This window comes from Vibrio sp. D3 (assembly GCF_043995865.1).
GTDB classification, from domain to species: domain Bacteria; phylum Pseudomonadota; class Gammaproteobacteria; order Enterobacterales; family Vibrionaceae; genus Vibrio; species Vibrio diabolicus.
Window position 1 is genome coordinate 1,095,504 of the sequence record NZ_CP171887.1, and the last position, 57,671, is coordinate 1,153,174.

Below are 57,671 nucleotides of genomic sequence, written 5' to 3' on the forward strand. Positions count from 1 at the left end.
AATGGGTCACTCCGGACTCTGATCTTCTGGAGCGAGAAAGTACGAAAGTTCAGCCACCTAAGCTGTACAATGTTGTACTAAATAATGATGACTATACACCTATGGATTTCGTCATAGAGGTACTTGAGCGATTCTTTTCACATGACATTGATAAAGCGACTCAGATCATGCTCAAGATTCACTATGAAGGAAAGGCAATCTGTGGCACATACAGTGCAGAAATTGCCGAAACAAAAGTAGCGCAAGTTACGATGTACGCAAGGGAAAATGAACATCCGCTACTTTGCACTATGGAGCAAGCGTAAACAAAGAAGACTTGCTCGAACAACCCAAGTTGTTTTTTCGGGAGGTACTTATGCTAAATAAAGAACTAGAGTCAAGCCTTAACGGTGCATTTGCTCGGGCGCGAGATAAACGCCACGAGTTTATGACTGTCGAACACCTCCTACTTGCATTATTGGAAAATGATGCAGCTAAGGAAGCCCTTTTAGCTTGTAAAGCGGATCTTGACGCTTTACGTAACGAACTCGATATATTCATCGATCAAACTACGCCTCTTATCCCAGACAGTGATGAGACGCGTGAAACCCAGCCGACTTTGAGTTTTCAACGTGTGCTACAACGCGCCGTCTTTCATGTACAGTCGTCTGGCCGCAACGAAGTAACAGGTGCAAACGTGCTTGTGGCGATCTTCAGTGAGCAAGAGTCGCATGCCGCCTACCTACTGAAGAAAAACGACATCTCCCGATTAGATATTGTTAACTTTATCTCCCATGGTATTACTAAAGCGTCAGGTGCAAGCGAAGACCCATCATCAGATTCGTTCAGTTCAGAGAGTGTCGAAGAGCCGAATTCTGAAGAACGTTTGGAAAGCTTTGCGACTAACCTTAATCAGGTCGCTAAAGATGGCAATATCGATCCACTGATTGGTCGCGATAAAGAGCTAGAGCGCACTATTCAAGTACTTTGCCGCCGCCGCAAGAATAACCCATTACTAGTGGGTGAAGCCGGGGTAGGTAAAACAGCCATCGCAGAAGGTCTTGCTTGGCGAATTGTAGAAGGGCAGGTCCCGGAAGTTATTCAAAACAGCGTGATTTACTCATTGGATATTGGTTCTCTATTGGCTGGTACTAAGTACCGTGGTGATTTTGAAAAACGCTTCAAGGCAATTTTGAAACAGCTTGAAAAAGAAGAAGATGCAATTTTGTTCATCGATGAGATACACACAATCATCGGTGCGGGTGCGGCTTCTGGTGGTCAAGTTGATGCCGCAAACCTTATCAAACCTCTACTAAGTAGCGGTAAGTTGCGTTGTATCGGCTCGACTACATACCAAGAATACAGCAACATTTTCGAGAAAGAGCGTGCGTTGTCCCGTCGTTTCCAAAAGATTGACGTTGTAGAGCCTTCTCTGGATGACACAACTAAAATCTTGATGGGCTTGAAGCCGAAGTACGAAGCACACCATGAAGTACGTTACACCAATAAAGCACTGCGTGCCGCGGTAGAACTTTCGGCGAAATACATCAATGAACGTCATTTACCAGATAAAGCCATTGATGTCATTGATGAAGCTGGCGCTCGCAGTCGTCTTGCTCCTGCAAGCCGCCGTAAGAAAACGGTTGGTGTTGCCGATATCGAAGCGATGGTTGCCAAGATGGCACGAATCCCAGAGAAGTCGGTTTCTTCTTCAGATAAAGACATCTTGAAGAACCTAGATAGCAAGATGAAGATGTTGGTATTTGGCCAAGATAATGCGATTGATGCATTATCCGAAGCGATCAAGCTGACACGTGCAGGTTTGGGCGTGGATAACAAACCAGTTGGTTCATTCTTGTTTGCTGGCCCTACTGGGGTGGGTAAAACAGAGGTGACGGTGCAGCTATCTAAGCTTCTAGGGATCGAGCTACTTCGTTTTGATATGTCGGAATATGGTGAGCGTCACTCCGTGAGTCGCTTAATTGGTGCACCTCCTGGTTATGTCGGTTACGACCAAGGTGGCTTGCTAACAGACGCTGTTATCAAGCACCCACATTCAGTCGTATTACTCGATGAGATTGAGAAAGCGCATCCAGATATCTTTAATTTGCTATTGCAAGTGATGGATAATGGTACGCTAACGGACAACAACGGTCGTAAAGCAGACTTCCGTAATGTCATCCTCGTTATGACAACCAACGCGGGTGTGGCTGAAACTGAGAAGAAATCAATTGGTTTGATTCAGCAAGACAACAGTCACGATGCGATGGCGGAAATTAAGAAGGTATTCACTCCTGAGTTCCGTAACCGTCTTGATAACATCATCTGGTTTAACAGCCTTGATGAAAGCGTTATCCATCAAGTTGTTGATAAGTTTATTGTTGAACTGCAGGTGCAACTTGATGCTCGTGGCGTATCAATGGAGGTATCGCAAGATGCACGCCATTGGTTAGCGAATAAAGGTTATGATAAGGCGATGGGTGCTCGCCCAATGGGACGCGTTATCCAAGAGCAACTTAAGAAACCTTTGGCTAATGAATTGTTGTTTGGCTCTCTAGTCGACGGCGGCACTGTGAAAGTAACACTAGTGAATGACACACTTAAATTTGAATATTTGAGTGAGAAAGAGGCAGCGATGCATTAATCGCTGCCCCGTAAGGGAAGTAAAAGCGCACGATTTTATCGTGCGCTTTTTGTTTGTCTGAACCTACTCGGAAATAAAAATCATGCAATAAAAAACGGAGCAAACTGCTCCGTTTTTTATTGCATCCGAAAATCAGAGATTAACGAGCGCGGAAGACGATGCGGCCTTTTGACAGGTCGTATGGAGTCATCTCTACAGTTACTTTGTCACCCGTTAGGATACGGATGTAGTTCTTACGCATCTTGCCAGAGATGTGAGCAGTCACAACGTGACCGTTTTCAAGTTCAACACGGAACATAGTGTTTGGTAGAGTGTCAAGGACCGTGCCTTGCATCTCGATTACGTCTTCTTTAGCCATTTAATCCTCTTTAGAAATTAGGCAATATTAGCGGGCTATATTCTGCCGCTAAATAGTAATTATGTAAAGTTGAGGCGTATTCTACCCTCGCCAACGCTGATTTACTAGCCTTTGGTGGCGTTGAAAGCGTGTTTTATAGTTCATTGCTGGACACTCATCAATCTGATAACCCAAATAAAGCCACTGTTGTTTGTTTTCTTGGCAGTATTTTATTTGATAGAGCACTGCCAAAGTGCCAAGAGATAACGGGTAGTCAGGGTCAAAAAAAGTATAAAATGCACTCGAACATTGAGTCATTACATCCGTTACCGCAATGGCGAGTAATTGATTTGACTCATCGTAAATATGCAAAAATGAAGTGGTCAACCAGCTGGTTTGGGCAAACCGATAAAATTCATCACGCTTTGGTGGATACATAGTGCCGTTTTTATGCCGTTTGCAGATGTACCAACTGTAAAGCGCAAACCATTCCTCATCCATTTCAGGTTTCATTTCCCAACGTAAAGGCTGTGCTTTACTGAGCAGCCTCTTCTGACTTTTTGATAGTCTAACGTCTGGAATCGAGACTCGAATTGGCTGGCAAGCGGTGCAATGCTCGCAGTGCGGTTTATATATGGTATCTCCACTACGACGAAAACCGTTAGCCATCAGTAGTTGATAGTTTTCTTCAGTATGCAGCCCTGCATCAAGTGCCACCGCCACACGCTCTTGCCGTTCAGGCAAGTAACTGCAAGGGTGATTATTCGTTAATCCAATTCGAATATGTTGTATATCCGTACTCATACTGAATCCTGCAAAACTTGGGGCTTATAGGTATCAAATAGTGTTTGTTTTTCTCTTAAAGATAGTAGTTTTTGCATAAACTCGTTACGCTCTAGTTCAAATGCGCCAAGTGATGCCAAGTGCGAGTTCATAACCTGACAATCGATTAATTGACCTTGCTTTGACGCCAAATGGTTGCATAAGTACCACAATGCAATTTTAGATGCGTTATCTTTTAGGCTAAACATCGACTCTCCGCAAAAAAGTTGACCAACGCAGATGCCATATAGTCCCCCAATGAGCTCGTTGTCATGCCATACTTCTACAGAGTGACAGTGACCAAGTTTAGCTAACTCAATATAAGACGCTTGCATTTCCTCGTTGAGCCAAGTTTCCTCTGCAGGACGTGTTGATGAACATAGTCTAATCACTTCTTCTGTCGCGAAATTGAGTGTTACTTTATAGTTATGTTTACGCTGAAATTTTTTGAGACTTTTAGACGGTTTAAACTCTAAGGGATCAAAAACAGCGCGAGGGGAAGGGCTCCACCATAGAATAGGTTCTCCAGGACCATACCAAGGGAAAATGCCTTGATAGTAACCATTGAGGATTCTCATGGGATCTAAGTCACCGCCAAAAGCAAGCAAACCATTGGGATCGCTGAGTGCTTTATACGGTGAGGGAAAGTTGAACGTATCATCGAGTTCAGTTAAATAAATAGCCATAAGAAGTCGTTACCAACATTAGAGTCAGAGGAGTTTATGATGACCTGGTCAAGAAATATTGTGAAAGTATGGCTTTGGATCATACTGTTTTTCCCACTTGCCGCCAACGCAGCATATGAAAGAAATGTTGCCAAGCCGGTAAATGAAGTGGTGTATGGGAAGATTGACTCTGTCCGTTATATTACTCAGCAAGAGGTCGTTCAATCGAAAAATAATGGTTGGAAAACGCTACTTGGTGCCACAATAGGCGGTTTAGTCGGCAATCAATTTGGTGGTGGTACTGGACGAGAAGTTGCGACGGCAGTGGGTGCACTTGCAGGTGCAGCGGTTGCACAAAATCAAAGTAATTACCAATACACGGTTGAATATAAGTTAGTTGAGCTACTCATCAAAGTGAAGGGCGACAAGCTGATTAATGTTATCCAAGATGTTGATAAAAATATGCTATTTAGTCGAGGGGATGAAGTTCGTATCTTATATTTTGATGATGGAGTCAGGGTTGATATCACTTATTAATCCTACGTTATTTTAACCTAAGGTAGCCTAACCAGGCATGCACAGTAGGGCTGGCTTATCGTCAAATAAAGTCGAAATAGCTTGCTGTTTCGTCGCGCCTCTTTCGCTCTTATTTACATCGCTGGCAATGCCTTTAATTCTGCATCTTTAGGCTACTTGAGTATATTCATAAATTAGCGCCGATTTGCTCTGGTTTTGTCGTGTTTTTTTGGGTAGTCTGAATTCACGAAGAATTGTTTAGCTCTCATAAAAAATCGTATGTTGAGGGCACAAAGGATTATCAACTTTTAATGGAAAGCCTAACGTTACAACCTATCAATAAAATTCAAGGGGAAGTGAATCTTCCTGGCTCTAAAAGCGTTTCTAATCGAGCTCTTTTACTTGCTGCTCTTGCTACAGGCAGAACTCGCCTTACTAACCTCCTCGACAGTGATGATATCCGTCATATGCTGAATGCGCTGACTAAACTAGGCGTTCAATTCCAACTTTCCGAAGATAAAACAGAATGTCTCGTTGAAGGCCTTGGGCGTCCGTTTTCTGTCTCAGAACCGGTAGAGTTATTTCTCGGTAATGCTGGCACTGCGATGCGACCATTAGCTGCGGCTCTTTGTCTTGGGGAAGGGGAGTATGTACTGACGGGCGAACCTCGTATGAAAGAGCGTCCAATTGGTCACCTTGTCACGGCACTGAAAGATGCTGGTGCGAACGTTGAGTACATGGAAAACGAGAACTTTCCGCCTCTCAAAATAGTCGGTACTGGCCTAAAAGCAGGTACAGTTTCTATCGATGGATCCATTTCAAGTCAGTTCTTGACCGCTTTCTTAATGTCTGCGCCATTGGCTGAAGGTGAAATGCGCATCAACATCGAAGGCGAGTTGGTTTCTAAGCCTTATATCGATATCACCCTGCATATCATGAAGCAGTTTGGGGTCGATGTGATCAACAACGACTATCAAGAGTTTGTGATTCCTGCCGGTCAGCAATACATCGCTCCAGGTGATTTCTTGGTTGAAGGTGACGCGTCTTCTGCTTCTTACTTCTTGGCGGCTGCAGCCATCAAAGGCGGAGAAGTTAAAGTCACGGGTATCGGTAAAAACAGCATTCAAGGTGATATTCAATTTGCTGATGCGCTTGAAAAAATGGGTGCAGAAATTGAATGGGGTGATGACTACGTAATTTCACGTGTTGGTCAATTGAAAGGCATCGATATGGATTACAACCATATCCCTGATGCTGCAATGACCATCGCGACAACAGCGCTATTTGCCGAAGGCACTACTGCTATTCGTAACGTTTATAACTGGCGTGTAAAAGAAACAGACCGTTTGTCAGCTATGGCGACGGAATTACGTAAAGTTGGTGCGGAAGTGGAAGAAGGGGAAGACTACATCATCGTCAAACCTGTCTCTCAGTTAAAGCATGCTGCAATTGATACTTACGATGATCATCGAATGGCGATGTGTTTTTCGCTGGTGGCACTTAGTGATACGCCTGTGACGATTAACGATCCAAAGTGTACGTCGAAAACGTTCCCTGACTACTTCGACAAACTTAAGGCTTTAAGCTGCTAAATATTCTGACCTGAAACAGTAAAGCCAGAGTGAATAACACTCTGGCTTTTTTTGTTTTCCGCTACTATTTAACCAGCGTAAATTCCTTGGAAAGGTGATGCGCTAAGTATTTGAACATATTGAATACTGCAGTCGTATTTGAAGTTGGTAAACCTTTGTCATCAAGGAAGTATTCACCTTTAAAAACTAAAACACCTTCTTTTTCTTCTACGCTTGTTGCTCGCATCCCTTCGATGTAATCATCGTGTTCTTGGATGATTTGGTTAGCGATCAAAAGAAGGTCGAACTCTTCGATAAACGTTCTATCAGACATACTTTTTCTACCATTCATTTCAGTTGAGAACGCTGAGTATACCTACAACTAAAATGGGTTTGCATGATTAATTCAGTCAATCGTTCACTTAGCCTAAACAGATCAATTTTTAGAGTGTAAGTATGATTAGTTGGAGGATATGGAAGAGCCACTGAACGAAACTATTTTGTGATGGGTAACAAAATTTATTGCATTGGATTAGCGGATGCTAAGTTTGCCTGTTTAGATATGCCGCTCAATACCTTTCAGAACCCTGTCTCTTTGAAGTATAAAGACGATGAATTGTCAACCAATCGGATCTGAATTTCAAAAAAGCAGTTGATCTTCTTTTCATCTCGCACAATAGTAAAAAAAGAAGCAATGAAATAGAACATTATGCGGGTGGCCTTTAAACAAGGTTTCTACCCGCATTATTATGAAGGACGTTAGAGTCAGTTATGGGTAAATCACTCGTTATAGTGGAGTCACCAGCCAAGGCAAAGACGATAAATAAGTACCTTGGTAAAGACTTTATTGTTAAGTCTAGTGTTGGTCATGTGCGTGATCTGCCTACGGCCGGTCAAAGCACTGGTGAGAAAAAAGCCGCAGCCATCTCAACAAAAGGGATGAGTCCGGAAGAGAAAGCGCGCGTTAAAAAAGAGAAAGACCGCAAAGCGTTGATCAAAAAAATGGGGATTAACCCATATCATGACTGGGAAGCGAATTACCAAATCCTTCCAGGCAAAGAAAAAGTTGTCAACGAACTACAAAAACTCGCCAAAGACGCAGATTGCGTTTATCTCGCAACCGATTTGGACCGCGAAGGGGAAGCAATCGCATGGCACCTTCGTGAGATCATAGGTGGCGATGAAGAGCGATACAAACGTGTAGTTTTTAACGAAATTACGAAAAACGCGATCCAACAAGCTTTCCAGACACCTGGAGAGCTGAACATGGATGGTGTTAATGCCCAACAAGCGCGTCGCTTCATGGACCGTGTCGTTGGTTTTATGGTTTCACCTTTACTTTGGAAGAAAGTGGCTCGTGGTTTATCTGCTGGTCGCGTGCAGTCTGTTGCGGTGAAACTATTAGTTGAGCGTGAGCGTGAGATTAACGCGTTTGTACCAGAAGAATTCTGGGATATTCATGCGAATACGAAAACGAAAGACAAAGCGGACTTTAAACTACTTGTTGCTCAGAAAGATGGTTCTGCGTTTAAGCCAGTTAATGAGGCAGAAACCAAAGCAGCGATGTCTGTGCTTGAGAATGCAAGTTACGAAGTATGTAAGCGTGAAGATCGCCCGACGAAGAGCAAGCCTTCAGCACCTTACATCACCTCTACGCTTCAACAGGCAGCGAGTACACGTCTTGGCTACGGCGTGAAAAAGACCATGATGCTAGCTCAGCGCCTCTATGAGGCCGGTTACATCACTTATATGCGTACGGACTCGACTAACCTAAGTGCCGAGGCTGTGGACGCTGTACGTGACTTTATTGGTTCTGAATTTGGTGATAAGTACTTACCAGCGAAACCGCTGACGTATGGCAGTAAAGAAGGGGCACAGGAAGCGCACGAAGCGATCCGTCCTTCAAATGTGGGTGTTAAAGCGGAAGACCTGCAAGGTGTCGATGCTGATGCGCACAAACTTTACGCTTTGATTTGGAATCAGTTTGTTGCGTGTCAAATGACGCCAGCAGAATACGATTCAACAACCATCAGCGTAAAAGCAGCAGAATACACGCTTAAAGCGAAAGGCCGTATCCTTAAATTTGACGGCTGGACTCGTGTACAACGTCCAATGGGCAAAAACGAGGATACAATCCTTCCTGCGGTACAACTTGGCGATAAGCTAAGCTTAGAGTCACTTGACCCTAAACAGCACTTTACAAAGCCACCTGCGCGCTACACTGAAGCAGCACTGGTTAAAGAGCTGGAAAAACGAGGCATTGGCCGTCCTTCGACTTATGCATCGATCATTTCTACGATTCAAGATCGTGGTTACGTAAAAGTTGATCAGCGTCGTTTCTACGCCGAAAAAATGGGCGAAATTGTTACCGACCGCCTTGATGACAGCTTTAACGATTTAATGAACTACGACTTCACTGCCCGCATGGAACAGAAACTGGACCAAATCGCGGAAGGTGAAGTGAACTGGAAAGCAGTGCTAGATAACTTCTTTGCTGATTTCACTGGCGATCTTGAAAAAGCGGAATTGGATGAGTCAGAAGGCGGTATGAAGCTAAACCATATCGTCATGACGGATATCGAATGTCCGACGTGTGGGCGCCCAATGGGTATCCGCACCGCTTCGACAGGTGTGTTCTTAGGCTGTTCAGGTTACGCGTTACCACCTAAAGAGCGTTGTAAGACAACCATCAACTTGGGTGATGAAGAAGGCATTATTAACGTTTTAGAAGAAGACGTTGAAACGGCCGCGCTTCGTGCTAAAAAGCGTTGTCCGATCTGTGAAACGGCGATGGATGCGTACCTGATTGATGACAAGCGTAAGATGCATGTTTGTGGTAATAACCCGAACTGTGAAGGCTACCTTGTTGAATACGGTGAGTTCAAAGTCAAAGGCTATGATGGTCCAGTTGTTGAATGTGACAAATGTGGCTCTGATATGGTGCTTAAGAACGGTCGCTTTGGTAAATACATGGACTGTACGAGTGAAACGTGTAAGAACACTCGTAAGATTCTGAAGAATGGCGAAGTCGCGCCACCGAAAGAAGATCCTGTTCATTTCCCCGAGTTGCCTTGTGAAAACTCAGATGCGTATTTCGTACTTCGTGATGGTGCTTCAGGTCTATTTATGGCGGCAAGCAACTTCCCGAAATCGCGCGAGACACGTGCTCCTTTGGTTGCTGAACTGGCACGTTTTGAAGAGCGTTTACCTGAGAAGTTCAAATACCTAGCGACCGCACCGCAAGAAGATCCTGATGGTCGTCCTGCAGTCGTACGTTTTAGTCGCAAAACAAAAGAGAACTACGTTCGTTCGGAAGAGAACGGCAAACCATCTGGTTGGACAGCGCTCTTTGTTGAAGGTAAGTGGGAAGTCACAGATAAGCGTAAAAAAGCGAAAGCATAAAAATGCATCATTAAAGTAATGTAAAAAGGCAGCGATATCGCTGCCTTTTTTGCGTAGGGGCCGACAGTTTTCTCCTGCGCATTCTTCCTCTAATCGACCTTTCCTCACTTTAACAAGCACCATTGTCGCTAGAAAACACCAGAGTCACGATTTATTAGTAGCGAACGTATTTTTTATGTAAAAAACATTCGTCGTAACTTTCATTTTGCGTTCATGTATTTGTTATATATTAAGCTCAAAAAGTCGGTCGTGTAGTGAATCCGTTCGTAAATTGTTTTCATAATGTAATCGTTTGCTTTTGCATGTGTGATCTAGATATCGTCTTGAGTAAGCAAGAACTGTATGGAACACAGAATGGCGTATTAAAAATTGTAATTTAGAACCTGCTTAGATAATTTATTACAAAAATTAGTGCAACTGTGTGCATTTTGCGTCGAAAAATAAGAAAAGAGTGGACGTTGCATACTGGAAGTGCCGTAGCTTTTTTATCGTGTTGTAAGAGTTCAAAGAAACTCCTGATACGGTTACTAAATGTATTCGCTTGACTCCCCGAGTATGACTCATTCAAGCGAGTACCAAATCCAAGCTATAACGATATGGAGAACAACAAATGGCTGGTGTTTTGGGAATGATTCTTGCTGGCGGTGAAGGCTCTCGTTTGAGACCTTTAACAGAATCTCGTAGTAAACCTTCGGTACCGTTTGGTGGTAGCTATCGATTGATCGATTTTGCTCTAAACAATTTTGTAAATGCGGATTTAATGCGCATTTACGTCCTCACCCAATTTAAATCTCAATCTTTGTTCCATCATTTAAAAAAGGGCTGGAACATTAATGGCATCACTGACCGCTTTATCGATCCTATTCCTGCTCAAATGCGCACTGGTAAGCGTTGGTACGAAGGAACGGCGGACGCGATCTATCAAAACCTCCGTTTTATGGAACTAGAGGAGCCGGATCAAGTTTGTATTTTTGGTTCTGACCATATCTATAAGATGGATATTAAACAAATGCTGAACTTCCACTCAGAGAAACAGGCTTCTCTCACGGTATCGGCATTGCGTATGCCACTAAAAGAGGCGTCGCAATTTGGGGTTATCGAAGTGGACAGTGAAGGTCGCATGATAGGCTTTGAAGAGAAACCAGCAAACCCGAAGTCGATTCCTGGCGATCCTGATTACGCTTTAGTTTCAATGGGTAACTACGTTTTTGAAGCTCAGGTGTTATTCTCTGAGTTGGTTGAAGATGCGGATAATGAAGCTTCGTCACATGATTTTGGGAAGGACATTATTCCTAAGATGTTCCCTCGAGGTGACGTGTTCGTGTATGACTTCAGTACTAACAAAATCAGCGGTGAAAGAGAAGAGGTGTACTGGCGTGATGTGGGAACCATTGATGCATACTGGGAGGCGCACATGGATCTGCTAGAAAAAGACGCACCGTTTTCACTATATAACCGTAAATGGCCGCTGCATACTTATTATCCTCCACTGCCGCCAGCGACATTTACAGACTCTGATAATGGCCGTGTTCAGATCATCGACAGTTTGGTATGTAATGGCAGTTACGTCAGAGGCTCAAGAATAGAAAAGTCGGTGCTTGGGTTCCGCAGTAATATTGCATCTGCTTGCGATATCAGCGAATGTATCCTTCTTGGTGACGTGAAAATTGGCGAAGGCTGTGTTTTACGTCGTGTGATTGTCGATAAGGATGCCGATATTGCTCCTGGTACTCAGATTGGTGTGAATCTTCAAGAAGATAAAAAACACTTCCATGTGTCTGAGGAGGGCATTGTTGTTATTCCGAAAGGAGCTCGAGTTGGCTACTAACAACTTATCTATTCTGTTTGTAGCTTCTGAGGTTGAAGGTCTCATTAAAAGTGGTGGCTTGGCAGACGTTGCCAAGGCACTACCGGAAGCCCTTCAAAACCTACAGCAAGACGTAAGAATTACCATCCCTGCGTACAGCAGTATTGATAAACTCGCTGACGCAGAAGTTGTATTAGAAACAGAACTAACATCATGGCCGCATACGGAGTATCGAGTTCTGCGGCTCATGCTAGGTCAAAATCCTGTTTATCTGATTGATTGTCAGCCGTATTTCAATCGACCATCGATGTATGCGGAGAACAACCAAGCGTATACCGATAACGGTGAGCGCTTTGCGTTTTTTAGTGCGGCATGTTTAGACATGTTGCCGAAGCTTGCTTTTCAGCCGGATATCATACACGCGAACGATTGGCACACTGGTCTTGTTCCATTTTTGCTCAAGCACAGGTATGGCAATGATCCGTTTTTTGCTCATACTAAAAGCGTCATTTCAATTCACAATGCGGTCTTTAAAGGCGTATTTAGTTATGAAGACGTGCAGTGCTTGCCAGAGTTTCATTGTCGAAACGTTCCCGATGCTGCGGTGAGTGCAACGCATATTACGATGCTCAAAGCTGGTGTAATGAATGCAGATAAGATAAACGCGGTCAGCCCTACGTACGCAGAGGAACTCAAAACAGAGCTTGGCAGTCATGGAATGGCTTGGGAGTTTCAGCAACGCGCGCAGGACTTAGTTGGTATTTTGAACGGTTGTGATTACAGTGCTTGGAACCCGGAAACGGATACTTACTTGCCAGTTAATTACTGCGCTGACCAACAAAGTATGACGCAAGGCAAGAAAGCGTGTAAACAAGCATTACAGCTGCGGCTAAATTTGCCTGAAAAAGATGTTGCTATGTTTGGTATGGTTTGTCGGTTGACCCAGCAGAAAGGTGTGCATTACTTATTGCCTGCTTTGGCTGATTTTTTGAAGCACGATGTTCAACTAGTTGTCGTTGGGACCGGAGACCCTGTACTAGCCGCTCAGCTAGAAGAGGTTGCTGCACAGTTTTCTAGTAAATTTGTCTTCGTAGAAGCTTATGATAATGAACTTGCGCATATCGTTGAAGCGGGTTCTGATTTCTTTCTGATGCCTTCTGAGTTTGAACCATGTGGTTTGAATCAAATCTATAGTATGTCTTACGGTACATTGCCGATAGTACGTGGTGTCGGTGGTCTAAAAGACAGCGTCAACGATTATGATGTGAACCCTTCTGAAGCGACGGGGTTTGTTTTTTTCGAACCGACACCGCAGGCATTGTTGTTAACGATGCTAAGGGCACTGTTGCTCTATGCTCAAAACGAACCTGAAGTGAATAAAGTACAGTTGCACGCGATGCAACAAGATTTTTGTTGGCAAAAGGCCGCAGAAGCTTATTTGCAACTTTACAATTCGGCGTTAAATTGACTTAAAATTGTAACGAAAGGCACCGAATGAGGTGCCTTTATTATCTTGAGTAAGGGGAGTGTGGTAGGATGGCTTTTTACTCAATAGCACGACCTTTTTGATACTTGAATATGACCCAGCCGCTACTTTTTCATAAAACCTATTTGCACCCTACTAGTCATGAGTGGGTTGTATTTGTGCATGGTGCTGGCGGTAGCTCTTCTATCTGGTTCAAGCAAATCAAAGCTTACAAGCAACATTTTAACTTATTGCTGATCGATTTAAGAGGTCATGGAAAGTCAAATCAGTTACTTAAAGAGCTCATTGCCAGCCGTTATACCTTTACGGAAGTTACCCAAGATATTTTGAAAGTATTGGACCATTTAAAGATCCAATCCGCTCATTTTGTCGGTATGTCACTTGGTACCATTATTGTTCGAAACCTTGCTGAATTATCAGCAGAACGCGTGCGTTCAATGGTACTCGGTGGTGCTGTCACAAGGCTCAATACTCGTTCTCAAATATTGGTTAAATTAGGTAATTTTTGTAAGCACATTCTGCCGTACATGTGGCTCTACAAACTTTTTGCGTACATTGTTATGCCACAGAGAAGCCAGCGAGAGTCTCGCCATCTTTTTATTCGTGAGGCCAAGAAGCTTTGCCAAAAAGAATTTAAACGTTGGTTTATTCTTGCTGCTGATGTAAATCCTTTAATGAAGTATTTTAAAGATCGAGAGTTACCCATTCCCACACTCTATTTAATGGGCGACAGAGATTACATGTTTATTAAGCCTGTTAAAGAAATGGTTGCGGCGCATAAGCTTAGTGTTTTACGAGAGATCCCCAACTGTGGTCATGTCTGTAATGTTGAGCGCCCTGAAGATTTCAACCAACATTCCATCGAATTTATTAAGCAGCAAACGGTTTCTGCTTAGCGCTTAATAAATCGATTGAATAGGAGTAGGGGAGTTATTAAGGCTCCCCTATTTGATGTCCACATTGCCAACAAGCACCAAACTGCCCCTCGTTTACCTCATGGCACTTCGGGCACTGCCAATCTTGATACTCATTTCCATCGGATTGTTTGCGGTAGGCTTGTACTATTCCTTCTGCTTTTACTTGTTGTTTGGCGTCAAAAAGCCAGACATAAGGATCGGTATCATCACTAAACGGCAGCTCTCCTTTTAAACCGAAAATGCCTTCTCCGCGGACTTCACAGTAGACTTGCTCGGTTTTCAATAATTCGCACACGATATGCGCTTCTGCTGGGTTTTTAGCAATGAATATTTTCATTAAACACGTCCACTTACTAATTATGAGTTTTGCTGACTCGGTGTTGGCCTTACTTTATTCATAACCCATTTAGTGATGATTGGAAACAGCCCCAGTAACGCAAAAGAGGCCAATACCGCAGGTGAAATAATGCCTGACAGGCTTTCAATTGTTGCTAGCTGAGTACCGGCGTTTAAGTAAACTGCAGTGCCTGGCAACATACCTACTTGGCTAGTAAGGTAAAATCGACCTACAGACATTGGCGTTAAGCCCATCAACAAGTTGATAAGAAAGAAAGGGAATACCGGAATGAGACGCAAGGAAAATAGATAAAATGCACCGTCCTTTTCGACACCTTGGTTAATTGCGATTAACTTATTGCCGAACTTGTTTTGTACCCAGTCACGCAGCAAATATCGGCTGCTTAAAAATGCTAGCGTTGCACCCACAGTACTGGCGAAAGAAACCAGTAATAAGCTCGTCCAAAAACCGAATAGGGCCGCACCAAGTAATGTAACCACAGCAGCACCAGGAATAGAAAAAGCGGTAATTGCAATGTAGGCAAAAAAGTAAATAGCTGCCGAAAAAACAAAGTTCTGATCGATGTATGTGGTCAGCGCTTCTTGTTGGGCTTTTGCATTTTCCAACGTTAAATACTGACTAAAGTTAACGCCTAAAAAGATAATGATCGCGACCAGTATTAGGCCTAATATCAGTTTCTTATTCATATTTATGATTCCAATTTGGGATATATGTAATAAGACAGAAGGAAAGTCGAAAAAATTTCACAAAAAAACCGCAGATTAGACTGCGGTTTTACAAGATAGTTTTTAAGGCCGACTTTTATTGGAGGCCGTTCATCAACTCATCTCGGCGAGCTTGAGGCACAACGCTCCAATGAGTACCGTTAATAGCCCCTTCTAGTGCCCATAACAGCTCAATGTTGACGGTTGCAGAGTGCGTATCTCTTATCGCTTTATAAGCGTTAAGTGCACCTTCCTCTTCCAGTTTTTCTACTGACTCAATGCCTGCTTTTTTTAGCATGCGTTCAGTCGCCAGTCGTAAGTTAGGCAAATCTTTTAAGCGATTAGGCTTTGTAGTTGCTTGCTGTTCTTTTTCAAGCTTTGCCTTTTTCAACGATTGGTTAGCTACTTCGATTAAGCGTTCGCTAGACTCCCATAAATCGTTGGAAATTGCGTAGTACTTTGTAACGACTGGGAAGCCACGTTTTTTATAAACGTAAGGCTTTAGCCCTTGTTTCTCGAAGTCAGATGAAGTTTGTTGGTCTGCTCTTATATGAAGCTGATTATTTACAACTAGTGCAAACATTGTTTCATCAGCGAATAGTCCGAAGCCACCAAACATTGAGCGCGACTTGATATTACCAAGTGCCTCAAATAGCTTCATAGAGTCTTTGAGTATCGGTTTATCCATGTTTTGTTATCTCGGTGTAATTAATATTACGCCACCAAAAGTCAGGTCCGAGAGAGTAGCAAACATGTGCAAAAGCAATGTCATTACAGGGTAAAGTCATCGCTTGCACACTTGCCATCGGTAACCCCGCTACCTTCCATATAGTACTATGGTTCAGGCCGGAGGCTTTGCGTCCCACCCTTTCGAATGGTTTGCCCTGTGCGTGACAGAATGAGCATACTTCGTATATTGAATTAACATCACGTTTTACCCGTAAAAGTGTGATTCCGGTTCAATAAAAAGTGTCGACAAGCGCATGTTTGTGCATATTTGAGAATAAGGCGGGATGATCTCGAGGTTGTGAGGGAGTGTGATTTACCTACATATAAAACAGAGACTTAGAGATTCGAGATTTTTTGTCTAACAAACCTAAGTCAGGGAAAAGTTATTTAGAGATGAAAAATAAGCGCCCTTTTAGAGCGCTTATTTGACATCGTTATATTTGGCGAATTTTAGTTCATTTTCTTCACGGTGTTTCGAATTACAAGCTCAGGTTGCATTTCGAAAATGCGCTTTTCGTGTTCTTTATCTTTGATTCGCTCAAGTAGGATCTCGAACGCATTTTTACCCACACGACGTTTAGGTTGGTGGATAGTGGTTAACGGTGGAGAGAAGTATTCCGCAAGCTCGATGTTGTCGTAGCCGATCACTGAAATATCATCAGGAACTTTGATACCGTTTTGTTGTAAGCGGCTCATTAGGCCCAGAGCCATTGTGTCGTTAAAACAGAATACCGCTGTCGGACGTTTGTCCATTGCTGTAATTTTATCTGCGACTAATACGGCCGTATCACATTCAAAGTTACCTTCAAGGATCCAATCTTCATTTACAGCTAGGTTTGCTTCGCTCATCGCGCGACGGAAACCTGCAATGCGCTCTTGGCAAGCAAGTTTTTCAAAATGACCGCTTAGACAAGCAATATCAGTATGGCCATTGTCGATCAGATGTTTGGCTGCGATGTAGCCACCTTCTTCTGAGTTATCCATGATCTTGTCCGCTTGTGAGCTTTCTGGACCCCAATCCATGACCACTTTAGGAATGTCGGCATGACGGTCAAGCATCTCTTTAAGCTCTTCGGTTAAGTCAGAACACATCACTAGGATGCCATCAACACGTTTTTCAGCCAGCATACGGATGTAATCGCGTTGTTTTTCGTAAATCCCACCCGTATTACACAGAATCAGAGTGTAGCCTTGGCGGTAACAGTAGCTCTCAACCCCGTCAATCACTTCTGAGAAGAATAGGTTGGTTGACTGCGTTACTAACATGCCAATAGTACGAGTTGAGTTGCACTTTAGGCTGCGTGCAACCGCACTTGGCGCGTAATTCAACTCGTCCACGGCTTTCATTACTTTTTCTTGCGTTGCTTCTGCAACGAAACGCGTTTTATTGATAACGTGCGAAACTGTCGTAGTGGAAACGCCGGCTAAGCGAGCAACGTCTTTTATAGTGGCCATAAATGGTGTCCTGTATCGAGCTACTGAAATATGTCGTGTTGGATGTACCTGATGCTCTAATGGTTTTACACCCAGCAATCTAAGGTTGGCGCTAAGTGTTTCGGCAGCGGTTGGTCCAAGTACGACAAAAGGGTACGTAGCAGCATCGGTCGATGAATTTTATCTTTTTTCTATCTGATTAGAAATTGCCATCAACCTGTTAAAAAACACAAAAACCGCTATATTTCAGCGGTTTACATATAAATCATATTTAATCGTTTGCGCTCACATTTTAGCCCTATGTGGACTGACTAGCAATGTTTTCAGCAAGAGATTTGTGTATTTGAAGTCACATTTTGACTGCTAAATAACCAAGCGTCTTTGAGCTAAGTTAAGGCAAACGAATAATATACCCAACTTACTTACATTCAGTTATTTCAGGTATACAGGAAGCCCGATAGGCGGGCTCCTTAAAAATAGGCGGCAATTATTCACCAAGAAGGTAAGCGCTGTCTAGTTTACAAAATGCAACTAATAGTTTCGCGACGCTCGAGTAGAACCCAAATTCGTCGAATTGTTTACATTTGTCTGCAAACTGAGGTAACCAAGACATCAACTGTTGCTGGATAAAGTCGTTTTGTTTAACGAAGGCTTCTTCCATGTGTTTTTCTTGCTCAAGTTCGTTTGAGCGGATGATCATGTTGCCGAGAAAGTCTAGTTCAACGGCTAAGTGGTCCGCTGGCTCTTTTAGATTTTCATCTACTTGAACGCCAAATTCTGCCATCAACTTTTCCATTTCCTCGGCGGGCTTGTCATTCAGCAAACCTGATTCACCGATGTACATCGATGCGTAAGGAAGAGCGCCGTATTTTTCTGTCTTCAAAAACAGTTCACAAAAGTCAGCAGCAAGCTCCAATTGAGCGTCTTCACGATCTTGCAATCGGTTTAGCGCATCAACTAGTCTATCAACGGCTGGTTTCAGCGACTCATTTTCACCTAAACCTGCTAGAAAACTGCGAATTTCAACACTGTGGTAGGCTTCCAGCTCTTTCTCTGTTAGCTCTTTTGCGAACAAGCTCGAAAACCACCAGTAAATTTCAGCGCGTTTTTCATTAAAAGCTTTCACTTCTTGCATCTTGGGCTCCTGAATGATGCTTCAAGTTGTGCATCACAAAGTCAATTAGGGATATCCCCTAAGTGTAATCAATTAAAATGAATAGCAGTAACTATAATTATTATGTTTTATGGTCAAAAATTAACGTTTATTAATAGCGATGGGTAAGCTTGTTTTGAATCAATAAAAACGCTAAATCTTGCTTTTTAATGTATCTATGACTAGAAATGTTACTAGTTATGAATAGAATACGTCTTGGATAATAAGAAGACAGAAAAGTGGTGTAAATGAGCTATCACGTATTAGTCGTAGAAGATGATGTTGTAACTCGTAGTAAGCTTGCGGGATATTTCCAAAATGAGGGTTACCAAGTCAGCGAAGCAGAGAGTGGCGCAGAAATGCGTGAGGTCCTGCAAGCGGGCGATGTAGACCTGATCATGCTGGATATCAACCTGCCGGGTGAAGACGGCCTGATGCTTACTCGTGAATTACGTAGCCAATCGGATATTGGTATCATATTAGTAACAGGACGCACGGATAGCATTGATAAAATCGTAGGCCTAGAAATGGGCGCTGACGATTATGTGACAAAACCTTTTGAACTGAGGGAGTTGTTGGTTCGCGTTAAAAACTTGCTGTGGCGTATTTCAGCAGCGCGTAGCGGTAGCGCGAAAGCGAACGAAACCAGTGAAGAACATATTGTACGTTTTGGAGAGTGGACATTCGACATTCAACGTCGTGCGCTGAGCCGTAACGGCGAACCCGTAAAATTGACCAAAGCAGAATACGAACTTTTGGTGGCGTTATCGTCTTACCCTAACCAGGTGTTAAGTCGCGAGCGTATTTTGAATATGATCAGCCACCGAGTTGATGCTCCCAATGATCGTACTATTGATGTTCTTATTCGACGTATGCGCGCAAAAATGGAGTTTGATCCAAAGAACCCGCAAATTTTTGTGACGGTGCACGGCGAAGGCTATATGTTTGCTGGTGATTAAACTGAACAAACCTAAGTCTTAAAAAGAAAAGGAGAGCTTCGGCTCTCCTTTTTTGTGGTTTCAAGATAGTACTACTTTGCTTCAACCATTGGTGTTTGGCCGACAGTATCACGCAATCTTTGCCAAATGCTGCCCAAGTACTCATGCCAATAAAGCTCCGTTTGTTCTAAGTAACGCGCTTTAGGTGAGTATTTATCCCAAGGTTGACTGATTTCGCTAATAGCTAAGAAGTTGGTCGGGGCTGGGATTGGTTTAATGCCTGCTGCGTTGAACTCATACAATGCACGGCTCATGTGGCTCGCAGAAGTGACTAACACAATCTCCTTTTGTTGAACGAATGCAGCCGCTTGACGCGCCTCTTCCCACGTATCTTTCGCATCTTCTAATAAAATGATATCGGATTTCGCGACTCCCAACGCAAGGGCAACGTTCGCCATCATTCTCGCATGGCTAATTTCAGAACCGCCAGCATAGCCAGACAAAATTAATTTAGCACCTGGATACATTCTTAAAATACGAATGCCTTCAGTTAAGCGCATTAATGCTGCACGGCTTAACTGCGAGGTGGGTGGAATTTCGTCATCGATAACATGACCATTCCCTAAAACCATCACGTAGTCGATGGTGCCAGAAACTGGCAAAAAGGCTTTATGCTCTCGCTCTAATGGCATAAGAAGCTTGGTTGAAACAGGTTGGAAGGCAACAAGAAAAATGCCAACAAAAGAGAATAGAACAACGAAGCAGCCAGTTTTACGTTTTGTGGTAAAACTAATGAGAGCAAGACCCAACAAGCCTATCAGCAGCAATGCCGGAAGTGGCATAAGCAAGGCTGACACTACTTTTTTCAGCTCAAACATACATAAATAGTCCGAAAAAACATCAATTGATAATAAAAATGAGGGTACCCCTCTTTATTCCTGCTTTCCTTGTGCCAGAATAGCGGCACAATCCGTTATGATAACTCAGCAGAAGTGACAGAAGACCGCAATTTCGACGATATCGCCCACAAATTTGCAAAAAATATTTACGGCTCCGACAAAGGGGAGATCCGCCAAATCATTGTGTGGGAAGATTTTCTACAGATTCTAAGTGAATTAGATGCTGACCAGCAACCCCTAGAGGTGTTGGATGCTGGTGGTGGTTTGGCACAAATGTCGCAAAAGCTTGCTAAGCTCGGACATCGAATCGCTTTATGTGATCTATCTTCGGAAATGCTGCAGTTGGCTAAGCAGGATATTGAAAAAAACGGTTTGCTTGAGCAGTATCGCCTGATTCATTCGCCTGTCCAATCCATTGGTGAGCATATGGATGAACAGGTGGATCTTGTTATGTTTCACGCCGTCATGGAGTGGTTGGTCGATCCTAAGGCCGCACTTGAAACGGTACTAGAACAAGTAAAACCGGGAGGCATCGCATCAGTGATGTTCTATAACCACCATGGTTTAGTCTATAAAAACGTGGTTTGTGGCAACATTCCTCATATATTAGACGGCATGCCTCACCGAAAAAGATTTAAACTACAGCCGCAAAAAGGCTTAAAACCTGAAGAAGTCTACCAATGGATAGAAGATTCAGGCTTTAGTATTTGTGGTAAATCTGGTATCCGCTCATTTAGTGATTACATAGGCAATATGCAATACATGGGCGATTACGAGTTTGAAGATGTGTTGGCGCTAGAAAAACAACTTTGTCGACAAGAGCCATACCTCTCATTAGGCCGCTACATTCATGTGTGGGCTAAAAAGAACGATAAACAGGAATAACAATGAGTGAGATGACTCTCAATGCTGCAGAGCAACCAATCGATGAGTTGGTTGGCTGGGTTAAGCAGCACGATTTCTCGTTGAACCTGACCACAGAGCGATTGGCATTCTTAATAGCCATTGCCGTACTGAGTAATGAAAGGTTCGATGAAGAATTGGGTGAAGGTGAATTGCATGATGCGTTTGCCATCGTCACTCGATTATTTGATGAGACTGGCGAAGCATCCGCTTTTCGTGCTAACAACGCCATCAACGAGATGGTAAAGCAGCGCCTTATTAGCCGTTTTGTCAGTGAGATTACTGATGGAGCGAGCATTTACCGCTTGTCGCCTTTAGCGATAGGAATTACCGATTACTACGTGCGTCATCGTGAGTTCTCGAAACTGCGCCTTTCTATTCAACTGTCTATGGTGGCAGATGAAATGGCGAAAGCGATTGAGGCAGCACAAAAAGGTGGCACACCGGGCCACTGGAAGAAAAACGTATACGGAGTTTTAAAATATTCTGTAGGCGAAATCTTCGATCAAATCGATCTTAACCAACGTGTGATGGATGAGCAGCAGCAATCTGTAAAACAACAAATTGCCGATCTGCTAAATAAAGACTGGCGCGAAGCGATCAACAACTGTGAAGCGCTCCTATCAGAAACATCAAGCACGTTGCGTGAACTTCAAGATACGCTGCAAGCCGCCAGTGATGAACTGCAAACTCAGATCCTAGATATTCAAGAAATTGTGTACGGCGATCCTGAGCTAGAGTTCATCGAAGAAGCGTTGTTTGGTCTGCAAATGAAGCTGGATCGAATCACAAGCTGGGGCCAGCAAGCGATCGACCTTTGGATTGGTTACGACCGACATGTGCACAAGTTCATCCGTACTGCAATTGATATGGATAAGAACCGTGCGTTTAGCTCGCGTCTACGTCAATCCGTCAAAGATTACTTCGATGCGCCTTGGTATCTGACTTATGCAGATGCGGAAAGGCTTTCTGACCTTCGTGATGAGGCCCTAGTCCTGCGTGATGACGAGGTAACGGGTCAAGTTCCGATGGAAGTAGAATACGAAGAGTTTCAACAAGTCAATGATGAGTTGTCTGAACGAATTGGTGACATGCTAAAAGCGCATAAAGATCAAGGCACGCCAATCGACTTGAGTGTGGTATTGCGAGATTACCTTGCACAGCATCCTTACACTCATCATTTTGATTTAGCTCGCATTATCGTTGATCAAGCCGTACGTCTGGGGTATTCAGAATCGGATTACCAAGCGATTCAACCGGACTGGAAAGCAATCAACGAATTTGGGGCAAAGGTACAAGCGAATGTCATCGACCGATACTAATGAATACATGTCAGAGAATCTGGCAAAAGCAATCTCTAACCCTCTGTTCCCAGCGCTAGACAGCATGCTACGAGCAGGGCGTCATATCTCAAGTGAAGATCTGGATAACCACGCGTTGTTATCGGACTTCGAACTTGAGCTTTCTTCTTTCTACCAGCGCTACAATACCGAATTGGTGAAAGCGCCAGAAGGTTTCTTCTACCTTCGTCCTCGTTCAACTTCTTTGATTGGCCGCAGTGTGCTTTCTGAGCTGGATATGCTGGTGGGTAAGGTACTGTGTTTCCTTTACCTAAGCCCAGAGCGTCTTGCGCACGAAGGTATCTTCACTAACCAAGAGCTGTACGACGAACTGCTTGCACTAGCAGATGAAAACAAGCTGATGAAGCTGGTGACCAACCGTGCTACCGGTTCTGACCTTGATAAAGAAAAGCTGTTTGAAAAAGTACGCACGTCACTTCGTCGTCTACGCCGCCTAGGCATGATCATCAACATTGGTGAGACCGGTAAATTCAGCATCAGTGAAGCGGTATTCCGCTTTGGTGCCGATGTACGTATTGGCGATGATATGCGTGAAGCGCAGCTACGTCTGATCCGTGATGGTGAAGCGGTAGTGCACACCAAAGAGCCAAGCCAAGGCAGCCTATTGTCTGAAGAAGATCAAGACGACCAAGCCCAAGAAGAAACAACAGAAGAGGGTGAAGCATGAGCATGATTGAACGCGGTAAATACCAATCGCTGACCATGGTCAACTGGAACGGCTTCTTTGCCCGTACGTTTGACATCGATGGTCTGGTCACCACGCTATCAGGTGGTAACGGTGCAGGTAAATCAACCACAATGGCGGCGTTCATCACCGCATTGATTCCTGACCAAACGCTACTGCATTTCCGTAACACGACAGAAGCAGGCAGCAGCCAATCGTCTCGCGATAAAGGTTTGTACGGTAAGCTGCAGCCGGGCGCATGTTATGCGGCGCTAGACGTGGTGAACTCACGTAACCAACGCCTACTGTTTGCAGTAAAACTACAGCAAGTTGCGGGTCGTGATAAGAAAGTAGACATCAAACCGTTTGTTATCCAAGGTCTTCCTAGCCATGTAAAACCAACAGATATTTTGGTTGAAAGCGTATCAGCGACTCAAGCTCGTGTACGTCAAATCAACGAAGTAAAAGAATCGATCGCGGAATTTGAAGGTGTTCAATTCAAAGCCTTCTCTTCTATTGTTGATTACCACGCACAAATGTTTGAATTCGGTGTGATTCCGAAGAAATTGCGTAACTCTGGTGACCGCTCTAAATTCTACCGCTTGATCGAAGCATCGCTTTACGGTGGTATTTCAAGTGCGATTACGCGCTCGCTACGTGACTACCTTCTGCCACAAAACGGCGGCGTGAAGAAAGCGTTCCAAGATATGGAGTCGGCGCTGCGTGAAAACCGCATGACGCTAGAAGCGATCAAAACTACGCAAGCAGACCGTGACTTGTTCAAACACTTGATTACAGAGTCGACCAACTACGTGGCAGCGGACTATATGCGCCATGCCAACGAGCGTCGTAAAAAACTAGAACAGACACTGTCTTTGCGTTCAGAGTTATTTGGTTCTCGCGAGACCTTGATTGAGCAAAACAACCTGCTTAACCGCGTTCAAGAAGAGCTGGAACTGCTGAACGAATCAGAATCTTCTTTAGAGCAAGACTACCAAGCGGCTTCGGATCACTTGCAACTGGTGCAAAACGCGCTGCGTCAGCAAGAGAAGATAGAACGCTACCAAGAAGATCTTGAAGAGCTGAGCGAGCGTCTTGAAGAACAAATGATGGTAGTGGAAGAAGCGCAAGAACGCGTGATGATGGCTGAAGAGCAAGCGACCGTTGCAGAAGAAGAGGTGGACAGCCTTAAGACGCAACTTGCTGATTACCAGCAAGCTCTTGACGTTCAGCAAACTCGCGCACTTCAATACCAACAAGCCGTTCAAGCGTTGGAGAAAGCGAAGCAGCTACTTGGTGATGAGAGCCTAACGGCAGAATCCGCACAAGCGTTAGTGGCGGAGCTGAAAAACAAAGAGACAGAAAATACCAATACGTTGTTGTCTGTGAAACATAAGCTCGATATGTCATCAGCTGCGGCAGAGCAGTTTGATACTGCATTGAAGCTTGTACAGAGCATCGTTGGCCCTGTTGAGCGCAAAGAAGCCTCTGAGCACGCAAAATTGGCAATCGCTAAAGCTCGAGAATCACAGCAAATTGCACAAAACGAACAGCAATGGCGAGCGCAACATCGCGATCTTGAGCGTAGCCTCAATCAGCAACGTCAAGCACGTGAACTGGTTGCTGAATACAAAAAGCAATATCACGTCGAGCTAACCGATGAAGTTACGTTTGAACAAGAGCGTGAACGTCATGCGATGCAAATCGAATCACTAGAGATAGCTCAAGAAGAAGTTCGTGATCAGCGTGGTGAACAGCGCCGTCTAGAGCAAAACGCGGCGGCAGAAATCAGTAAACTTGAAGCGATAGCGCCAGCTTGGATTGCGGCTAATGATGCGCTAGAGAAACTGAGAGAGCAGAGCGGGGCAGACCTTGAGGATCGCCATGCGGTAATGAACCACATGCAGGTTGTTCTTGAGCAAGAAAGGGAGCTGTCCTTAGCTAAAGATAAACTTGCTGAGCGTCGCAGTCAGCTTGACACTGAGATTGAACGTCTTGCTTCTCCTGGTGGTTCAAACGACCCTCGCCTGAAAGGTTTGGCTGATACTTTAGGCGGTGTATTACTGTCTGAGATCTACGATGACATCACGATTGATGATGCGCCTTACTTCAGTGCGATGTACGGTCCGGCTCGTCACGCTATCGTTGTTTCTGACCTGTCAGGTATCGAAGAGAAACTGGTAGAGCTAGACGACTGTCCAGAAGACTTGTACATCATTGAAGGTGACATCGATGCCTTTGATGACAGCTCGTTCGATGCAGAAGAGTTAGAGGGCGCGGTTTGTGTTCGCATGAACGATCGCCAAATGCGTTACTCTCGCTTGCCTGAGATCCCATTGTTTGGTCGTGCGGCACGTGAGCAGCGTTTAGAGTTGCTGCGTAACGAACGAGAAGAAGTGGTAGAGAAGCACGCAAAAGCGGCGTTTGACTCTCAGAAAATGCAGCGTTTGTACCAAGCATTTAACCAATTTGTGTCTAACCACATTCAAGTAGCTTTTGACGCTGATCCAGAACAAGCGCTCGCAACCATTCGTGATAAGCGTAACCAAATCGCTCGCGTGCTGGCGGATCTGGATGCAAAAGAGCAGCAGCAACGCTCTCAGCTTCAAACTAGTAAGCAAGCACTGTCTTCTCTGGACAAGTTATCATCACACATGGTGCTTGTTGAAGATGAATCATTGCAAGCGCGTTTTGATGAGCTAGAAGAGAAAATCGCTCAGCTTGCAGAGGCGAAAAACTTCTTAAACAACCATGCAAAAGCCGTCGCGCAACTAGAAAATATTGCGTCTGCGCTTGATGCTGACCCAGAGCAATTCGATGCACTAGAAGCAGAATACAAAGCAGCAGATGAACAGTTACAAGATCTTAAGAAGCAAATCTTTGCACTCTCGGATCTGGTTGAACGTCGTCACTACTTCGCTTACTCAGACTCGGTTGATCTTCTGAACAAAAGTAGCGAACTGAGTGAGCAGCTAAAAGCGAAGTTGGTTCAAGCTGAACAGACTCGTACTCGTTCTCGTGAAGAGTTGAAGCAAGCACAAGGACAAATGAACCAATACAACCAAGTATTGGCGTCTTTGAAGAGTTCGCATCAAGCTAAGCAAGAAACCGTTCAAGAGTTCAAACAAGAACTTCAAGAGTTTGGTGTTAATGCGGACGAAGGTGCGGAAGAACGTGCAATGCGTCGTCGTGACGAACTGCACGAGCGTCTACACACGTCTCGCAGTCGTAAGAGCGAATACGAGCGTACGATTACCTCTACTGAACTAGAGATGAAAGGCTTGGCAAAACGTCTGAAGAAAGTTCAGAAAGAATACGTTGAGCTGCGTACGTTCGTGGTTGCTGCGAAAGCTGGCTGGTGTTCAGTACTTCGTCTGGCGCGTGAGAACGATGTTGAGCGTCGTCTACACAAGCGCGAACTGGCTTACATGTCGGCGGATGAATTGCGTTCGATGTCGGATAAATCATTGGGTGCGCTGCGTTTAGCGGTTGCGAACAATGACGACTTGCGTGATGCGCTGCGTCTATCAGAAGACAACGCACGTCCAGAGCGTAAAGTTCTGTTCTACATTGCTGTATACCAACATCTTCGTGAGCGTATTCGTCAGGATATCATCCGTACTGATGATCCAGTGGAAGCGATTGAAGAGATGGAAGTAGAGCTAGCGCGTCTAACGGAAGAGCTAACGCAACGTGAAAACCGCCTAGCGATCAGTTCTGAGTCGGTAGCGAGCATCATCAAGAAGACGATTCAGCGTGAGCAAAACCGTATTCGTATGCTGAACCAAGGCTTGTCGAATATCTCGTTCGGTCAGGTGAAGGGCGTACGTCTAAACGTGAAAATTCGCGAAAGTCACGAAGTGCTACTGAACGGTCTAGCGACACAACAAGAGCAGCATAAAGATCTGTTCGAATCGACTCGCTTTACCTTCTCAGAAGCGATGGCGAAACTGTTCCAACGCGTGAACCCACACATCGATATGGGCCAACGTTCACCGCAAGTTCTGGGTGAAGAGCTACTGGATTACCGTAACTACCTAGAGCTAAGTGTAGAAGTGAACCGTGGTACAGACGGTTGGCTACAGGCCGAGTCTGGCGCGCTATCAACAGGTGAAGCGATCGGTACTGGTCAGTCAATCCTACTGATGGTAGTGCAAAGCTGGGAAGAAGAGTCTCGTCGTCTGCGCAGCAAAGACATTGTGCCTTGTCGTTTGCTCTTCTTGGATGAAGCAGCGCGTCTGGATGCTAAATCGATCGCGACATTGTTCGAATTGTGTGACCGTCTGGATATGCAACTTCTTATCGCGGCACCAGAAAACATCAGCCCAGAGAAAGGGACTACCTACAAGTTGGTGCGTAAGGTGTTTAAAGACCATGAGCACGTACACGTAGTTGGTCTACGTGGTTTTGGTCAAACGGATAAGCCTAAGACCGAAGCGCAAGAGATGATCGAAGAGTTTGAATCGTAAACTTCGAATCGAGCAAAACGCCCGCATTTATTGCGGGCGTTTTTGTATTTGTTAGCGGGAGGCTTCAAAGCGTATAAAATAAGCCGAGACTGTAGGACGACAGTCTCGGCTTATTAATAGAACTTAGCGGGGAGGCTAAGTTCTATTCCTCTGAAATGTCGTCTCTGATATCGATCATTTCAGCAAGCTCTTCAAGTGCTTGGACAGAAAGCTCAGACAAGCGTTGTAAATGCTGGTCTAAGCTCTCTTGTTCTTCAAGCTCTGGTTCATCGTTATCTGTTTCTTTTGTTAGCATTTCTCAACCTCTCAAGTTGAGTAAGGGGAGACCTCATCATACTCAAAAGTTAAAGGAGAAAAGAAACGATCTATGTTGATTCTGTTAGCTCGATCATTGATTCAAGTTATAGGTGAGATCGGTTTGTTTAATAAGATGAGTAGGTAGACGGTTTTGGAATCGGAAACAAAAACGCCAGCAATAAGAACAATTACTGGCGAATGGTATTGCTATTGGCGATTAGAACTGTGGTTTTACCCCAAACTGCTCTGCTGCGTAGGCGACACGTTCAATCGGCTTTGGATACTCGGCAGGTGTGCCGAGGCTCTCTATGTGTTTCAAACGAGGAAGTAAGCCTGCACCATTAGCGATTTGGATTGCTAAGCCAGGACGAGCGTTGAGCTCTAAAACCATAGGTCCTTCCTCTTTATCCAGCACCATATCCGTGCCCATGTATCCCAACCCTGTCATCTCCCACGCACTAGACGCAAGCTCAAGCAAGCGCTCCCAGTGCGGGACTTGGAGGGTAGAAAGGTCTTTGCCGGTATCCGGATGGTGGGTGACTGGATGGTCGAATTGCACCGCTCGGATTGCTTTACCTGTGGCGATATCAATGCCCACGCCCACAGCGCCTTGGTGAAGGTTTGCTTTACCGTCCGACGCCGCCGTAGAACAGCGCATCATTGCCATAACAGGGTAGCCTTTAAATACGATGATTCGAACATCAGGCACGCCTTCATAACTGAAGCCATCGAAACAATCATCAAACTTAATCAGATTCTCAACGACTGCGACGTCGTTTTTACCACCAAGAGAGAAAAGGCCAGCAAGCGCATTACTGATATGACGTTCAACTTCGTCCTTACCAATTGTAGAGCCGGAAGGTTTGGTATAGACCCCATCTTTATGCGAGGTAATAACCAAAATACCCTTACCACCACTACCTTGAGCGGGCTTGATAACAAAACCAGGCCAATCTTCCACCATCTTATGGATGGTCTTTACTTCTGCTTGGTTATGAATAACGCCGATCAGGGCAGGGACTGTCGCCCCTGCTGCCTGCGCAATAATTTTAGTCTTGAGCTTGTCATCAACTAATGGGTATTTAGAACGATCATTGTAACGGCCGATATAACTGTGGTTACGTTTGTTCATTCCCATAATGCCTTTATGGCGAAGCTTAGCTGGCGAAGTAAAACTTTCGAACATCGTTTAGTCCTCCGCTAGTGGTTTGAAACGACGTAACTCAGTTAGACGGTAACCTGTGTAAGTACCTAGCAATAGAATACCGGCCAGAACAATCAACTGTAGACCAATGAAATTAAAGGTTAGATGCTGAATGTATGAGTTCGTCATCGCTAAGTAAACCAATACTGCGGTGAGCAGTGAGCCCCCACCTTGCAGAGCGACTTCTTTCGCGCCTTCTTCTTCCCATAGGATAGACATACGTTCAATTGTCCAAGACAAGATGATCATAGGGAAGAACGTAATTGTTAAGCCTTCCGTTAAGCCCATCTTAAATGCGACTACTGTGAACACCGAAATGATCATAATAACGGTAATAATGACCGCTGATATCCGTGCTACAAGTAGTAAGTTCAACCTCGATAAGTAACTTCGAATAATCAAGCCTGTGCCAACGATTAGTAAGAAACCGACAATACCCGTTAATAGCTGGGTTTGAACAAACGCAACAGCAATCAGTACTGGCATGAAAGTACCGGATGTTTTTAGACCGATAATCACACGCAAGAACACCACGATAAGGGCACCGATAGGGATCAGCATGATGGTCTTAAACATCGCTTGTTCTTCAAGAGGCAAGCTATGAATTGAAATATTCAGCAGCCCATCAGCTTCTATCTTGTTGTTCGTCGCTTGCTGTGGAGTCATTTCTTGCTTGATCATTGAGAAATGAACTTGGCTATTTTTACCACCAACAAGATCAAGCAGGGATACGTTCGACTCATCCCAAACTAATAAGTTTGGTTTCACAGCTTTCTGTTCGGAATTTGGTGAGAACAGCACCCAATCTTTACCTGACCAAACTTGAACCATTGGTTGAATGGTTTGGCGTCGACGGCCATCTTCTAGTTCGATAACACCGACGGTTTTGCTCTGTATACCTGCGGTAAGCAAAATATTATGTAGTGCATCAGTACGGCTGAAGTCATTCAGTAGTAGCGATGAGTTTTGACTGTCTGGGTCGTTAAGCGCTTTGATGAGCTCACGAGTAAAGGTCACATTGTCGGCAGAGCGACTCATCGCACGCTCTACAAGGGCATTTGCCGCCGCGGCTTGTGGCGCTGATAGCGTTGGTGGCGTAATGTCTTCAGTTGGTGGTAGAGGCGTAACTTTAGCCTGAGGGTCCACTAAGAACTGCGCTTTGTAGTAAATGGTTTGAGGACCTTTGGCCTGACGAATTGACCACTCGGCACGACGTCCAGAATCAGAATTAATGTAGGAAACGCCATAACCAGAAGAGGAAGCGGATTCACCGATAAGCGTATAACCACTTTGTGTATGAGGTGCTGCGAGTGAAGCTTTGACTTCATTGCCGTTAGCATTGAACTCAATACGTGCCTCTACATCCCATACCTGACGAGTTTCGCCTGGTGTCCAAGGCACGCCGTAGTTTTCATGTCTGAAAACACTCAAAGCAATGCCCGCAATCACCAATAAGATGATTGAAAGGTAAAACGGTATTTTTGACGTCATAATCTACCTTATTATTTTTTATCTTCGTCCGTTTGGATATAGGTACGACTTACATCGACAAGTGCGATGTCGCGCATAAATTCTCTACCCAGTAAAATAGGATGGTTCATATGCGAGCGATCTGCCAACGTAAATTGCGCTTTTTCATGAATTTTTCCAACGCGCACCCAAAGTTCGACTACAGCGCGACGTTCTAGTTCTTCACTGGTAACTTGGCGAATTTTTACGTAACGAATGACAGGCGCTTCAATCCAAGTATTTTTTTCTTCTTCGGATTTACTGGTATCTGCCAGGTGGAATCGAACCCAGTTTTTGCCGTTTCTTTCGAACTCTTCAATATCAACTGCATTTAAAGATGAGGTTGCGGCACCGGTGTCGACACGTGCATCAAAAGTCTGCTTAATGGAGTCAATAGTGACCTTTTCAATTGAGCCAAGGACAATATCATGAGTTGGTGTTGGTTCCACAGGAGCAGGAGATTGGACAATAATCGGCTCTTTTGGCTTTTTCACTTCTGCCATTGCTTCATCACGAAATGTTAGAAGTTCAACCTGTAGTTTATCGACTTGTTCTTCAAGGCTGTCGATATAGTCCGATTGGTTGCTGAGCTGAAGCTCTAAGTTAGTAATGCGATTATTGACATTCGCTTCTGAAGTTTGAATAGCCGCTAACGTTTCTTGGTGGTACTGTTCGCCTTTGGTTAGTGAGCATCCAGATAGTAAGGCGATGGCAACAATCGGGGTCAATCGTAATAACATTGAAAACCTTGGGATTGGATTAAGTTGTTTATTTTTTAGGAGTTTAGCTCATATCGATAAAGCCTCACAAGTAAGAATGTTTCTCTATTACTTATTGTTTGAGGAATAGTGATGAAAAGCTAAAAATCAAGGACATAAAAGCGCATCCTTATTTAGAGCGTGCTTATGTTTTGATGTAACAAATGGACTCGAAAAACAAACACGCTCAGTACGAGGAAAGAGGGTAATGTCTTAACTCGTAAAATGAGTTAAGACAATGTCAGGAATCTCAGCGAATTATAGTTTGCGAGCGACAAGAACCGCGCGGCGAGGGGCAGGGTAACCTTCTACAGTCTTGCTTGGGTCGTTCGGATCTAGATAGTCTGGTAGAGAGTTATGCGTCATCCAATCTGTGGTACGTTGTTCATCAACCGAAGTGACGTTTTCATCAACGATGCGCACATCTTCAAATCCTACCAACTCTAACCACACTTTCAGCGCTTTTGCTGAAGGGAAGAAATAGACATTACGCATTTGTGCGTAACGAGAAGTTGGAACCAACACTGCATTCTCATCACCTTCAATCACGAGTGTTTCCAATACTAGTTCACCACTAGACACTAATTGATCTTTTAGCTGCACCAAGTGATCCAGTGGAGAGCGACGGTGGTAAAGTACGCCCATGCTGAATACCGTGTCGAACGCTTCTAACTTAGGTAGTTGTTCAATACCCAACGGCAGTAGGTGTGCACGTTGGTCATCGCCCATGAGTTTACGAATTGCTTCGAACTGAATTAGGAACAGGTGAGATGGATCGATACCGACGGTTAAGCGTGCACCTTCACCCAGCATGCGCCACATGTGGTAGCCGTTACCACAACCAACATCGAGTACGCTGCGGTTCTTTAATGGAGAAATATGCGGAAGCACGCGGTCCCATTTCCAATCACTGCGCCACTCAGTATCAATATGAATGCCGTGTACGTGGTATGGCCCTTTGCGCCACGGATGGAATGTACGAAGTAAGTTCTCTAATTTCTTCAGCTCACCTTCATGGAAAGGAGTGTCGTTGCTGATGGTCACTGAATTCTTGATGTCAATTTGATCCGGTGAGCCTTCTGGGATCTTGTTCAGTGCTTTCAACCAGCGACCAAAGTCACCGTGCTCTGCATTTTGCCAATCCGTTAGCTGTTGTGGTAGCACATTGAGCCAAGGTTGAAGACGTGTGTCTTGGGCAATCAATTGGTAGAAGTTTGCAAAGTTAAACATAGTTAGTTAATCGCTGAGTTGATGGTATTAAAATTATTAAATAACAGCCTAAAGTGGCGTGATTCAGGGCCTTTGTATGCACGGTTTATTTAATTGCGAACATAGAGCCAAAGTTAAAGCATTGGAACCAAACATCGTAGCTAGAAAAGCCAATTTTAGCGAAACGCTCTTTATGCTCTTTCTTTGAATCTGGGCGCATTACGTTTTCTATCGCGCTGCGCTTTTGGCTGATTTCTAGTTCGCTATAACCATTTGCACGTTTAAAGTCGTGGTGAAGGTCAATTAATAGCTCGTTTGACACTTCATCTTCGAAGACGAATTTCTCCGACAAAATCAAAATTCCGCCAGGACGTAGACCTGCATAGATTCGTTCAAGCAGGGCGTAACGATCGTCTGGAGAAAGAAATTGCAGAGTAAAGTTCAGTACGACAACTGATGCGTTTTCAATATCGATATTACGAATATCCGCTTCAACCACATCTACAGGAGTATCGCTTCGGTACGCGTTGACGTGAAGTTTACAACGCTCAACCATCGCAGGAGAGTTGTCCACTGCGATGATTTGGCAACCTTCTTGTTTGATATGGCGACGCATAGACAATGTTGCAGCACCCAAAGAGCAACCTAGGTCGTAGATGTTTGAGTGAGGTTTTACAAAACGCTCTGCCAGCATACCAATTGCAGAAATAATGTTGCTGTAACCCGGCACCGATCGTTGAATCATGTCAGGAAATACTTCCGCTACGCGTTCATCGAACGTGAAATCCCCAATTTTATCGATTGGAGCCGAAAAAATAGTATCTGGATTGCTCTTAGGGTTCATAACCAAGTCTCTGCATACAAGCCGCCTGAAAACGTCAGGCACCAAAAAAGGCGCGTATTTTATGGGAATTTCGCGCCTCTGTCATGTGTTGCGTTAGAACATCTGTAACTGCGAGTTGCCATCGTTAGCCGGGAAAGATGCCAAGTCAGGAAGTGTTATACGCTTTTGTATGTCTTTATACAGATTGGCTGCCAACTCCGGCGCAATTATATTGTCCGCAGTATGGATCATGACATACGGCTGTTTACCTTCTGCAATCCATTGCGGCAACTTACTGAGCCATGGTGTAAAAAACTCGTAATTTTGCTGTTCTTCTGGATGACCAATAAAGCGAATCAAAGGGTGTGAAGCGGTAGCAATGGCGTGGACTGGTACTCTTGGTTTTTTCATTTGCGCATCAATGATCGCTTCATTGTCTGGCTTAGCGGCAAAGACAGGGCGGCTATCCATAATAATGCGGTCAATGTTATTTTCTACTAACCATTGGTTAAGCGCTCGCTCTTCTTCACCTTTGGAGAAAAATGCCATATGACGAACCTCAACACCAAGAGGGAAGTTAGGTGGAAAGCTCGCACAGAACTTTTTCAATCGATCAAGGTACTCAGGACCAAAAGCGGCTGGCAATTGAATTGTCCATTGCCCCACACGGTCATGCAACGGCTCCATGATTTTCATGAAGTCTCTCAGTTGTTCGCTGCAACCTCTTAGCATTTGCTCATGAGTGATGGCTTTAGGAAGTTTGAAAGTAAAGCGAAAATCATCGTGGGTTGCTGCTCTCCAGTTTTGCACCGTGTTGAGCGTCGGCGTGGCATAAAATGTCGTGTTGCCTTCCACGGTATGGAACACCTGTGCATACTTTTCTAAACGTTCAGCGGGCTTTGTCCCGCTGCCGTAAAAGCTTTGCTGCCATTGATTATGCGACCACATTGTCAATCCAAGTCGAAGAGGTAAGTTATCCATTATTCTTTACTGCTTGCTACTCGTGTGAATACTTTACGAGAGTTTTGCTGAAATAGGTAATTTCACGCTATAATCCCCACCAATTTTTTCGCTTTGGTGCGCTTTTGAACATTTGTTGTACTAAAAAGCACCAGTGAATGATAAAACACACTTAATTGTATGTTGAGTAGTCGATTTTCGTGGACATTCAGCGTATAACTGAATCTTTACTCTGCTTGGCAATGAGGCTGACAGAGCGTAGTTAACAACATTTGAGAGATTGGGAATTTCATTATGCGTACCCATTACTGTGGTCACCTGAACAAGTCCCTTGCAGGACAAACTGTAGAACTTTGCGGCTGGGTTAACCGTCGTCGTGATTTAGGCGGTCTTATTTTTATTGATATGCGAGATCGCGAAGGTATCGTTCAGGTAGTTGTTGATCCAGATATGGCGGAAGCGTATGAAGTGGCTAACACACTTCGTAATGAATTCTGTATCAAACTAACGGGTGAAGTACGCGTTCGTCCAGAAAGCCAAGCAAACAAAGACATGGCAACAGGTGAAGTTGAGATCCTTGCTACAGGTCTTGAAATCATCAACCGCAGTGACGTTTTGCCTTTAGACTTCAACCAAAAGAACTCTGAAGAGCAACGTCTAAAATACCGTTACCTAGACCTTCGTCGTCCTGAAATGAGCGATCGCATCAAGCTACGTGCTAAAGCGTCTAGCTTTGTTCGTCGTTTCCTAGATGACAACGGCTTCCTAGATATCGAAACACCAGTACTAACGAAAGCGACACCAGAAGGCGCGCGTGACTACCTAGTACCTAGCCGTGTTCACAAAGGCAGCTTCTACGCGCTTCCTCAGTCTCCACAGCTATTCAAACAGCTTCTAATGATGTCTGGTTTTGACCGTTACTACCAAATCGTTAAGTGTTTCCGTGATGAAGACTTACGTGCTGACCGTCAACCAGAATTCACTCAGATCGATATCGAAACGTCATTCATGACGGCTGACCAAGTACGTGAAGTGACGGAAAACATGGTTCGCGATATGTGGCAAGAGCTACTAAACGTAGACCTAGGTCAGTTCCCAGTAATGCCATTCAGCGAAGCGATTCGCCGTTTCGGTTCTGACAAGCCAGACCTACGTAACCCACTAGAGCTAGTAGACGTTGCTGACCTAGTGAAAGACGTTGAGTTCAAAGTATTCTCTGGCCCAGCAAACGACGAGAAAGGCCGCGTTGCCGTTATTCGCGTTCCAGGTGGTGCATCTTTGACTCGTAAGCAAATTGATGGCTACGGCGAATTCGTTGGTATCTACGGTGCGAAAGGTCTAGCTTGGATGAAGGTTAACGACCGTGCTGCAGGCATGGAAGGTATCCAATCTCCAGTAGCTAAATTCCTAAACGAAGACGTGATCAACGCTATCCTAGATCGCACTCAAGCGGAATCTGGTGATATCATCCTATTTGGCGCTGATAAAGCGGGCATCGTTGCAGAAGCAATGGGTGCACTGCGTCTGAAGCTAGGTAAAGACCTAGAGCTAACTGACGAATCTGCATGGGCTCCACTATGGGTTGTTGACTTCCCAATGTTCGAAGAAGATGACGAAGGCAACCTACACGCGATGCACCACCCATTCACGTCACCTCTAGGTGTGACTGCGGAAGAGCTAAAAGCGAACCCAGCTGCGGCAAACTCTAACGCTTACGATATGGTTCTAAATGGTTACGAAGTTGGCGGCGGTTCTGTTCGTATCCACAACGCAGATATGCAAGAAGCCGTATTTGATATTCTAGGCATCACACCTGAAGAGCAACAGCTTAAGTTCGGCTTCCTGCTTGATGCGCTGAAATTCGGTACGCCTCCACATGCTGGTCTTGCATTTGGTCTAGACCGTCTAGTAATGCTGCTATGTGGCACAGAGAACATCCGTGATGTTATCGCGTTCCCTAAAACAACAGCAGCGGCGTGTCTACTAACAGACGCACCAAGTATTGCGAACCCAGCAGCGCTAGAAGAGCTAGCAATCGCAGTAACTGCAGCGAAAGAAAAAGACGCAGAATAAGCGCACAACATTTGAAGAAAACTCCCGCAACTGCGGGAGTTTTTGTTTAAATAAACCCAAGAAACTTCCAAAGCAATTTCCCAAGCAACGCTTTTAGAACATGTTTTGTTATTAAGCGTCAAAATACATTAAAAGGTGAATTATGGCTGGTCATAGTAAATGGGCGAATATTCGTCACCGTAAAGCAGCGCAAGATGCGAAGCGCGGCAAAATCTTTACTAAATTAATCCGTGAAATCGTTGTTGCGGCAAAAGAGGGGGGCGGTGAGCCAGAAAATAACCCACGTTTGCGAGCAGCAATTGATAAAGCACTGTCTAACAACATGACACGTGACACTGTCAACCGCGCTGTCAGCCGAGGTGCTGGTGGTGAAGGCGATGACAATATGGAAACCGTAATCTATGAAGGTTATGGTCCGGGTGGCACTGCGGTCATGGTCGAATGTATGACGGATAACCGAAATCGCACAGTATCTGGCGTACGCCATGCGTTCTCGAAGTCTGGCGGCAATCTGGGTACGGATGGTAGTGTAAACTATCTTTTCGACAAGAAAGGCGTGATCTCATACGCCCCAGGTTTAGATGAAGATGCGGTGATGGAAGTGGCCTTAGAAAGTGGCGCTGATGACATCGAAACATCAGAAGATGGCTCGATTGATGTTTACACCGCGCCAAGCGATTTTGGACTCGTAAAAGATGCCCTTGATGCTGCAGGTTTTGAGGCGGAGAACGCCGAAGTGTCGCTTATCCCTTCAACGAAAGCAGAACTGGATGTGGACACTGCGCCAAAACTGCTTCGTTTGATTGACGCTTTAGAAGATCTGGACGATGTTCAGGAGGTTTATCACAACGGTGACATCTCTGAGGACGTTGCAGCCTCTCTAGAGTAAACTCAATGTGCAGTGAGCGGTATTCGCTCCGAAATTAGAAAGTAATAATAAGAAATTGAGGTCGCATTCGGCCTCATTTTTAGGAACATTCATGTCAATTATTTTGGGCATTGACCCAGGTTCACGCATTACCGGTTATGGGGTCATTCGTCAAAATGGACGCCATTTGCAATACCTTGGTAGTGGCTGTATTCGTACTTCAGAAAAAGAACTTCCGGGCCGTCTTAAGCAGATTTACGCTGGCGTCACGGAAATCATTACTCAGTTTCAACCGGACGTATTTGCGATTGAACAAGTGTTTATGGCTAAAAATGCGGATTCAGCATTAAAGCTTGGCCAGGCTCGTGGCAGCGCAATTGTTGCTGCGGTGAATGCAGAGTTGCCGGTATACGAATACGCCGCGCGTCTTATTAAGCAAGCTGTAGTCGGTACTGGTGGTGCGGACAAAACGCAAGTTCAACATATGGTTCAGCAGATGCTTAAACTGCCCGCCAAGCCTCAAGCGGATGCAGCCGATGCTTTAGGTGTGGCGATTTGTCATGCCAATACGAACAAAACCCTCGTTGCCTTAGCGGGCAAAGCAACCAGTGCCAGAAAAGGGCGCTACCGATAAAATTAACTGGATGTCTATCCAGTTCTTTATTATCCTGTCGCAAATTCATTTCCAAAGAGTATTTATAGTGATTGGACGTCTTCGTGGCACACTGATTGAAAAACAACCACCTGAAGTATTAATTGAAGTTAATGGCATTGGTTATGAAGTCCAGATGCCAATGAGCTGTTTTTACGAGCTGCCAAATGTTGGCGAAGAAGCCATTATTTATACTCACTTTGTCGTCCGTGAAGATGCACAATTGCTATACGGTTTCAACACAGTAAAAGAACGCGCACTTTTCCGTGAAGTGATCAAAGCCAATGGCGTTGGTCCTAAACTGGGCCTTGGTATTCTCTCTGGTATGACAGCAAGCCAATTTGTTACTTGTGTGGAACATGAAGACGTTTCTACCCTAGTTAAGCTTCCAGGCGTTGGTAAGAAAACCGCAGAGCGTTTGGTTGTTGAAATGAAAGACCGCTTGAAAGGGTGGGGTGCTGGTGACTTGTTTACGCCATTTACGGACGCGGCTCCTGCAGACTCTCGTGCGTCTGACTCAAACAGCGCTGAAGAAGAGGCAATCAGTGCGTTGCTTGCTTTGGGGTACAAGCCTACTCAGGCATCGAAAGTGGTGTCTCAAATTGCTAAACCGGACATGAGCAGTGAGCAAATGATCCGTGAAGCTCTAAAATCAATGGTGTAACGCTGGTTTCACAGTGAGCATTTGTTCAAGATAACTCATTCTCTAAGGTTAACGCCAATCGCTTAACGATATTTTTTGTGTCATTCCAGCGAGCCTAGCGAGACTGGGAATCTAATAGCAGCACGCTGAGCGGTTAATGAAACAATTTGACCATAAACCGCTCGGATAGAAGATCCTGTATCACGCTCCTTCGTCGCTGTACAGGATGACGAGATACAGAAATATGCCACTTGCTGTTAAACGAGCGGCATTATTCTCTCAGGTAACCATTTTTCAAGGTAAAAAGATGATTGAAGCCGATCGTTTAATCGCTCCAGAAAACCCTGCCTTTCGTGATGAAGATGTCATTGACCGTGCTATTCGACCAAAGAAGTTGGCGGATTACCAAGGTCAGGACCACGTTCGTGACCAAATGGAGATCTTCATTAAAGCTGCTCAGTTACGTAGCGAAGCACTTGATCACCTTTTGATTTTTGGTCCTCCTGGTTTGGGTAAAACCACACTTGCGAATATCGTTGCCAATGAAATGGAAGTGAACATTCGCACCACTTCGGGCCCTGTACTTGAGAAAGCTGGGGATTTGGCCGCGCTGTTAACTAATCTAGAAGAAAACGATGTGTTGTTCATCGATGAGATTCACCGCTTGAGCCCGATGGTTGAAGAGGTGCTGTATCCGGCGATGGAAGATTATCAACTGGATATTATGATCGGTGAAGGTCCGGCCGCTCGTTCTATTAAGATCGATTTGCCGCCGTTTACTTTGATTGGTGCAACGACCCGAGCAGGCTCTTTAACGTCACCATTACGAGACCGTTTTGGTATTACTCAGCGTCTTGAGTTTTATAAGATAAAAGACCTACAAGATATTGTGCAGCGCAGCGCGGATTGTTTAGGTTTGTCAATGGAACCTGAAGGCGCCTTGGAAGTGGCAAGACGTGCACGTGGCACACCACGTATTGCTAACCGTCTACTACGTCGTGTTCGCGATTATGCGGAAGTGAAGGGAAATGGTCACATTTGTGCAGAGGTTGCCGACAAAGCGCTGAATATGCTTGATGTGGACGCCGAAGGTTTCGATTATATGGACCGCAAACTGCTACTCGCAATTATGGAGAAATTTGGTGGTGGTCCGGTCGGACTCGATAACATGGCGGCAGCGATTGGTGAAGAAAAGGATACTATCGAAGACGTTCTTGAGCCTTATCTTATTCAGCAAGGTTATTTACAACGCACTCCGCGTGGAAGAATCGCGACAGATCGTGCGTATTTGCATTTCGGAATTGAAAAATAAGATTCCCTCGCTGGGCCTTTGCGGCCCAGTGCTTCATTAAAGTTGACCAAACTCACATTTTTTGAATTTCTTCTCATATCAGTTTAGTAAGTAAAAAGCATTGATTGTTAACTCTATGTTTGCTCGCAACTGGTTAATTTCTCTCCTGATTACTCTCTCTTAACATCCGTATCTAATACTGGTTGATCTGGATCAATGTGATGGATTTTTGTGCAAATTCCGCGCATAAACATTGATGTATATCAAAGCGCATTCCGGCTATAAACCTTTTGAAACAATCTGTTTTTACAAGTAATATTAGCCCTAGCTATATTAGCTGATGCTTAACAATTAACTAACCAATGAAGCACATTTTTGCAACAATGAGTTGTGATAATTCAACATTTTTCAAGTGTAAATAACACTTGAGTATGGATTGCAATATGTAGAGAGTGTCATTCAGCCGACACATAGGAGTTACCATGATTGACGTAGTTGATCTATCGCGGTTGCAGTTTGCACTGACAGCGATGTATCACTTCCTATTCGTACCATTGACCCTTGGTATGGCCTTCCTTCTGGCCATTATGGAATCGATGTACGTAATGACGAACAAGCAAATCTACAAGGACATGACCAAGTTCTGGGGTAAGCTATTCGGTATTAACTTTGCACTTGGTGTGGCGACAGGCCTTACCATGGAATTCCAGTTTGGTACGAACTGGTCTTACTACTCCCACTATGTAGGTGACATCTTCGGTGCGCCGCTAGCGATCGAAGCCCTTGTCGCATTCTTCCTGGAGTCAACTTTTGTTGGTCTATTCTTCTTCGGGTGGGATCGTCTATCTAAACGTCAACACTTAGCGGTTACTTGGCTTGTGGCGCTGGGCTCTAACTTCTCTGCACTTTGGATTCTTATCGCAAATGGCTGGATGCAAAACCCAGTAGGCGCGGACTTCAACTTCGAAACCATGCGAATGGAAATGGTAAGCTTCTCTGAAGTTGTACTAAACCCAGTTGCTCAGGTTAAGTTCGTGCATACGGTTGCTTCTGGTTACACTTGTGGCGCAATGTTTATTCTAGGCATCAGTTCATACTACCTATTAAAAGGTCGTGACATTGCGTTTGCTCGTCGTTCATTTGCTATCGCTGCTTCTTTCGGTATTGCGGCTATCTTATCTACCATCGTTCTTGGCGATGAATCTGGCTACGAGCTTGGTGAAGTTCAAAAAGTGAAGCTTGCTGCAATTGAAGCAGAGTGGCACACAGAACCAGCTCCAGCAGCGTTTACGTTGTTTGGTGTTCCTAACCAAGAAACCATGCACACAGATTACGCAATCAAGATCCCTTACGTAATGGGTATCATCGCGACACGTTCTTTTGATGAGCAAGTAACAGGTCTTCGTGACCTACGTGATGAGCACGTCGATCGTATTCGTGACGGTATGTACGCTTATGAACTTCTTGAGAAGCTTCGTGCGGGCGACAAGTCAGAAGAAAACATGACTGCGTTTGATGAAGTGAAGGGTGACCTAGGTTACGGTCTACTTCTAAAACGCTACACAGACAATGTTGTTGATGCGACAGAAGAGCAAATCCAAGCTGCTGCGGATGACTCAATCCCAACAGTATGGCCGCTATTCTGGTCATTCCGTATCATGGTTGCTTGTGGTTTCATCATGCTATTCGTTTTCGGTGCTGCATTTGTTCAAACGTGTCGTCAGAAGATCGAACAGAAACAATGGATTCTTAAAGCTGCACTATTCAGCATCCCACTACCGTGGATTGCGATTGAAGCGGGTTGGTTCGTCGCTGAGTACGGCCGTCAGCCTTGGGCTGTAGGTGAAATTTTACCAGTGCATGTTGCAGCTTCTGCACTAACTGCAGGTGAAATCTGGACTTCACTATTCGCAATTCTGGCGCTATACACGGTATTCCTGGTTGCAGAAGTTTACCTAATGTTGAAATTCGCTCGTAAAGGTCCAAGTAGCCTGAAAACGGGTCGCTACCACTTCGAGCAAAATGCTGACTCTGTTGAAGACAAAGTTAGTCGCCAAGTAGAAGCGTAAGGTAAGGAGATAACAAGATGTTTGATTACGAAATCTTGCGACTCATCTGGTGGGTACTAATCGGTGTTCTACTAGTTGGTTTTGCAGTAACAGACGGTTTCGATATGGGTGTAGGCGCGCTTGTACCTATTATCGGTAAAAACGACACGCAACGTCGCGTCATGATTAACTCAATAGCCCCTCACTGGGATGGTAACCAAGTTTGGCTTATCACTGCTGGTGGTGCATTGTTTGCAGCTTGGCCTTTGGTTTATGCAACGTCATTTTCAGGCTTCTACTTAGCGATGATTTTGACACTAGCAGCGCTATGGCTTCGTCCTCTGGGCCTAGACTACCGCTCTAAAATCGAAGATCCAAAGTGGCGTAATACCTGGGATATCTGTATCTCAATCAGTGGCTTTGTTCCACCAATCATCTTTGGTGTAGCGTTTGGCAACCTACTACAGGGTGTACCATTCCAATTGAGTGAGTTCTTGATGCCAACATACCATGGCTCATTCTTTGGTCTTCTAAACCCATTTGCACTGCTGTGTGGCTTAGTTAGTTTGTTCATGATTTTGATGCAAGGTTCGACTTGGCTACAAATGAAAACAACGGGCGAAGTGCATGTGCGTGCTCGCAACGTTGCTCAGTTGGCTGGTTTACTGACGGTTGCAGCGTTTGTAGCTGCTGGTTTCTGGATCCAAAATATTGATGGTTACGTCATTGTTGGCGGTATCGACACTAATGCAGCTTCTAACCCTCTAAACAAAGAGGTAATCCGTGAAGCTGGTGCGTGGATGAAGAATTTTGAAAACTACCCACTACTATGGGCTGCTCCTGTACTAGGTGTCGCAATGCCGCTTCTTGCCGTATTGGCATCTCGTCTTGAAAAATGTGCGATTTCGTTCATTACTTCAAGTCTGGGTGTTGCTGGCGTTATCTTTACTGCAGGCTTTGCGATGTTCCCATTCATCATGCCTTCAGACTTAATGCCAAGCCACAGCTTAACAATGTGGGATGCAACGTCATCTGAACTGACTCTGAACCTAATGACAGGCGTTGCGTTTGTTATGGTACCAATCATCCTTGGTTACACGTCTTGGACTTACTACAAGATGTTTGGTCGCCTTGATGATCAGTACATTGAAGACAACAAAAACTCACTTTACTAAGGAGCATTTACTATGTGGTATTTCGCATGGATTCTAGGTGTACTACTTGCTTGTGCATTCGGTATCATCAACGCTCTTTGGTTAGAGCACTCAGAAATGATGGATAAAGACAGTGAGTAATCTCGCTGATAAGGTAGCGCAACTTCACGCTCCGATGGATAAGACTCTGTTAAGAGTCTTATCTCTCATCATTGGCTTTATGCACGTAGGATTGGTGATGTGGGATCCTGAAGCTTATCATCAAGCGATTGGTGGTTTTAACTCAATCATTGCACCGGCACTGATTTGGTCTGTATGCTCAAGCATGGTTTACGGTGTGGGCTTCAAACCGAGAAACTGGTACTGGCAAGTTTTGTTTAGTCCCTATTTTTCGTTAGCTATCTTAATTTATTTAACGGCACTTTATTTCTTTTAGGCTGAAATACGCTGTAATAAAGTCGGTTACTAAATCATCGAATAAAAGCTAGGTATTTCGCCTAGCTTTTATTTTTTCTACAAATTTCAAAAATATTCCCTTAGCTCGGTACCAATTGCTGTCGCTTCAGTTATAGTAATTACTTTAAAGAATTGAATATATTGGGACTCCCTTGCAAGGCACATCAAATCTCTTTCGCTGGCCGATCACCGTGTACTATGAAGACACCGATGCGGGCGGCGTTGTATATCATTCTAATTATCTAAAATTCTTTGAGCGCGCGCGGACAGAAATGTTACGTGCTAAAGGCATTTCTCAACATGTGTTATTGGAACAAAATATCGGCTTTGTTGTCCGACACATGGATATTGATTTCAACCAAGGTGCAAGGCTGGACGAGCATTTGACAGTATTAACCCGAGTGTCAGAAATAAAACGTGCTTCCCTGCAATTCTGTCAAGAGTTGGTCAATGATCAAGGCAAGATATTGTGCAAGGCCTCTGTTAAGGTAGCATGTATCGATAATAAGAAAATGAAACCAATAGCTATTCCAACCTTTATAAATTCGGAGCTAACAAATAGTGACTGCTGATATTTCCATTTTAGATCTCTTTCTTCAGGCTAGTCTGTTGGTAAAGCTTGTGATGCTGACGTTGCTTGGCATGTCAATTGTGTCATGGGCAATGATCATCAAGCGCAGCAAAGTGCTTTCTCAAGCGTCAAAGAATGCAGAGCAGTTTGAAGACAAATTCTGGTCGGGTACTGATCTTTCTCAGCTTTACCAAAAAGTAAAAGCGCGTAAAGACGAAATTGAAGGCACAGAAGAAATTTTTTACGCAGGTTTCACGGAGTTTGCTCGTCTACGTAAGAGCAACGCAAACTCACCAGCGTACATCATGGAAGGCACTGGCCGCGCAATGCGCGTTGCTGTCTCTCGTGAAGTTGATGAACTAGAAACAAGCTTACCGTTCTTAGCGACAGTCGGTTCTATCAGTCCTTACATCGGCCTATTTGGTACCGTTTGGGGCATCATGCACGCTTTTATTGCGTTGGGTGAAGTAAAACAAGCTACGTTGTCTATGGTTGCACCGGGTATCGCCGAGGCATTGATCGCGACAGCGATGGGTCTATTTGCGGCTATCCCGGCTGTAATGGCCTACAACCGCCTAAGCAATAAAGTGAGCAAACTAGAGCACACTTACGCAACATTTTCTGAAGAATTCCACAGCATCCTTCATCGTCAAGCGATGGCTGGCCGAGACAGCGCGGATAAGGAATAAAGCATGGCGGGTTATCAACCTAAAAAGCGAAAAATGACAGCGGAGATCAACGTTGTTCCGTATATCGACGTAATGCTCGTACTGTTGATCATTTTTATGGCGACCGCTCCATTTGTGACTCAAGGCGTCGATGTTGATCTTCCGAAAACATCGACCGCTGAATCTATGCAAGACCTTGCTGGCGAAACTGACAGTAGTTTTATCATCATCGAAATTGATAGCGAGGGTAATTTAGGCCTAAGCGTAAACGATGAAGAAGTTCAGCGAGGTTTGTCGTTGCAAGATGTTATTGTGCGAGTGAAAGCGGAGCGAGAGGTTAAGCCAGATTCACCAGTTGCGGTAGGTGGCGACGCGGCAACACCATATGCCGATGTTGTCCTATTACTGGATGAACTAAGTCGAGCTGGTATCCCTAAGGTAGGTCTAATGACCGATATCAGGGAATAGACATCAATTATCTATGAAAGATCACAAGAAGAAACCCAACCAATACGCCAAACCGATAGCAATATCGGTTGGTTTGCATGCAATTCTCGTTGCAGCCCTGCTTTGGGGGACGGACTTCAACATGTCTAAACCAGAGCCTACAGGGCAAATGGTTCAAGCTGTTGTCATCGATCCAAAACTTGTGCAGCAACAAGCGAAAGAAATTCGCCAGCAACGTGAAAAGGCAGCAAAAAAAGAACAAGAGCGTCTTGATAAACTGAGACGCGAAGCAGAGCAGCTAGAAAAAAACCGTAAAGCTGAAGAAGAGCAAATTCGCAAGTTGAAAGAACAGCAAGCGAAAGATGCTCAAGCGGCACGAGAAGCAGAAGCTGCACGTAAGAAAAAAGAACAAGAGCGCAAGCAGGAAGAAGAACGTGTTCGCAAAGAAAAAGAGCGAGCTGCTAAGCTAGAGAAAGAGCGTAAGGCAAAAGAAGAAGCTGTGCGTAAAGCTGAGCAGGAGCGTTTAGCGAAAGAAGCGGCTATAGCAAAAGCTGAGCAAGAACGTCTAGCTCGTGAAAAGGCGGCAAAAGAAGCGGAAGAAAAAGCACGTCGTGAGCGTGAAGCCGCTGAAAAAGCTGAACAAGAGCGCATCGCAAAAGAGAAAGCGGCAAAAGAGGCGGCAGAGCGAGAGCGCAAAGCGAGAGAAGCTGCGGAACGTGCAGAGCGCGAGCGTAAAGCGCAAGAAGCCGCGCTAGATGATATTTTTGCAGGCCTTGAGGATGAGGTTAGTAAAAATAGTGCTGCTCGAAATCAATTTATTGACGACGAACTTTCTCGAATGTCATCCATCTATACTCAAAATATTCAGCAAAAGTTGATTAAGGATGACTACTTGCTGGGAAAGGAGTGTAGGGTAAACATCAAATTGATTCCGACAGGAACTGATATGATGGTCTCTGGTGTTACCGTTTTGAGTGGCGATACTCGAGTATGTGCAGCGGCGAAGCGAGCGATAGCTCAGGTAGGGACGTTCCCTAAATCTTCAGAAGCTGCGGTAAACGAAAGACTAAAAGACATCAACATAACTGTTGCTTTGGACTAAAAGGAATAAGACGTGATTAGACGCCTTTTACTAGGAATGTTTGTACTGTTTAGCAGTATGACAAATGTGGCGAATGCCGCATTAGAGTTGGTCATTACCGATGGTATTGATTCAGCACGACCAATTGCTGTTGTTCCGTTTAAGTGGGAGGGCACTAAAGCGCTTCCAACGGATATTTCTGCTGTTATTGCCTCGGATTTGCAACGCAGTGGTAAGTTCAGCCCCGTTCCAACGAGCAAGATGCCACAAACTCCGTTCAGTGAATCAGAAGTCAATTTTGATGCCTGGACTAATTTAGGTGTAGATGCTCTGCTGACTGGCTCAATCAAACAAAATGCTCAAGGTGATTACGTTATCAACTACCAACTTGTTGATATTGTGCGTGGCCAGCTAACGGGCGGGAAAAGTAAAGCGCTTGGTAGCGATGGCGAATTAGTACTGTCAAAAGATCATGTGCTGTTCAATAAGGTCGCGACCGTTCAAGGCCCTCGCATGCGTGAGTACGCTCACCGCATCTCTGATTTGGTGTATGAGCAGTTAACGGGTGACCGTGGTGCCTTCATGACCCGTATTGCATACGTGGTGGTGAATGATAAAGACCGTTTCCCTTACCAACTTCGTGTGGCTGATTACGATGGTTACAACGAGCGCTTGGTTTTACGTTCTAAGCAACCATTAATGTCACCAGCATGGTCGCCAGATGGTAAAAAGCTTGCGTATGTTAGCTTCCAAAATGGTCAAGCAGAAATCTTTATCATGAACATCTACACCGGTGAGCGTGAGAAGATTACTTCATACCCACGTCATAATGGTGCGCCAAGATTTTCGCCTGACGGCAATAAGTTAGCGATTGTTCTCTCTAAGACAGGCTCGCTTCATGTTTACACGTTCGATCTTAACACTCGCAAGCTGACGCAAATTACGCGTGGCAGATCAAATAATACTGAACCGTTCTGGCATCCAGATGGAAAATCGTTGATTTTCACATCGGATAGGGGTGGTAAACCACAGATTTATCAAGTAAATTTGGGCAGCGGTTCTATTGACCGTTTGACTTGGCAAGGCAGCCAAAATTTGGGTGGCCAGATTACTCCTGATGGGCGATTCCTAGTAATGGTGAACCGCAGCAACGCAGGATTTAACTTGGCGAAACAAGATTTGGAAACTGGTGCTCTTCAAGTCTTAACTAAGACCTTGCTTGATGAGTCTCCTAGTATTGCCCCAAACGGTGGCATGGTTGTGTATAGCTCGATTTACAACAAGAAAAACGTACTATCGATGGTGTCAATTGATGGTCGATTCAAAGCTAGATTACCGGCAACAAATGGGCGTGTTAGAGCGCCTGCATGGTCACCGTTTTTGTAGTAATAAGTTTGATTAATAAAGGAAAATAAGATGCAACTGAACAAGGTTCTAAAAGGGCTACTAATCGCGCTTCCTGTAATGGCTGTTACAGCGTGTAGTTCAAGCGACGACGCTGCTTCTAACACTGGTGCAGCAACAAACAACAATGGCGCAGTTGAAACAACAGTAGCTACGCCAATTGATCAAAGCGGTCAGCTAACAGAGCAAGAGCTAAAAGAGCAAGCGCTACGTGAAACTCAAACAATCTACTTTGCTTTTGATAACTCAACAATTGCAGCAGATTACGAAGAGATGCTTGCAGCTCATGCTTCTTACCTAAGCAAGAACCCAGCACTTAACGTAACTATCGAAGGTCACGCTGATGAGCGTGGTACTCCTGAGTACAACATCGCTCTTGGTGAGCGTCGTGCACAAGCAGTAGCGAACTACCTGCAAGCACTAGGTGTTCAAGCTGACCAAATCTCAATCGTTAGCTACGGTGAAGAGAAGCCACTTCTTCTAGGTCAATCAGATGAAGTTTACGCTAAGAACCGTCGCGCGGTTTTAGTATACTAATTCGAGGTAATCCTCATGTTCAGTAACACTAAGCGCGCTGTTGCGCTTACGTTACTGGCAAGTGCAGCGAACTTTGCGTTCGCTGCACCAGCTCCAGTATCCGATCTCAACAGCACATCATCCGTCTCTAAGAGCCGTTCATCTGAAACGGAAGTAGAGCGTCTAGAGCGCTTGCTACAAAACCGCAATCGCGTTCAGCTCCAAATGCAACAGCAAATTGACCAAATGTCACAAGAGATCAGTGAATTACGTGGTCAATTAGAGCGAAATAGCTACGAAATGAAGCAAATGTTGCAACGTCAACGAGAGTTGTTTGTCGAGCTAGATCGTGTGCGTGGAGAAATCAAATCCGCGCCTGCGCAAGATGCGAAACCGGCTAAAACAGGTGGTCAGTACACACCAAATGTTGATGAGCAAACGGCATACCAAAATGCAGTCGACCTCATTCTCAAGAAACGTGACTACACTGGCGCAATTGCAGCGTTCCAGCAGTTCCAGAAAGATTATCCTGACTCCACATACTCAGCGAATTCTCACTATTGGCTAGGCCAATTGTACTTCGCTAAGAAGCAGGACAAAGATGCTGTAAAGAGCTTTGCTGCGGTGGTGTCTTATAAAGACTCCAATAAGCGAGCCGATGCTTTGCTCAAGTTAGGTGAAATCGCTGAGCGTAATAACAATGCAGCTCAAGCGAAAAAGTACTACCAACAAGTGGTTGATGAATACCCAGGTAGTGCATCTGCAAAACTTGCCAGCTCTAAGCTGTAAGACGTTATGTTTTAAAAAGGAAGCTTCGGCTTCCTTTTTCTTTTTCGTTTCTTTATCGGTGGTGATCGAATAAATCGAGAGGAATGGTATCGAGCCTTTTACCCCCATCTTGCAACGGATCCTTTCAATCAGAAGTGCTACCTGTAACAAAGATATACGGCTAGATAGCTAGAAATCCCCGCGACAAGTTGGTTTTTGAAAATTAACGAGGTTACAATACTCGGATTAAAGGAAATTGCGTAGAGCAAGAGCAATGAGCCATATATTAGATAAAATCGACACTGTTTACCCATTCCCACCGAAGCCAGTTCCATTAAGCGAAGAAGAAAAAGCGTCTTACATTGAGCGCATTAAAAAGCTGCTAAAAGAAAAGGATGCGGTACTTATCGCACACTATTATACCGATCCTGAGATTCAAGCCCTAGCGGAAGAAACGGGTGGTTTTGTTGGTGACTCGTTGGAAATGGCGAAGTTTGGTAATCGTCATCCTGCAAGCACACTGATCATTGGCGGTGTTCGCTTTATGGGCGAGTCGGCCAAAATCCTAACACCAGAAAAGCGAATTCTAATGCCAACGTTGGAAGCGGAATGTTCGCTCGATCTTGGCTGCCCAGCGGATAAGTTCAGTGAGTTCTGTGATGCTCACCCTGATCACACGGTTGTGGTTTATGCAAATACGTCTGCCGCTGTTAAAGCTCGTGCCGATTGGGTCGTTACATCAAGTATTGCGCTTGAAATCGTGGAACACTTAGACGCTGAAGACAAGCCAATCATCTGGGGACCAGACCGTCACCTAGGATCGTACATCGCTAATAAAACTGGCGCAGACATGCTGCTATGGCAAGGTGAGTGTGTGGTTCATGATGAGTTTTCTGCTGATGCGCTACGCAAAATGAAGAGCGTGTATCCAGATGCGGCTATTTTGGTTCACCCTGAATCACCAGCAAGCGTGGTTGAACTTGCCGATGCCGTTGGATCAACGAGTCAACTGATCAAAGCAGCGAAAGCGCTTCCTCACAAACAAATGATCGTTGCGACAGACAAAGGCATTTTCTTTAAAATGCAGCAACTTGTGCCAGAGAAAGAACTTATCGAAGCTCCAACCGCAGGTGCTGGCGCAACATGCCGTAGCTGCGCACACTGCCCTTGGATGGCAATGAACGGTTTGAAAGCGATAGAGAAAGCGCTTAGCGAAGGCGGTGAAGAACACGAGATCTTTGTTGATGAAGAATTGCGTGTTAAATCGCTCATTCCGTTAAATCGTATGTTGGACTTTGCTGAGCAGCTAAATATGCAAGTGAAAGGTAATGCTTAAAAATTAGGCGTAACTGAAAGTAAATCTCAAAAACCAGCCGAATATGGCTGGTTTTTTTGTGTCTTACTATCAATGAGTTACTATTGATGTAATCAATGAATATCGAGGTCATAAATTTATGGCGGTGTGGTTAGTAGTTAAAAAGTGGCTTAGTTCACACCTTTTTAAATTGAGCAACCGAAGTCTTCTCATCTTTAGTGGCTTGTATGTGAGCCTTTCTTGGGGGCTGCTCATTCTCGCTGGTGAAACCGCATTAACAGACAGCTTCTCTAACTTTATCTATTACCTTATGGTTACGGCGAGTACGGTTGGCTATGGCGATCATTCTCCAGTGACAGATTTGGGTAAATGGGTTGTTGTTCTGTTTGTGATCCCAGGCGGTTTGAGCCTATTCGCTGCATTATTGGGACGTGTCGCTGGAGCAGCGATGGATTACTGGCGAGCGGGTATTTTAGGAAAACGGAGAGTAAGAGTGGAAAACCATATTGTATTGTTGGGTTGGAATGGATCGAGAACGATGCACCTTATTCGCATGTTACAACATGAAGAAGAGGGGAAGCGTCCGATTGTTTTATGCAGCCGTTCAGAAATAGAAAACCCGTTGCCAGGCGAGATCAGTTTTATCAAAGTGACCAGCTACACGGATTCACAAGAGATGAAAAACGCCAATATTGCTGAAGCAGCTTGCGTTATTGTTGATAACCTCTCGGACGATATCACGCTGTCAGCCGCGCTGTACTGTGCTTCTGTGAATCCTTCCGCACATTTGGTCGCTTACTTTAAAGATGAGGCGTTAGGCCGTCTTTTAAGTCAACACTGTCCTAAAGCGGAATGCATACCTGCTGTTGGCGCAGAAATGTTGGCAAAAGCGGCGGTAGATCCAGGCTCAAGTGCACTTCACCAAGAGCTATTAGCTTCAACACGAGGCATGACTCAATACTCGGTTATTTATCCTGAAAGGCTGCCAGTAACTACTGTTGAGAGTCTCTTTGTTTTTCTCAAAAGACGTCATCATGCCACGCTAATTGCTTTTGACATTGGCCATGGTATCCAACTCAACCCAGATTTAGATGCAGAAGTACCACCGAGTACCAAGCTGTTTTACATTGCAGATGAACGTATTGAAGATTTTGCATGGAAAGAAATGAACAAGGAACAATAATGTACATGATTGCTGACCTGTTAGCAGGTTTTCCCAACTTTTTACTCTATTTTTCTGTTTCTATTATTTTCGTTTTGGCGTTTAAGTTCATCTACGTCAAGCTTACGCCTTACGATGAATGGCACCTGATCAAAGAAAAGCAAAATACAGCGGCAGCGATTGCACTAAGTGGCGCATTTCTTGGTTATTGTATTGCGATTTCGGGGGCTGCAAAAAACTCAGTCAACATTGTCGATTTTATGGTATGGGGCGTTGTTGCAATGCTGGCGCAGATTATTGCATTTGCGATTGTACGTTTTGTTTTACTTCCAAAAGTGACTGAGCGTATCGAAAAAGATGAGCTGCCTGCCGGTATTGTATTAGCCGCTGTTTCTATATCGGTCGGCGTATTAAATGCCGCTTGTATGACGTACTAGGAGGAATGATGAAGCGGAGTTCTAACGTTAAACGTTCTTCCATGGACAAAAGTTTAAAGCTTGGGAAAATTATTCCCTTTGCTGCTTTTGGCGGTATTTTCTTCTTGGCGACACAAGAATCGAAAACCGAAGGCTACATTTTTTCTGACGCTGATGAATGCAAATCAAACTCGCCAGAGTTCAGTGAGCAGTGCGATATTGCTTATCAAGAAGCTTTGGCTCGCGCCGAACGAAATGCCCCTCGCTACAACAATGAGTTCGAATGTGAAAATGATTTTTACGAAGACGATTGTTACTACAGTTCCAGTTCCCGAGCTTATGTGCCTCACTTTGGGGGCTTCTTTTACAGTCGCGCACTGAGCGGTTTGAAAGGTTACAACAAGAGCTATTACTCTGAACCAATGTATCGCTATAAATCCAAATTCTATAATGGTGCCGGACAATTTTTTGGTTCCTATCGTAATCAGCCGACGAAGGTTGCGACCAGTAACCTAAATAAACGTGGTGGCGGAACTATTGGTAGAGCAATGTCTCGAGGCGGGTTTGGTAAAGCGGTATCGGTCAGCCGAGGCGGTTAATAAGCACTATGTTTCGACGAGAAATACAAGAACGAGAAAACTGGCGTGATTTAGCACGCCAGTTTGGTTTTGGCTTCCATTCCATGTATGACCAACCGTATTGGGATGAGAGTGCTTACTATCAATTCACGCTTGAGCAAATAGAGAACGATATTGAAGCGCCCACTGAAGAGCTGCATCAGATGTGTCTGGCTATTGTGGATGAAGTAGTTCGGAGTGAGAGGTTGCTGACGCAATGTGCGATCCCTGAATTTATGTGGGAGCAGGTTGCTTCTTCGTGGCACCGAAATGAACCCTCACTCTATTCGCGTCTGGATTTTGCATACAACGGAACTTCGCCAGCTAAGTTACTGGAGAACAATGCGGATACGCCGACCAGCCTGTTTGAAACGGGTTTTTGGCAGTGGGTGTGGTTAGAGGATGTTGTAAATAAAGGTCTAATTCACCAGAGCGCGGATCAATTCAACATTCTTCAAGACTTTTTGATTGAGCGTTTTTCCGAGATAGCCAAATATCAACCCGGGCAAACCCTTCACTTTAGCTGCTGTAAATACACTGAAGAAGATAAAGGGACTGTCCAGTATTTAGAAGATTGCGCGCGCGAAGCTGGGTTAGCGACGGCGTTTGTTTATGTCGAAGATATTGGTGCGACGGAAGATGGTCAGTTCGTGGATGCAGATGACAGAGCGATTCGTTGGATGTTCAAGCTTTATCCGTGGGAGTTTATGTTTGAAGAGGAATATGCGAAATACTTAGCGACCGCGAAAGTGAATTGGTTAGAACCCATGTGGAAGTCGATTCTATCCAACAAAGCACTTTTACCGTTATTGTGGGAGCGCTTTCCGAATCATCCTAATCTTTTACCTGCCTATTTTGCTAACAATTCAAAAGCGAACGGTTTGAAAGACTATGTAATCAAACCACTATTCTCTCGAGAAGGCGCAAATATTGAGATCGTCAAAGGTGGGAAACGCATACTCAAAACGGCAGGGCCTTATGAATCTAAATTCAATATCGTCCAGCAGTATCGTCCGTTACCCAAGTTTGGGCAAAGCCATACGTTAATTGGCAGTTGGCTAGTCAACGATAGAGCCGCTGGGATTTCGATTCGGGAAGACACTAGCTTAGTCACGCAAGATATGGCGCGATATATTCCACATGTGATTTTAACATGATCAAAAAAGCTCTCCATCCAGAGAGCTTTTGTCTATTCAGCGGTTCAATCTTGATGGTCGACAGCGTTGTGTCTTATTGTTCTTCAGCTAATGCAACACCGCGCTGAGTAAGACCACATAGCATCACTGGCATGGCATTGAAGATCTCTTCAAACTGTTCTAAGCCTTCCATGCCTTGTTCTGCCAACGTTTCAATGGTCGTTTCTGGATCGTAAAGCATCGTAAGAGAAAGCAAAACACCGCCGAGCAGAGCATTATCTTCGCTGTCCTCTGGCATTAGCGTTTCCCAGTCATCACGAGCAAGTTGCCAACCTTGTAATACACCTTCACAGAAATCACGGGTCTGGCTTGTTACGATATCTTGTTCATCTAACGCGCATCCCTCAGGCCACTGCCAAGATCCTTCTAGGAGAGCAGGACGAGTTTGGTTCCACATTTGCACAATCTCATCAATGTATTGCTCTAGTTGCTCACCGTCAGTAAATGGCGCTGTTTCTTCACCACCCCATAAGAATGGCAACCACTCTTGAGGCATTAATACGTTTGGCGCTGCAGCCATCGCTGTTACAAAGCCTTGAGTTTTTGCTAGGTTTAGTAGTTTACCGTCAAGTTCTGGGAGAGAAAGGATGTCTTGTAGTTTCAAAATAGAATACCATTTGTTAATGGGCTGGTTGATTGCGCTCATCTTACCAATCAATTTGTGATAAATCGATATTAGGGAATGATTCACAGACATCTATGGAAATTCGCTCATCACTTAGAAAAAAAAGCATTCTCGCCCTGACACTGTACCTGTGTTTCTTTATCGCAACGATTGGTTCTGTTGCCTATTTGGTTGTCGAGCCTCCGGTTAGGCAAAAGCTAGAGCAAAACCTAGAGTTACGCACCCAACTCCTTGCTCTAGAGATTAAAGAGCCTCTCCTTAGCTCTACCGGTGTATTGAGTAGCCTTGCAGGACTCGCCCAGGGGACTGAAAATATTCAATCTCTCAACACGACAATTCCGCATATTCTCCAATTGAGTGATGAGATGCTCGTCAGTGGTGGCGTATGGCCTAAACCAGAACTCAAAGCTGAACAATGGCGATATAAAAGCCTATTCTTCAATAAAAACAGTCATGGCGGTATTGACCAAATTCACTCCTACAATAATCCTGAATCTGGCGGCTATGATAATGAACCATGGTATAAGGCAGCTGCTGACGCGCCAGTTGGTTCTGTGAGTTGGTCTACGGTTTATATCGACACTTTTACTCAGGTTCAGATGATTACTGCGTCTTCCCCATATTATCAAAACGGTCAATTCGCTGGCGTTGTAACGGTAGACTTATCACTTGATGCACTTTTTCAGTTTATTCGAGAGCACACGAACCTGCATTCTTTAGGTGTGGTGGTTCGCGATGCTGAATCGAACGTGATTATTGAGCACAACTTCCAACTAACAGACGAAATTTATGTCAGTGAGCTTGATTTTGGAGAGTTCGATTGGCGCATGGAAGTTGTCAACGCGAAAGCTAAAGTAGCCGATCAAGTGTTTGAACAAGTCATGAGTGTTGAGGGGAGGATCATTCCATTCTTACTCTTGTGTGTATTGGTCGGGTATTACTTGCTGAATCGTTACATTGTCGAACCGATTGTCCGTATTGCCGCTAAGATTGATGACTCGAAAACTGGCGGGATCATAGACATTGACTACGATAGCGAAGATGAAATTGGACAGCTCATCGAGAAGTTCAATGAAAAAACCATCTATCTAGAGCAAGAGAGAATAAAAGCCCAAGCTTCGACGAACGCTAAAACGGCATTTTTAGCCACATTATCCCATGAAATTCGTACGCCAATGAACGGTGTATTAGGAACCGCTCAGATATTGTTAAAAACGCCACTCACCGATGATCAACGTAAGCACCTGAGAACACTTTATGACTCAGGTGATCATATGATGACGTTACTTAATGAGATTTTAGATTACTCAAAAATTGAGCAAGGACATGTTGAATTCGAAAATACGCCTTTCCCAATTGAGTCGATCATCGGCAGCATAAAAAGTGTTTATCAAACACTATGTGCAGAAAAAGGCCTTCGCTTTAGAGTCGTGTCTCATTTACCAACAGGGCGCTGGTACAACAATGACAAAGCCCGTCTGCGCCAAGTATTGTTTAACCTACTAAACAACGCTGTCAAGTTCACCGACCGAGGCATCGTAGAGGTAGAGCTGACCGAGAAATCGAGCAAGGCAGGTACCAAGCTTATTCTCGCGGTGAAAGATACCGGTATCGGTATTTCTCAAGAAGCGCAAAAACGCATTTTCCGTCCTTTTGAACAAGCGGAGTCCTCGACGACTAGGCGGTTTGGTGGTACAGGGCTTGGTTTGGCGATAGTAAAAGAAATTGCCGAGCATATGGGAGGGCATGTGATTGTGCAGAGTCAAGAGAATGTCGGGACAACCTTTACCGTCGAGATCGCGCTTACGCCTTGTGAGCCTGGGAAAGTGGAAGCAGTCAATGCACATAAGCTGAATTGCAAAGGTTTGAAAGCGCTCATTGTCGAAGACAACCGAACAAATGCGATCATTATGGAAACTTTCCTAAGAGCCAAAGGCTTTGAGTGCACAAGTGTTGAAAATGGTCAGCTTGCCGTCGATGAGGTGGCCGTTCAGTCATTTGATTTGATATTAATGGACAATCATATGCCTGTTCTTGATGGTGTTGGGGCAATATCAGCCATTCGAGCGATGAGTTCGCCTGTAAAGTCGGTACTGATCTTTGGCTGCACAGCGGATGTATTCAAAGAAACACAAGAGCGCATGATAAATGTAGGGGCCGACCACATAATTGCGAAACCAATTGTGGAGTCTGAATTAAATGATGCGTTATATCTCCATGCAGCACGGTTATACCAATACCAGTCGGACTTTGGTGATAATACAACGGATATCCTTGATGCGGAAAAGTGGCTACTAAACTTCTATGTTGCTCTAGATAATGGTCATCTCAACGAAGCGCTAGAGGCTATTTCAGCGATTATTGCTCAAGTCACCCCTGATGCTAATAAAGACGTTTCTTTAGTTGCCGAGCGAATAAGGCATAACTTAAAGCGTCAGCAGTCTCCAAACCAAGATGATATCGATACATTAACGCTCTTGCTCGCATCATCATAGCTTAATCCATATAGCGCGATTCAACGCAATCATGAATTGTCTTTACTCTTCATACCTAACCTTAGCTGAATCGTCTATTTTTTCCTTACTTTCAATGAGCTTAGCTCTGCTGTTGGATTCTGTCATAAGAGAAACGGTGCGGCTCTCAGTTGCGCTCACATCGGGAATACTCTGAATTTTTACAACTCAGCAGCATAAGTTATTGGAATTATCGTTTATTCCCCGAACTTTATCCTAACCCTCCATCCAAACAATCACTTATCCCACTTTTTGTGTAAGTTAAATCCGTATTTTTCTACCATTTTTACGTCATTTTAGGCGTTTTTAGTTGTTGGTGGTGAAAAAAACTACTTTCATTTTAAAAAATGGTTATAAATTTACAACTTGATTTCAAATACAGTGCCATGCGCTGCTTTTTGTGTGATTTAATTGCCTTATTAACTGGTCATGTATTTGTTTGACGGTTGATAGTTTTATTTTGTTTATTGTTGGTGGTATTTAATTTTAGGGGTTGGTTAATGAAGTCTCGCGGACCATTTTGTATTCGTCACGCCGCAGCGGATACCTTTGCTATGGTTGTTTTTTGCTTTATCACAGGGATGATTGTCGAGATTTTGATTTCAGGGATGACGTTTGAGCAATCTTTAGCATCACGTACACTATCTATTCCAGTGAATATTGCTATTG

General features: G+C 44.5%; 54 protein-coding genes and 1 riboswitch (2 of these 55 cut by a window edge). Of the genes, 36 read left to right on the forward strand and 18 right to left on the reverse strand.

The window, feature by feature from the left end; all coding sequences use genetic code 11:
- Window positions 1-305, forward strand: the 3' portion of a protein-coding gene (gene clpS / locus ACHFJ9_RS13135) for an ATP-dependent Clp protease adapter ClpS (protein WP_031780157.1). 16 nt of this gene lie to the left of the window's left edge; the window shows 305 of its 321 coding nt (coding positions 17-321); its start codon lies beyond the left edge, outside the window; its stop codon occupies window positions 303-305.
- 50 nt (window positions 306-355) lie between these two features.
- A complete protein-coding gene (gene clpA / locus ACHFJ9_RS13140; RefSeq protein WP_005390700.1) occupies window positions 356-2,623 on the forward strand; it encodes an ATP-dependent Clp protease ATP-binding subunit ClpA in 2,268 nt (755 codons plus the stop codon).
- A gap of 139 nt (window positions 2,624-2,762) precedes the next feature.
- Here the strand turns inward: clpA and infA are convergent, their stop codons facing one another.
- The 3 genes from infA to aat form a co-directional block, all read right to left on the reverse strand.
- Entirely contained in the window at window positions 2,763-2,981 is a 219-nt protein-coding gene (gene infA / locus ACHFJ9_RS13145; RefSeq protein ID WP_001040192.1) for a translation initiation factor IF-1, read from the reverse strand.
- Between the two features lie 81 nt (window positions 2,982-3,062).
- Window positions 3,063-3,764: an arginyltransferase gene (locus tag ACHFJ9_RS13150; protein WP_395357064.1), complete on the reverse strand. Its 702-nt coding sequence runs from the start codon at window positions 3,762-3,764 to the stop codon at window positions 3,063-3,065.
- Window positions 3,761-4,468: a leucyl/phenylalanyl-tRNA--protein transferase gene (aat, locus tag ACHFJ9_RS13155; protein WP_065645395.1), complete on the reverse strand. Its 708-nt coding sequence runs from the start codon at window positions 4,466-4,468 to the stop codon at window positions 3,761-3,763. Before aat ends, ACHFJ9_RS13150 begins: the two co-directional genes overlap by 4 nt.
- Window positions 4,469-4,507: 39 nt before the next feature.
- Between aat and ACHFJ9_RS13160 the strand changes: the two genes are divergently transcribed.
- A complete protein-coding gene (locus ACHFJ9_RS13160) occupies window positions 4,508-4,984 on the forward strand; it encodes a glycine zipper 2TM domain-containing protein (RefSeq protein ID WP_054867737.1) in 477 nt (158 codons plus the stop codon).
- A 290-nt stretch (window positions 4,985-5,274) separates the two neighbouring features.
- Window positions 5,275-6,555 carry a 3-phosphoshikimate 1-carboxyvinyltransferase gene (gene aroA / locus ACHFJ9_RS13165; RefSeq protein WP_395357066.1) on the forward strand — a complete coding sequence of 427 codons (1,281 nt, stop codon included), beginning with the start codon at window positions 5,275-5,277 and terminating at the stop codon, window positions 6,553-6,555.
- 64 nt (window positions 6,556-6,619) lie between these two features.
- Here aroA and ACHFJ9_RS13170 read toward each other — a convergent pair whose 3' ends face one another.
- The gene (locus ACHFJ9_RS13170; RefSeq protein WP_005387884.1) at window positions 6,620-6,868 is read right to left on the reverse strand and encodes a YciN family protein; all 249 of its coding nucleotides are present in this window, start codon (window positions 6,866-6,868) and stop codon (window positions 6,620-6,622) included.
- A gap of 437 nt (window positions 6,869-7,305) precedes the next feature.
- Here ACHFJ9_RS13170 and topA point away from each other — a divergent pair, with 437 nt between their 5' ends.
- From topA to ACHFJ9_RS13190, 4 genes are all read left to right on the forward strand, one after another.
- Complete coding sequence (topA, locus tag ACHFJ9_RS13175) at window positions 7,306-9,936, forward strand: type I DNA topoisomerase (protein WP_047008550.1); 2,631 nt, start codon at window positions 7,306-7,308, stop codon at window positions 9,934-9,936.
- A 610-nt stretch (window positions 9,937-10,546) separates the two neighbouring features.
- A complete protein-coding gene (gene glgC, locus ACHFJ9_RS13180; RefSeq protein WP_048626184.1) occupies window positions 10,547-11,764 on the forward strand; it encodes a glucose-1-phosphate adenylyltransferase in 1,218 nt (405 codons plus the stop codon).
- Window positions 11,754-13,211, forward strand: a complete 1,458-nt coding sequence (glgA, locus tag ACHFJ9_RS13185; protein ID WP_282174550.1) for a glycogen synthase GlgA — start codon at window positions 11,754-11,756, stop codon at window positions 13,209-13,211. The genes glgC and glgA overlap by 11 nt, the downstream gene beginning before the upstream one ends.
- A gap of 110 nt (window positions 13,212-13,321) precedes the next feature.
- Complete coding sequence (locus ACHFJ9_RS13190; RefSeq protein WP_006742124.1) at window positions 13,322-14,125, forward strand: alpha/beta fold hydrolase; 804 nt, start codon at window positions 13,322-13,324, stop codon at window positions 14,123-14,125.
- A gap of 37 nt (window positions 14,126-14,162) precedes the next feature.
- On the opposite strand, the gene ACHFJ9_RS13195 is transcribed toward ACHFJ9_RS13190, so the two are convergent.
- The 5 genes from ACHFJ9_RS13195 to torD all read right to left on the reverse strand — a co-directional run bounded on the left by ACHFJ9_RS13195 (window position 14,163) and on the right by torD (window position 18,506).
- On the reverse strand, window positions 14,163-14,483 hold the full coding sequence (locus ACHFJ9_RS13195; protein ID WP_005390719.1) for a hypothetical protein: 321 nt from the start codon (window positions 14,481-14,483) through the stop codon (window positions 14,163-14,165).
- A 20-nt stretch (window positions 14,484-14,503) separates the two neighbouring features.
- Window positions 14,504-15,190, reverse strand: coding sequence for a TVP38/TMEM64 family protein (locus ACHFJ9_RS13200; RefSeq protein WP_237308480.1), 687 nt, complete (start codon window positions 15,188-15,190; stop codon window positions 14,504-14,506).
- A gap of 115 nt (window positions 15,191-15,305) precedes the next feature.
- Complete coding sequence (locus tag ACHFJ9_RS13205) at window positions 15,306-15,896, reverse strand: TfoX/Sxy family DNA transformation protein (protein WP_005390721.1); 591 nt, start codon at window positions 15,894-15,896, stop codon at window positions 15,306-15,308.
- A gap of 116 nt (window positions 15,897-16,012) precedes the next feature.
- A riboswitch (cyclic di-GMP riboswitch) is annotated at window positions 16,013-16,102 on the reverse strand.
- Window positions 16,103-16,387: 285 nt separating this feature from the next.
- On the reverse strand, window positions 16,388-17,392 hold the full coding sequence (gene purR, locus ACHFJ9_RS13210) for an HTH-type transcriptional repressor PurR (RefSeq protein ID WP_395357071.1): 1,005 nt from the start codon (window positions 17,390-17,392) through the stop codon (window positions 16,388-16,390).
- A 466-nt stretch (window positions 17,393-17,858) separates the two neighbouring features.
- The gene (torD, locus tag ACHFJ9_RS13215) at window positions 17,859-18,506 is read right to left on the reverse strand and encodes a molecular chaperone TorD (RefSeq protein ID WP_395357073.1); all 648 of its coding nucleotides are present in this window, start codon (window positions 18,504-18,506) and stop codon (window positions 17,859-17,861) included.
- A gap of 266 nt (window positions 18,507-18,772) precedes the next feature.
- Here torD and torR point away from each other — a divergent pair, with 266 nt between their 5' ends.
- Window positions 18,773-19,483, forward strand: a complete 711-nt coding sequence (torR, locus tag ACHFJ9_RS13220; protein ID WP_005390726.1) for a two-component system response regulator TorR — start codon at window positions 18,773-18,775, stop codon at window positions 19,481-19,483.
- 71 nt (window positions 19,484-19,554) lie between these two features.
- Here torR and elyC read toward each other — a convergent pair whose 3' ends face one another.
- Window positions 19,555-20,340 carry an envelope biogenesis factor ElyC gene (elyC, locus tag ACHFJ9_RS13225; protein ID WP_006742121.1) on the reverse strand — a complete coding sequence of 262 codons (786 nt, stop codon included), beginning with the start codon at window positions 20,338-20,340 and terminating at the stop codon, window positions 19,555-19,557.
- Window positions 20,341-20,454: 114 nt separating this feature from the next.
- Here elyC and cmoM point away from each other — a divergent pair, with 114 nt between their 5' ends.
- The 4 genes from cmoM to mukB are packed head-to-tail and all read left to right on the forward strand — an operon-like array spanning window position 20,455 to window position 27,758.
- Window positions 20,455-21,246, forward strand: coding sequence for a tRNA uridine 5-oxyacetic acid(34) methyltransferase CmoM (gene cmoM / locus ACHFJ9_RS13230; protein ID WP_012841987.1), 792 nt, complete (start codon window positions 20,455-20,457; stop codon window positions 21,244-21,246).
- A 2-nt stretch (window positions 21,247-21,248) separates the two neighbouring features.
- The gene (mukF, locus tag ACHFJ9_RS13235; protein ID WP_048626187.1) at window positions 21,249-22,586 is read left to right on the forward strand and encodes a chromosome partition protein MukF; all 1,338 of its coding nucleotides are present in this window, start codon (window positions 21,249-21,251) and stop codon (window positions 22,584-22,586) included.
- Window positions 22,567-23,292 carry a chromosome partition protein MukE gene (gene mukE / locus ACHFJ9_RS13240; RefSeq protein ID WP_005378379.1) on the forward strand — a complete coding sequence of 242 codons (726 nt, stop codon included), beginning with the start codon at window positions 22,567-22,569 and terminating at the stop codon, window positions 23,290-23,292. The genes mukF and mukE overlap by 20 nt, the downstream gene beginning before the upstream one ends.
- Before the next feature lie 2 nt (window positions 23,293-23,294).
- A complete protein-coding gene (gene mukB / locus ACHFJ9_RS13245) occupies window positions 23,295-27,758 on the forward strand; it encodes a chromosome partition protein MukB (RefSeq protein ID WP_395357441.1) in 4,464 nt (1,487 codons plus the stop codon).
- A gap of 142 nt (window positions 27,759-27,900) precedes the next feature.
- On the opposite strand, the gene ACHFJ9_RS13250 is transcribed toward mukB, so the two are convergent.
- The 7 genes from ACHFJ9_RS13250 to ACHFJ9_RS13280 all read right to left on the reverse strand — a co-directional run bounded on the left by ACHFJ9_RS13250 (window position 27,901) and on the right by ACHFJ9_RS13280 (window position 34,506).
- Complete coding sequence (locus tag ACHFJ9_RS13250; protein WP_005390736.1) at window positions 27,901-28,053, reverse strand: hypothetical protein; 153 nt, start codon at window positions 28,051-28,053, stop codon at window positions 27,901-27,903.
- A gap of 219 nt (window positions 28,054-28,272) precedes the next feature.
- Window positions 28,273-29,241 carry an alpha-L-glutamate ligase-like protein gene (locus ACHFJ9_RS13255; protein ID WP_395357077.1) on the reverse strand — a complete coding sequence of 323 codons (969 nt, stop codon included), beginning with the start codon at window positions 29,239-29,241 and terminating at the stop codon, window positions 28,273-28,275.
- A 3-nt stretch (window positions 29,242-29,244) separates the two neighbouring features.
- The gene (locus ACHFJ9_RS13260; RefSeq protein ID WP_005390741.1) at window positions 29,245-30,750 is read right to left on the reverse strand and encodes an inactive transglutaminase family protein; all 1,506 of its coding nucleotides are present in this window, start codon (window positions 30,748-30,750) and stop codon (window positions 29,245-29,247) included.
- Window positions 30,751-30,761: 11 nt separating this feature from the next.
- Window positions 30,762-31,508, reverse strand: a complete 747-nt coding sequence (locus ACHFJ9_RS13265) for an ATP-dependent zinc protease (protein WP_012841986.1) — start codon at window positions 31,506-31,508, stop codon at window positions 30,762-30,764.
- Window positions 31,509-31,784: 276 nt separating this feature from the next.
- Window positions 31,785-32,756 (reverse strand): tRNA 5-methoxyuridine(34)/uridine 5-oxyacetic acid(34) synthase CmoB, encoded by a 972-nt coding sequence (gene cmoB / locus ACHFJ9_RS13270; RefSeq protein ID WP_395357079.1) that lies wholly within the window; start codon window positions 32,754-32,756, stop codon window positions 31,785-31,787.
- A gap of 85 nt (window positions 32,757-32,841) precedes the next feature.
- Complete coding sequence (cmoA, locus tag ACHFJ9_RS13275) at window positions 32,842-33,579, reverse strand: carboxy-S-adenosyl-L-methionine synthase CmoA (protein WP_012841984.1); 738 nt, start codon at window positions 33,577-33,579, stop codon at window positions 32,842-32,844.
- 93 nt (window positions 33,580-33,672) lie between these two features.
- Window positions 33,673-34,506, reverse strand: coding sequence for a DUF72 domain-containing protein (locus ACHFJ9_RS13280; protein WP_374073103.1), 834 nt, complete (start codon window positions 34,504-34,506; stop codon window positions 33,673-33,675).
- A gap of 306 nt (window positions 34,507-34,812) precedes the next feature.
- Between ACHFJ9_RS13280 and aspS the strand changes: the two genes are divergently transcribed.
- From aspS to ACHFJ9_RS13385, 21 genes are all read left to right on the forward strand, one after another.
- Window positions 34,813-36,591: an aspartate--tRNA ligase gene (gene aspS / locus ACHFJ9_RS13285; RefSeq protein ID WP_139059947.1), complete on the forward strand. Its 1,779-nt coding sequence runs from the start codon at window positions 34,813-34,815 to the stop codon at window positions 36,589-36,591.
- A 142-nt stretch (window positions 36,592-36,733) separates the two neighbouring features.
- Entirely contained in the window at window positions 36,734-37,480 is a 747-nt protein-coding gene (locus tag ACHFJ9_RS13290; protein WP_395357082.1) for a YebC/PmpR family DNA-binding transcriptional regulator, read from the forward strand.
- Between the two features lie 91 nt (window positions 37,481-37,571).
- A complete protein-coding gene (gene ruvC, locus ACHFJ9_RS13295) occupies window positions 37,572-38,093 on the forward strand; it encodes a crossover junction endodeoxyribonuclease RuvC (RefSeq protein WP_395357084.1) in 522 nt (173 codons plus the stop codon).
- A 67-nt stretch (window positions 38,094-38,160) separates the two neighbouring features.
- Complete coding sequence (ruvA, locus tag ACHFJ9_RS13300) at window positions 38,161-38,775, forward strand: Holliday junction branch migration protein RuvA (protein ID WP_134646931.1); 615 nt, start codon at window positions 38,161-38,163, stop codon at window positions 38,773-38,775.
- 286 nt (window positions 38,776-39,061) lie between these two features.
- The gene (gene ruvB / locus ACHFJ9_RS13305; protein WP_031780162.1) at window positions 39,062-40,066 is read left to right on the forward strand and encodes a Holliday junction branch migration DNA helicase RuvB; all 1,005 of its coding nucleotides are present in this window, start codon (window positions 39,062-39,064) and stop codon (window positions 40,064-40,066) included.
- A gap of 461 nt (window positions 40,067-40,527) precedes the next feature.
- A complete protein-coding gene (gene cydA / locus ACHFJ9_RS13310) occupies window positions 40,528-42,114 on the forward strand; it encodes a cytochrome ubiquinol oxidase subunit I (protein ID WP_104971476.1) in 1,587 nt (528 codons plus the stop codon).
- 17 nt (window positions 42,115-42,131) lie between these two features.
- Window positions 42,132-43,268 carry a cytochrome d ubiquinol oxidase subunit II gene (cydB, locus tag ACHFJ9_RS13315; RefSeq protein WP_006742909.1) on the forward strand — a complete coding sequence of 379 codons (1,137 nt, stop codon included), beginning with the start codon at window positions 42,132-42,134 and terminating at the stop codon, window positions 43,266-43,268.
- Window positions 43,269-43,280: 12 nt separating this feature from the next.
- Window positions 43,281-43,388, forward strand: a complete 108-nt coding sequence (gene cydX, locus ACHFJ9_RS13320) for a cytochrome bd-I oxidase subunit CydX (RefSeq protein WP_000270284.1) — start codon at window positions 43,281-43,283, stop codon at window positions 43,386-43,388.
- Complete coding sequence (gene ybgE / locus ACHFJ9_RS13325) at window positions 43,381-43,683, forward strand: cyd operon protein YbgE (RefSeq protein WP_395357087.1); 303 nt, start codon at window positions 43,381-43,383, stop codon at window positions 43,681-43,683. The genes cydX and ybgE overlap by 8 nt, the downstream gene beginning before the upstream one ends.
- 172 nt (window positions 43,684-43,855) lie before the next feature.
- The gene (gene ybgC, locus ACHFJ9_RS13330) at window positions 43,856-44,275 is read left to right on the forward strand and encodes a tol-pal system-associated acyl-CoA thioesterase (protein ID WP_012841975.1); all 420 of its coding nucleotides are present in this window, start codon (window positions 43,856-43,858) and stop codon (window positions 44,273-44,275) included.
- Window positions 44,265-44,963, forward strand: a complete 699-nt coding sequence (gene tolQ, locus ACHFJ9_RS13335; protein WP_005378301.1) for a protein TolQ — start codon at window positions 44,265-44,267, stop codon at window positions 44,961-44,963. The genes ybgC and tolQ overlap by 11 nt, the downstream gene beginning before the upstream one ends.
- Window positions 44,964-44,966: 3 nt before the next feature.
- Window positions 44,967-45,410 (forward strand): ExbD/TolR family protein, encoded by a 444-nt coding sequence (locus ACHFJ9_RS13340; protein ID WP_005378298.1) that lies wholly within the window; start codon window positions 44,967-44,969, stop codon window positions 45,408-45,410.
- Window positions 45,411-45,423: 13 nt separating this feature from the next.
- Window positions 45,424-46,491, forward strand: coding sequence for a cell envelope integrity protein TolA (gene tolA / locus ACHFJ9_RS13345; protein ID WP_053807177.1), 1,068 nt, complete (start codon window positions 45,424-45,426; stop codon window positions 46,489-46,491).
- Window positions 46,492-46,503: 12 nt separating this feature from the next.
- Entirely contained in the window at window positions 46,504-47,856 is a 1,353-nt protein-coding gene (gene tolB / locus ACHFJ9_RS13350; RefSeq protein WP_104969247.1) for a Tol-Pal system beta propeller repeat protein TolB, read from the forward strand.
- A 30-nt stretch (window positions 47,857-47,886) separates the two neighbouring features.
- The gene (gene pal, locus ACHFJ9_RS13355; RefSeq protein WP_005378293.1) at window positions 47,887-48,411 is read left to right on the forward strand and encodes a peptidoglycan-associated lipoprotein Pal; all 525 of its coding nucleotides are present in this window, start codon (window positions 47,887-47,889) and stop codon (window positions 48,409-48,411) included.
- A gap of 15 nt (window positions 48,412-48,426) precedes the next feature.
- Window positions 48,427-49,179, forward strand: a complete 753-nt coding sequence (ybgF, locus tag ACHFJ9_RS13360; RefSeq protein WP_047008561.1) for a tol-pal system protein YbgF — start codon at window positions 48,427-48,429, stop codon at window positions 49,177-49,179.
- A gap of 253 nt (window positions 49,180-49,432) precedes the next feature.
- Window positions 49,433-50,494, forward strand: coding sequence for a quinolinate synthase NadA (gene nadA, locus ACHFJ9_RS13365; RefSeq protein WP_005390762.1), 1,062 nt, complete (start codon window positions 49,433-49,435; stop codon window positions 50,492-50,494).
- A gap of 118 nt (window positions 50,495-50,612) precedes the next feature.
- A complete protein-coding gene (locus tag ACHFJ9_RS13370; RefSeq protein ID WP_104974285.1) occupies window positions 50,613-51,656 on the forward strand; it encodes a potassium channel protein in 1,044 nt (347 codons plus the stop codon).
- Window positions 51,656-52,072, forward strand: coding sequence for a DUF350 domain-containing protein (locus ACHFJ9_RS13375; RefSeq protein WP_167426746.1), 417 nt, complete (start codon window positions 51,656-51,658; stop codon window positions 52,070-52,072). The genes ACHFJ9_RS13370 and ACHFJ9_RS13375 overlap by 1 nt, the downstream gene beginning before the upstream one ends.
- Window positions 52,073-52,080: 8 nt before the next feature.
- Entirely contained in the window at window positions 52,081-52,650 is a 570-nt protein-coding gene (locus tag ACHFJ9_RS13380) for a DUF1190 domain-containing protein (protein ID WP_104971479.1), read from the forward strand.
- Between the two features lie 8 nt (window positions 52,651-52,658).
- Window positions 52,659-53,825 (forward strand): glutathionylspermidine synthase family protein, encoded by a 1,167-nt coding sequence (locus ACHFJ9_RS13385; protein WP_237311867.1) that lies wholly within the window; start codon window positions 52,659-52,661, stop codon window positions 53,823-53,825.
- 73 nt (window positions 53,826-53,898) lie between these two features.
- Here ACHFJ9_RS13385 and ACHFJ9_RS13390 read toward each other — a convergent pair whose 3' ends face one another.
- Window positions 53,899-54,510 carry a YecA family protein gene (locus ACHFJ9_RS13390; RefSeq protein WP_005390772.1) on the reverse strand — a complete coding sequence of 204 codons (612 nt, stop codon included), beginning with the start codon at window positions 54,508-54,510 and terminating at the stop codon, window positions 53,899-53,901.
- A gap of 53 nt (window positions 54,511-54,563) precedes the next feature.
- Here ACHFJ9_RS13390 and ACHFJ9_RS13395 point away from each other — a divergent pair, with 53 nt between their 5' ends.
- The gene (locus ACHFJ9_RS13395; RefSeq protein WP_395357093.1) at window positions 54,564-56,984 is read left to right on the forward strand and encodes an ATP-binding protein; all 2,421 of its coding nucleotides are present in this window, start codon (window positions 54,564-54,566) and stop codon (window positions 56,982-56,984) included.
- 518 nt (window positions 56,985-57,502) lie between these two features.
- On the forward strand, window positions 57,503-57,671 hold the beginning of the coding sequence (locus tag ACHFJ9_RS13400; RefSeq protein WP_047008566.1) for an L-alanine exporter AlaE. It continues 281 nt past the right edge of the window; 169 of the gene's 450 nt are visible here — the first part of the coding sequence; the start codon lies at window positions 57,503-57,505; its stop codon lies off the right edge, out of view.

Excerpts from the sequence above, each read along its gene's own strand:
- infA (WP_001040192.1), bottom strand. The coding sequence starts at position 2,981 with ATGGCTAAAGAAGACGTAATCGAGATGCAAGGCACGGTCCTTGACACT.
- tolA (WP_053807177.1), top strand. The coding sequence starts at position 45,424 with ATGAAAGATCACAAGAAGAAACCCAACCAATACGCCAAACCGATAGCA.
- aroA (WP_395357066.1), top strand. The coding sequence starts at position 5,275 with ATGGAAAGCCTAACGTTACAACCTATCAATAAAATTCAAGGGGAAGTG.
- cmoA (WP_012841984.1), bottom strand. The coding sequence starts at position 33,579 with ATGAACCCTAAGAGCAATCCAGATACTATTTTTTCGGCTCCAATCGAT.
- aspS (WP_139059947.1), top strand. The coding sequence starts at position 34,813 with ATGCGTACCCATTACTGTGGTCACCTGAACAAGTCCCTTGCAGGACAA.
- ACHFJ9_RS13195 (WP_005390719.1), bottom strand. The coding sequence starts at position 14,483 with ATGAAAATATTCATTGCTAAAAACCCAGCAGAAGCGCATATCGTGTGC.
- ACHFJ9_RS13385 (WP_237311867.1), top strand. The coding sequence starts at position 52,659 with ATGTTTCGACGAGAAATACAAGAACGAGAAAACTGGCGTGATTTAGCA.
- clpA (WP_005390700.1), top strand. The coding sequence starts at position 356 with ATGCTAAATAAAGAACTAGAGTCAAGCCTTAACGGTGCATTTGCTCGG.
- ACHFJ9_RS13250 (WP_005390736.1), bottom strand. The coding sequence starts at position 28,053 with ATGCTAACAAAAGAAACAGATAACGATGAACCAGAGCTTGAAGAACAA.
- ybgF (WP_047008561.1), top strand. The coding sequence starts at position 48,427 with ATGTTCAGTAACACTAAGCGCGCTGTTGCGCTTACGTTACTGGCAAGT.
- torD (WP_395357073.1), bottom strand. The coding sequence starts at position 18,506 with ATGCAAGAAGTGAAAGCTTTTAATGAAAAACGCGCTGAAATTTACTGG.
- glgC (WP_048626184.1), top strand. The coding sequence starts at position 10,547 with ATGGCTGGTGTTTTGGGAATGATTCTTGCTGGCGGTGAAGGCTCTCGT.
- ruvC (WP_395357084.1), top strand. The coding sequence starts at position 37,572 with ATGTCAATTATTTTGGGCATTGACCCAGGTTCACGCATTACCGGTTAT.
- ACHFJ9_RS13370 (WP_104974285.1), top strand. The coding sequence starts at position 50,613 with ATGGCGGTGTGGTTAGTAGTTAAAAAGTGGCTTAGTTCACACCTTTTT.
- ACHFJ9_RS13395 (WP_395357093.1), top strand. The coding sequence starts at position 54,564 with ATGGAAATTCGCTCATCACTTAGAAAAAAAAGCATTCTCGCCCTGACA.
- ACHFJ9_RS13290 (WP_395357082.1), top strand. The coding sequence starts at position 36,734 with ATGGCTGGTCATAGTAAATGGGCGAATATTCGTCACCGTAAAGCAGCG.
- ACHFJ9_RS13260 (WP_005390741.1), bottom strand. The coding sequence starts at position 30,750 with ATGACGTCAAAAATACCGTTTTACCTTTCAATCATCTTATTGGTGATT.
- ACHFJ9_RS13280 (WP_374073103.1), bottom strand. The coding sequence starts at position 34,506 with ATGTGGTCGCATAATCAATGGCAGCAAAGCTTTTACGGCAGCGGGACA.
- torR (WP_005390726.1), top strand. The coding sequence starts at position 18,773 with ATGAGCTATCACGTATTAGTCGTAGAAGATGATGTTGTAACTCGTAGT.
- ACHFJ9_RS13380 (WP_104971479.1), top strand. The coding sequence starts at position 52,081 with ATGAAGCGGAGTTCTAACGTTAAACGTTCTTCCATGGACAAAAGTTTA.
- ACHFJ9_RS13390 (WP_005390772.1), bottom strand. The coding sequence starts at position 54,510 with ATGAGCGCAATCAACCAGCCCATTAACAAATGGTATTCTATTTTGAAA.
- aat (WP_065645395.1), bottom strand. The coding sequence starts at position 4,468 with ATGGCTATTTATTTAACTGAACTCGATGATACGTTCAACTTTCCCTCA.
- elyC (WP_006742121.1), bottom strand. The coding sequence starts at position 20,340 with ATGTTTGAGCTGAAAAAAGTAGTGTCAGCCTTGCTTATGCCACTTCCG.
- ACHFJ9_RS13160 (WP_054867737.1), top strand. The coding sequence starts at position 4,508 with ATGACCTGGTCAAGAAATATTGTGAAAGTATGGCTTTGGATCATACTG.
- nadA (WP_005390762.1), top strand. The coding sequence starts at position 49,433 with ATGAGCCATATATTAGATAAAATCGACACTGTTTACCCATTCCCACCG.
- topA (WP_047008550.1), top strand. The coding sequence starts at position 7,306 with ATGGGTAAATCACTCGTTATAGTGGAGTCACCAGCCAAGGCAAAGACG.
- cydA (WP_104971476.1), top strand. The coding sequence starts at position 40,528 with ATGATTGACGTAGTTGATCTATCGCGGTTGCAGTTTGCACTGACAGCG.
- mukF (WP_048626187.1), top strand. The coding sequence starts at position 21,249 with ATGAGTGAGATGACTCTCAATGCTGCAGAGCAACCAATCGATGAGTTG.
- ACHFJ9_RS13265 (WP_012841986.1), bottom strand. The coding sequence starts at position 31,508 with ATGTTATTACGATTGACCCCGATTGTTGCCATCGCCTTACTATCTGGA.
- purR (WP_395357071.1), bottom strand. The coding sequence starts at position 17,392 with ATGGCCACTATAAAAGACGTTGCTCGCTTAGCCGGCGTTTCCACTACG.
- mukE (WP_005378379.1), top strand. The coding sequence starts at position 22,567 with ATGTCATCGACCGATACTAATGAATACATGTCAGAGAATCTGGCAAAA.
- cydX (WP_000270284.1), top strand. The coding sequence starts at position 43,281 with ATGTGGTATTTCGCATGGATTCTAGGTGTACTACTTGCTTGTGCATTC.
- ACHFJ9_RS13190 (WP_006742124.1), top strand. The coding sequence starts at position 13,322 with ATGACCCAGCCGCTACTTTTTCATAAAACCTATTTGCACCCTACTAGT.
- ACHFJ9_RS13205 (WP_005390721.1), bottom strand. The coding sequence starts at position 15,896 with ATGGATAAACCGATACTCAAAGACTCTATGAAGCTATTTGAGGCACTT.
- ACHFJ9_RS13200 (WP_237308480.1), bottom strand. The coding sequence starts at position 15,190 with ATGAATAAGAAACTGATATTAGGCCTAATACTGGTCGCGATCATTATC.
- pal (WP_005378293.1), top strand. The coding sequence starts at position 47,887 with ATGCAACTGAACAAGGTTCTAAAAGGGCTACTAATCGCGCTTCCTGTA.
- ACHFJ9_RS13170 (WP_005387884.1), bottom strand. The coding sequence starts at position 6,868 with ATGTCTGATAGAACGTTTATCGAAGAGTTCGACCTTCTTTTGATCGCT.
- ACHFJ9_RS13150 (WP_395357064.1), bottom strand. The coding sequence starts at position 3,764 with ATGAGTACGGATATACAACATATTCGAATTGGATTAACGAATAATCAC.
- ACHFJ9_RS13340 (WP_005378298.1), top strand. The coding sequence starts at position 44,967 with ATGGCGGGTTATCAACCTAAAAAGCGAAAAATGACAGCGGAGATCAAC.
- ACHFJ9_RS13375 (WP_167426746.1), top strand. The coding sequence starts at position 51,656 with ATGTACATGATTGCTGACCTGTTAGCAGGTTTTCCCAACTTTTTACTC.
- cmoB (WP_395357079.1), bottom strand. The coding sequence starts at position 32,756 with ATGTTTAACTTTGCAAACTTCTACCAATTGATTGCCCAAGACACACGT.
- ruvB (WP_031780162.1), top strand. The coding sequence starts at position 39,062 with ATGATTGAAGCCGATCGTTTAATCGCTCCAGAAAACCCTGCCTTTCGT.
- cydB (WP_006742909.1), top strand. The coding sequence starts at position 42,132 with ATGTTTGATTACGAAATCTTGCGACTCATCTGGTGGGTACTAATCGGT.
- ACHFJ9_RS13255 (WP_395357077.1), bottom strand. The coding sequence starts at position 29,241 with ATGTTCGAAAGTTTTACTTCGCCAGCTAAGCTTCGCCATAAAGGCATT.
- mukB (WP_395357441.1), top strand. The coding sequence starts at position 23,295 with ATGATTGAACGCGGTAAATACCAATCGCTGACCATGGTCAACTGGAAC.